This window comes from Actinoplanes sp. TBRC 11911 (assembly GCF_012933445.1).
GTDB lineage: Bacteria > Actinomycetota > Actinomycetes > Mycobacteriales > Micromonosporaceae > Actinoplanes.
The window spans coordinates 285,764-343,076 of the sequence record NZ_JABBNC010000001.1; the positions used below are offsets into that span (position 1 = coordinate 285,764).

Annotated in this window: 54 protein-coding genes (1 of these 54 only partly in view); 34 read left to right on the plus strand and 20 right to left on the minus strand. The window is 71.0% G+C overall.

Annotated elements, in window-relative coordinates; genetic code table 11:
• Positions 1-429: 429 nt before the first annotated feature.
• On the minus strand, positions 430-1,347 hold the full coding sequence (locus HH310_RS01225) for a patatin-like phospholipase family protein (RefSeq protein ID WP_169173480.1): 918 nt from the start codon (positions 1,345-1,347) through the stop codon (positions 430-432).
• 54 nt (positions 1,348-1,401) lie between these two features.
• On the opposite strand from HH310_RS01225, the gene HH310_RS01230 reads away from it, so the two are divergent.
• Both HH310_RS01230 and HH310_RS01235 read left to right on the plus strand, forming a co-directional pair.
• Positions 1,402-2,142 (plus strand): TetR/AcrR family transcriptional regulator, encoded by a 741-nt coding sequence (locus HH310_RS01230; RefSeq protein WP_169173481.1) that lies wholly within the window; start codon positions 1,402-1,404, stop codon positions 2,140-2,142.
• Positions 2,142-2,969 carry an alpha/beta fold hydrolase gene (locus HH310_RS01235; RefSeq protein WP_211191604.1) on the plus strand — a complete coding sequence of 276 codons (828 nt, stop codon included), beginning with the start codon at positions 2,142-2,144 and terminating at the stop codon, positions 2,967-2,969. Before HH310_RS01230 ends, HH310_RS01235 begins: the two co-directional genes overlap by 1 nt.
• 6 nt (positions 2,970-2,975) lie before the next feature.
• Here the strand turns inward: HH310_RS01235 and HH310_RS43455 are convergent, their stop codons facing one another.
• Together HH310_RS43455 and HH310_RS01245 are read right to left on the minus strand one after the other, a co-directional pair.
• The gene (locus HH310_RS43455) at positions 2,976-3,800 is read right to left on the minus strand and encodes a LuxR C-terminal-related transcriptional regulator (RefSeq protein ID WP_169173482.1); all 825 of its coding nucleotides are present in this window, start codon (positions 3,798-3,800) and stop codon (positions 2,976-2,978) included.
• An 86-nt stretch (positions 3,801-3,886) separates the two neighbouring features.
• Positions 3,887-5,017, minus strand: a complete 1,131-nt coding sequence (locus HH310_RS01245) for an acyl-CoA dehydrogenase family protein (protein WP_312033786.1) — start codon at positions 5,015-5,017, stop codon at positions 3,887-3,889.
• Positions 5,018-5,106: 89 nt separating this feature from the next.
• Between HH310_RS01245 and HH310_RS01250 the strand changes: the two genes are divergently transcribed.
• Positions 5,107-6,723 carry a RecQ family ATP-dependent DNA helicase gene (locus HH310_RS01250; RefSeq protein WP_169173484.1) on the plus strand — a complete coding sequence of 539 codons (1,617 nt, stop codon included), beginning with the start codon at positions 5,107-5,109 and terminating at the stop codon, positions 6,721-6,723.
• An 18-nt stretch (positions 6,724-6,741) separates the two neighbouring features.
• Here HH310_RS01250 and HH310_RS01255 read toward each other — a convergent pair whose 3' ends face one another.
• Entirely contained in the window at positions 6,742-8,952 is a 2,211-nt protein-coding gene (locus tag HH310_RS01255; protein ID WP_312033740.1) for a glycoside hydrolase family 3 C-terminal domain-containing protein, read from the minus strand.
• A gap of 171 nt (positions 8,953-9,123) precedes the next feature.
• On the opposite strand from HH310_RS01255, the gene HH310_RS01260 reads away from it, so the two are divergent.
• The 3 genes from HH310_RS01260 to HH310_RS01270 all read left to right on the plus strand — a co-directional run bounded on the left by HH310_RS01260 (position 9,124) and on the right by HH310_RS01270 (position 11,285).
• Entirely contained in the window at positions 9,124-9,873 is a 750-nt protein-coding gene (locus HH310_RS01260; RefSeq protein WP_169173485.1) for a hypothetical protein, read from the plus strand.
• Between the two features lie 206 nt (positions 9,874-10,079).
• Positions 10,080-10,373, plus strand: a complete 294-nt coding sequence (locus HH310_RS01265) for a thiamine-binding protein (protein ID WP_169173486.1) — start codon at positions 10,080-10,082, stop codon at positions 10,371-10,373.
• A 99-nt stretch (positions 10,374-10,472) separates the two neighbouring features.
• Positions 10,473-11,285 carry a helix-turn-helix transcriptional regulator gene (locus HH310_RS01270; RefSeq protein ID WP_169173487.1) on the plus strand — a complete coding sequence of 271 codons (813 nt, stop codon included), beginning with the start codon at positions 10,473-10,475 and terminating at the stop codon, positions 11,283-11,285.
• Here HH310_RS01270 and HH310_RS01275 read toward each other — a convergent pair.
• Complete coding sequence (locus HH310_RS01275) at positions 11,270-12,730, minus strand: cytosine permease (protein WP_248293551.1); 1,461 nt, start codon at positions 12,728-12,730, stop codon at positions 11,270-11,272. The genes HH310_RS01270 and HH310_RS01275 overlap by 16 nt on opposite strands.
• A 68-nt stretch (positions 12,731-12,798) precedes the next feature.
• Positions 12,799-13,740: an NAD(P)-dependent alcohol dehydrogenase gene (locus tag HH310_RS01280; protein WP_169173488.1), complete on the minus strand. Its 942-nt coding sequence runs from the start codon at positions 13,738-13,740 to the stop codon at positions 12,799-12,801.
• 54 nt (positions 13,741-13,794) lie between these two features.
• On the opposite strand from HH310_RS01280, the gene HH310_RS01285 reads away from it, so the two are divergent.
• From HH310_RS01285 to HH310_RS01315, 7 genes are all read left to right on the plus strand, one after another.
• Positions 13,795-14,100, plus strand: a complete 306-nt coding sequence (locus HH310_RS01285; RefSeq protein WP_169173489.1) for an SAM-dependent methyltransferase — start codon at positions 13,795-13,797, stop codon at positions 14,098-14,100.
• Positions 14,101-14,141: 41 nt separating this feature from the next.
• Complete coding sequence (locus tag HH310_RS01290) at positions 14,142-14,672, plus strand: endonuclease V (protein ID WP_211191606.1); 531 nt, start codon at positions 14,142-14,144, stop codon at positions 14,670-14,672.
• 55 nt (positions 14,673-14,727) lie between these two features.
• Entirely contained in the window at positions 14,728-16,056 is a 1,329-nt protein-coding gene (locus HH310_RS01295; RefSeq protein WP_169173490.1) for an SWIM zinc finger family protein, read from the plus strand.
• A complete protein-coding gene (locus HH310_RS01300; protein WP_169173491.1) occupies positions 16,053-18,887 on the plus strand; it encodes a DUF6493 family protein in 2,835 nt (944 codons plus the stop codon). Before HH310_RS01295 ends, HH310_RS01300 begins: the two co-directional genes overlap by 4 nt.
• A gap of 178 nt (positions 18,888-19,065) precedes the next feature.
• Positions 19,066-19,548, plus strand: a complete 483-nt coding sequence (locus HH310_RS01305; RefSeq protein WP_211191607.1) for a hypothetical protein — start codon at positions 19,066-19,068, stop codon at positions 19,546-19,548.
• A gap of 46 nt (positions 19,549-19,594) precedes the next feature.
• The gene (locus HH310_RS01310; RefSeq protein WP_169173492.1) at positions 19,595-19,966 is read left to right on the plus strand and encodes a VOC family protein; all 372 of its coding nucleotides are present in this window, start codon (positions 19,595-19,597) and stop codon (positions 19,964-19,966) included.
• An 8-nt stretch (positions 19,967-19,974) separates the two neighbouring features.
• On the plus strand, positions 19,975-20,943 hold the full coding sequence (locus HH310_RS01315; protein WP_169173493.1) for a helix-turn-helix domain-containing protein: 969 nt from the start codon (positions 19,975-19,977) through the stop codon (positions 20,941-20,943).
• Between the two features lie 66 nt (positions 20,944-21,009).
• Here the strand turns inward: HH310_RS01315 and HH310_RS01320 are convergent, their stop codons facing one another.
• The 6 genes from HH310_RS01320 to HH310_RS01345 all read right to left on the minus strand — a co-directional run bounded on the left by HH310_RS01320 (position 21,010) and on the right by HH310_RS01345 (position 27,814).
• Positions 21,010-21,261, minus strand: a complete 252-nt coding sequence (locus HH310_RS01320) for a hypothetical protein (protein WP_169173494.1) — start codon at positions 21,259-21,261, stop codon at positions 21,010-21,012.
• A gap of 151 nt (positions 21,262-21,412) precedes the next feature.
• Positions 21,413-22,108, minus strand: a complete 696-nt coding sequence (locus HH310_RS01325) for a copper homeostasis protein CutC (protein ID WP_169173495.1) — start codon at positions 22,106-22,108, stop codon at positions 21,413-21,415.
• A complete protein-coding gene (locus HH310_RS01330; RefSeq protein WP_169173496.1) occupies positions 22,105-24,126 on the minus strand; it encodes an ABC transporter ATP-binding protein in 2,022 nt (673 codons plus the stop codon). Before HH310_RS01330 ends, HH310_RS01325 begins: the two co-directional genes overlap by 4 nt.
• A gap of 10 nt (positions 24,127-24,136) precedes the next feature.
• Positions 24,137-25,015 carry an ABC transporter permease gene (locus HH310_RS01335; RefSeq protein ID WP_169173497.1) on the minus strand — a complete coding sequence of 293 codons (879 nt, stop codon included), beginning with the start codon at positions 25,013-25,015 and terminating at the stop codon, positions 24,137-24,139.
• Entirely contained in the window at positions 25,012-25,971 is a 960-nt protein-coding gene (locus tag HH310_RS01340) for an ABC transporter permease (protein WP_169173498.1), read from the minus strand. Before HH310_RS01340 ends, HH310_RS01335 begins: the two co-directional genes overlap by 4 nt.
• 67 nt (positions 25,972-26,038) lie before the next feature.
• Positions 26,039-27,814 (minus strand): peptide ABC transporter substrate-binding protein, encoded by a 1,776-nt coding sequence (locus tag HH310_RS01345; protein WP_169173499.1) that lies wholly within the window; start codon positions 27,812-27,814, stop codon positions 26,039-26,041.
• 211 nt (positions 27,815-28,025) lie between these two features.
• Here HH310_RS01345 and HH310_RS01350 point away from each other — a divergent pair, with 211 nt between their 5' ends.
• From HH310_RS01350 to HH310_RS01370, 5 genes are all read left to right on the plus strand, one after another.
• Positions 28,026-29,162 (plus strand): ROK family protein, encoded by a 1,137-nt coding sequence (locus HH310_RS01350; protein WP_169173500.1) that lies wholly within the window; start codon positions 28,026-28,028, stop codon positions 29,160-29,162.
• Positions 29,163-29,187: 25 nt separating this feature from the next.
• On the plus strand, positions 29,188-30,627 hold the full coding sequence (locus tag HH310_RS01355; RefSeq protein ID WP_169173501.1) for a M81 family metallopeptidase: 1,440 nt from the start codon (positions 29,188-29,190) through the stop codon (positions 30,625-30,627).
• Complete coding sequence (locus HH310_RS01360; RefSeq protein ID WP_169173502.1) at positions 30,624-31,547, plus strand: ROK family protein; 924 nt, start codon at positions 30,624-30,626, stop codon at positions 31,545-31,547. Before HH310_RS01355 ends, HH310_RS01360 begins: the two co-directional genes overlap by 4 nt.
• A gap of 192 nt (positions 31,548-31,739) precedes the next feature.
• A complete protein-coding gene (locus tag HH310_RS01365) occupies positions 31,740-32,297 on the plus strand; it encodes a DUF1062 domain-containing protein (RefSeq protein ID WP_169173503.1) in 558 nt (185 codons plus the stop codon).
• A gap of 7 nt (positions 32,298-32,304) precedes the next feature.
• The gene (locus HH310_RS01370; protein WP_211191608.1) at positions 32,305-33,615 is read left to right on the plus strand and encodes a hypothetical protein; all 1,311 of its coding nucleotides are present in this window, start codon (positions 32,305-32,307) and stop codon (positions 33,613-33,615) included.
• Between the two features lie 874 nt (positions 33,616-34,489).
• Here HH310_RS01370 and HH310_RS01375 read toward each other — a convergent pair.
• Genes HH310_RS01375 through HH310_RS01390 form a run of 4 tightly spaced genes read right to left on the minus strand, consistent with a single transcriptional unit; the run spans position 34,490 to position 37,644 of the window.
• A complete protein-coding gene (locus tag HH310_RS01375; RefSeq protein ID WP_169173504.1) occupies positions 34,490-35,734 on the minus strand; it encodes a glycosyltransferase in 1,245 nt (414 codons plus the stop codon).
• Complete coding sequence (locus HH310_RS01380; RefSeq protein ID WP_169173505.1) at positions 35,697-36,692, minus strand: hypothetical protein; 996 nt, start codon at positions 36,690-36,692, stop codon at positions 35,697-35,699. Before HH310_RS01380 ends, HH310_RS01375 begins: the two co-directional genes overlap by 38 nt.
• Positions 36,689-37,012 (minus strand): PadR family transcriptional regulator, encoded by a 324-nt coding sequence (locus HH310_RS01385; RefSeq protein ID WP_169173799.1) that lies wholly within the window; start codon positions 37,010-37,012, stop codon positions 36,689-36,691. The genes HH310_RS01380 and HH310_RS01385 overlap by 4 nt, the downstream gene beginning before the upstream one ends.
• Positions 37,013-37,029: 17 nt before the next feature.
• Positions 37,030-37,644: a DNA-3-methyladenine glycosylase gene (locus tag HH310_RS01390; protein ID WP_169173506.1), complete on the minus strand. Its 615-nt coding sequence runs from the start codon at positions 37,642-37,644 to the stop codon at positions 37,030-37,032.
• Positions 37,645-37,800: 156 nt separating this feature from the next.
• Here HH310_RS01390 and HH310_RS01395 point away from each other — a divergent pair, with 156 nt between their 5' ends.
• Entirely contained in the window at positions 37,801-38,670 is an 870-nt protein-coding gene (locus HH310_RS01395; RefSeq protein WP_169173507.1) for an SDR family NAD(P)-dependent oxidoreductase, read from the plus strand.
• Here the strand turns inward: HH310_RS01395 and HH310_RS01400 are convergent.
• Positions 38,654-39,439, minus strand: coding sequence for an AraC family transcriptional regulator (locus HH310_RS01400; protein ID WP_169173508.1), 786 nt, complete (start codon positions 39,437-39,439; stop codon positions 38,654-38,656). The genes HH310_RS01395 and HH310_RS01400 overlap by 17 nt on opposite strands.
• 141 nt (positions 39,440-39,580) lie before the next feature.
• Between HH310_RS01400 and HH310_RS01405 the strand changes: the two genes are divergently transcribed.
• The 15 genes from HH310_RS01405 to HH310_RS01475 all read left to right on the plus strand — a co-directional run bounded on the left by HH310_RS01405 (position 39,581) and on the right by HH310_RS01475 (position 54,803).
• The gene (locus HH310_RS01405; RefSeq protein WP_169173509.1) at positions 39,581-40,471 is read left to right on the plus strand and encodes an ABC transporter ATP-binding protein; all 891 of its coding nucleotides are present in this window, start codon (positions 39,581-39,583) and stop codon (positions 40,469-40,471) included.
• Positions 40,452-41,282, plus strand: coding sequence for an ABC transporter permease (locus tag HH310_RS01410; protein ID WP_312033741.1), 831 nt, complete (start codon positions 40,452-40,454; stop codon positions 41,280-41,282). Before HH310_RS01405 ends, HH310_RS01410 begins: the two co-directional genes overlap by 20 nt.
• Positions 41,283-41,286: 4 nt before the next feature.
• Positions 41,287-42,399, plus strand: a complete 1,113-nt coding sequence (locus HH310_RS01415) for a sensor histidine kinase (protein WP_169173510.1) — start codon at positions 41,287-41,289, stop codon at positions 42,397-42,399.
• Positions 42,400-42,430: 31 nt separating this feature from the next.
• Entirely contained in the window at positions 42,431-43,087 is a 657-nt protein-coding gene (locus tag HH310_RS01420) for a response regulator transcription factor (protein ID WP_169173511.1), read from the plus strand.
• A gap of 20 nt (positions 43,088-43,107) precedes the next feature.
• Positions 43,108-43,728, plus strand: a complete 621-nt coding sequence (locus HH310_RS01425) for a winged helix-turn-helix domain-containing protein (protein ID WP_211191611.1) — start codon at positions 43,108-43,110, stop codon at positions 43,726-43,728.
• A complete protein-coding gene (locus tag HH310_RS01430; protein ID WP_169173512.1) occupies positions 43,725-44,189 on the plus strand; it encodes a hypothetical protein in 465 nt (154 codons plus the stop codon). Before HH310_RS01425 ends, HH310_RS01430 begins: the two co-directional genes overlap by 4 nt.
• A 92-nt stretch (positions 44,190-44,281) precedes the next feature.
• On the plus strand, positions 44,282-45,508 hold the full coding sequence (locus tag HH310_RS01435) for an ROK family transcriptional regulator (protein WP_169173513.1): 1,227 nt from the start codon (positions 44,282-44,284) through the stop codon (positions 45,506-45,508).
• A gap of 130 nt (positions 45,509-45,638) precedes the next feature.
• The gene (locus HH310_RS01440; protein WP_169173514.1) at positions 45,639-46,982 is read left to right on the plus strand and encodes an ABC transporter substrate-binding protein; all 1,344 of its coding nucleotides are present in this window, start codon (positions 45,639-45,641) and stop codon (positions 46,980-46,982) included.
• Positions 46,982-47,902, plus strand: a complete 921-nt coding sequence (locus tag HH310_RS01445) for a carbohydrate ABC transporter permease (protein ID WP_169173515.1) — start codon at positions 46,982-46,984, stop codon at positions 47,900-47,902. The genes HH310_RS01440 and HH310_RS01445 overlap by 1 nt, the downstream gene beginning before the upstream one ends.
• Positions 47,899-48,756, plus strand: coding sequence for a carbohydrate ABC transporter permease (locus HH310_RS01450; protein ID WP_312033743.1), 858 nt, complete (start codon positions 47,899-47,901; stop codon positions 48,754-48,756). Before HH310_RS01445 ends, HH310_RS01450 begins: the two co-directional genes overlap by 4 nt.
• 37 nt (positions 48,757-48,793) lie before the next feature.
• The gene (locus HH310_RS01455) at positions 48,794-51,496 is read left to right on the plus strand and encodes a glycoside hydrolase family 38 C-terminal domain-containing protein (RefSeq protein ID WP_169173516.1); all 2,703 of its coding nucleotides are present in this window, start codon (positions 48,794-48,796) and stop codon (positions 51,494-51,496) included.
• Between the two features lie 48 nt (positions 51,497-51,544).
• Positions 51,545-51,952: a response regulator gene (locus tag HH310_RS01460; RefSeq protein ID WP_169173517.1), complete on the plus strand. Its 408-nt coding sequence runs from the start codon at positions 51,545-51,547 to the stop codon at positions 51,950-51,952.
• A gap of 90 nt (positions 51,953-52,042) precedes the next feature.
• The gene (locus HH310_RS01465; RefSeq protein WP_169173518.1) at positions 52,043-52,537 is read left to right on the plus strand and encodes a histidine kinase dimerization/phospho-acceptor domain-containing protein; all 495 of its coding nucleotides are present in this window, start codon (positions 52,043-52,045) and stop codon (positions 52,535-52,537) included.
• Complete coding sequence (locus HH310_RS01470) at positions 52,534-54,453, plus strand: ATP-binding protein (RefSeq protein ID WP_312033744.1); 1,920 nt, start codon at positions 52,534-52,536, stop codon at positions 54,451-54,453. Before HH310_RS01465 ends, HH310_RS01470 begins: the two co-directional genes overlap by 4 nt.
• Entirely contained in the window at positions 54,450-54,803 is a 354-nt protein-coding gene (locus HH310_RS01475; RefSeq protein ID WP_169173519.1) for a response regulator, read from the plus strand. The genes HH310_RS01470 and HH310_RS01475 overlap by 4 nt, the downstream gene beginning before the upstream one ends.
• Here HH310_RS01475 and HH310_RS01480 read toward each other — a convergent pair.
• The 3 genes from HH310_RS01480 to HH310_RS01490 form a co-directional block, all read right to left on the minus strand.
• The gene (locus tag HH310_RS01480) at positions 54,795-56,300 is read right to left on the minus strand and encodes a SpoIIE family protein phosphatase (RefSeq protein WP_169173520.1); all 1,506 of its coding nucleotides are present in this window, start codon (positions 56,298-56,300) and stop codon (positions 54,795-54,797) included. The genes HH310_RS01475 and HH310_RS01480 overlap by 9 nt on opposite strands.
• A gap of 57 nt (positions 56,301-56,357) precedes the next feature.
• Positions 56,358-57,047 carry an alpha/beta fold hydrolase gene (locus tag HH310_RS01485; protein WP_169173521.1) on the minus strand — a complete coding sequence of 230 codons (690 nt, stop codon included), beginning with the start codon at positions 57,045-57,047 and terminating at the stop codon, positions 56,358-56,360.
• A 117-nt stretch (positions 57,048-57,164) separates the two neighbouring features.
• On the minus strand, positions 57,165-57,313 hold the 3' end of the coding sequence (locus HH310_RS01490; RefSeq protein ID WP_169173522.1) for an APC family permease. 1,231 nt of this gene lie beyond the right edge of the window; the window shows 149 of its 1,380 coding nt (coding positions 1,232-1,380); its start codon lies off the right edge, out of view; its stop codon occupies positions 57,165-57,167.

Consider the following 57,313-nt stretch of genomic DNA (forward strand, 5'->3'; position numbering starts at 1 on the left):
GCCAGTCCCGCAGAACGAACACGGGTCCCACATTGTGAGTTTCGCAGGGCGGCGGACGCCGATCGATCATGCGGGTTGTCCGTCGCCGCGTGGCAATGCACGTTCGGTCTGCCGTGGTGCTAGGCAGGCTGCCGATCGCTACCCCCGGCGCCGGGCCGCAGTCACGGTCGTCGGGCTGCAGTAACAGTCCACGGGCTGTAGCCACCGCCCACGGGCTGCAGCCACGGCCGCCGCACTGCACGCCCCATCGCACTGCAGTCACCGCCACCGCACTGCAATCACGGCTGCCGCACTGCGACACCGACCGCGAGCTTCGGGGACCTTCCAGGCTGTCATCGGCAGCGCCGACACAGCCACCGGCGGAAGCGCGCCGCCGCGACGGGGGCGAAAGCAAGTCGATCAGCGATGGGGCTCTGGCGCGAAAGATGTTCAGAGGTGGAGCTCGTCGAAGGCTGCCTTGCGGCCGGTGTGGACGGCGGCGCGCAGGACGTCTGGGCGGCGCTCGGTGCGGCCGACGCGGACGCTGCCGAGCGGCGGGCGGATCTGCAGTGTGGCCGGGTGGGCGGCCAGCAAGCGCTCCTCCTCGGCTCTGATCGCGACGCGGCGCAGCCACGGGTCGAGCGCGCCGGGGGCCCGCCGGGTGAACCAGCGCGATAAGACCAGACGTTCGCCTCGGGAGGGTGGGGTGACGGTTTCGTCGGTACGCTTCGTGCGCAGCGCGACGATGTGCGTGGCGTGCTGGGACAGGGCCGTTCGGACCGGGACGGCCTCGCTCACGCCGGCGTCGACGAAACGGCGCTGGTCGATCTCGACGGGGTCGCCGGTGAGCAGCGGCATCGCGGTCGAGGCGCGGAGCGCGGCCTGCAGGCTGGCCCGGTCGCGGAGCCGGTCGTGCAGGTCGGTCGCGGCGCCGGTCTGGGCGTCGGTGGCGATCGGGTGGAACTCGACGGAATTGTCCAGGATCTCCTGGAAGCCCATCGGCACGATCTCGGTGTAGAGCGTGTGCACCACCCATCGCGTGTCCACGACCGGGCGCCGGCGCAGCGCCCGCCTCGGATCCATGGTGGCTCGCATGATTATCGGGTCCCACCAGGCGTGCATGGTGCTGGCGGCTCGCCCGCAGAGCAGCCACGCCCCGTTGAGCGCGCCCGCCGAGCTGCCGTAGACGGCGTCGAACAGCGGCAGCAGCCCGAGGTCCTCGATCGCGGTGGTCATCCCGCTGGAGATGGCGCCGCGCGAGCTCCCGCCCTCGATCAGCAGGACCACGCGGGCACTGTCGCGGCGGTGTCCGGGAGTGCTTCGGTGCTGCTTGCGCTCGCGCAGCAGCTGCAGGACGGCGTCTGTCACCCCTCCTTTATACCGTTCCGTAACAGTGTTCCGTAACGGTGGTACGGTAGCCTCATGCCGCGGCTGAAGCAGCGCACCGACACGCTCCGCGAACGCGGTCTCGCCAGCGCCCTGGCCGTGCTCGCCGAGGAGGGGGTGGCGGGGCTGACCACGCGCACGGTCGCCCGCCGCGCCGAGGCCTCGGTCCCGGCGATCTACGAGGTGTTCGGCGACAAGGCCGGCCTCATCCGCGAGCTCTTCTTCCACGGCTTCCGCGTCCTGGGCGACGACCTCGACGCCGCGGCGACAACCGCAGGCGCGCGCGAGGCCGCGACAACCGCAACGCCGAGCAGGGCGGCAAACCCGGAAACACACATCGCGGCCGCGACCAGCCCAGACGCGCGCGACGCCGCGACAACCCTGGCGCCGAGCACGGCGGCGGGCGACGAGACCCACGACGCGGCGGCCGATCCGCTTGCCGCCCTGCGCCGCACCGCCCAGGCGTTTCGCGGGTTTGTCGTCGGCAATCCCGTACTGGCTCAGGTCATGTTCTCGCGGCCGTTCGCTGATTTCGACCCGACGCCCGAGGACCACAAGGCCGGGATCAAGGTGCGCAAAATCTTCGTGCAGCGCGTGCGGGACGCTGTCGACGCGGGGCAGCTCGACGGTGACCCGACCGACATCGCGCACGTGCTCTTCGAGTTCGTTCAAGGGATGGCCGCCGCGGAGAGCGCGCAACGCCTCGGCGCCTCCCCGCAATCGGTCGATCGTCGCTGGCGTCTCGGGCTGGACGCCCTCCTCAAGGGGCTGAGCTGATGCACGTCGAACTCGCGCAAGGGACCATCACCTACCGCGTCGCCGGCCCGGACGACAGCGCGCTGCCGCCGGTCGTGTTCGTGCACGGCCTCCTCGTCGACAACCAGCTCTGGACCGGCGTCGCCGGCGTGCTCGCCGAGCGTGGCATCCGCAGCTACGCGCCCACCTGGCCGCTCGGCTCGCACCGCGTCGCGATGAGACCCGGCGCCGACCTCAGCCCGCGCGGCCAGGCCGCGATCATCAGCGAGTTTCTCGCCGCCCTCGACCTCGACGACGTCACGCTGGTCGGCAACGACACCGGCGGGGCGTTGTGCCAGTTCACGATCGACCGTGACGATCGCCGGATCGGGCGGCTGGTCCTCACCAACTGTGATGCCTTCGAGGTGTTCCCGCCGCGTGCGTTCGCCGGGCTGGTCCGAATCGGCAGTCACGCGGCGCTGATCAAACCGCTGGCCGCAGCCTTGTGGCCGACGGCGATCCGGCACAGCCGGCGCGGCTTCGGTGGGCTGTTCGTCCGGCCGCCGGACCCGGCGATCACGCGCGGCTGGATCGAGCCCGCCCTTCGCGACGCGGCGATCCGGCGCGACGCCGCCAAGCTGATGAGCGCGATGCGCCCGGACGAACTGCTCGACGTCGCCGGCCGCCTGACGAACTTCACCAAGCCCGTACGCCTCGTCTGGGGCGACGCCGACCCGTACTTCCCGATCGGTTTCGCCCAGCGGCTCGCCGCGGCGTTCCCGGACGCGACGCTCACGCCCGTGCCCGGCGGCCGCACGTTCGTCTCGATGGACTTTCCCCATCAGGTGGCCGACGTAATCACGGCCTGAAACGGGTCAGAGCAAGCCGTGCAACCGAGCCTGCTGCGCCGCCGCCGCGCGGGTGTGCGCCTCGAGCCGGCGCATCGCGGAGCGCAGATACGCCTTCACCGTCTCCAGGCTCAGGCCGAGCTTGGCCGCGATCTCCGGGTTGCTCGCGCCCAGTTCCACCAACCGCAACGCCTCGGTCTCGCGCGGCGTCAGCACCGGTTTCGACCGTCCGACGCGGGCCGCGGAGGCGATCAGGTCCTGCCGGATGCGGATCAGCCGTTCGCGCATCTCCGGATCGCTGGTGTCGCGGATCACGGCGGCGAGCTCGGCGACCGCGCTGCGCGCCCCGGACGGCGATTCGAGCGGGCTCGGCCCGAGTTTGGCCTCGACGTCGCGGCGCAGCTGGTTGGCCGTGGCGATCGCGGTCTGCAGCGTCCGGTCGCCGATCGGCCGGCGGTCGCGGACCGCGCCGTACACGACGCCCTGGACCTGGCCCCACACCAGCACGGGAATGGCGAACACCGACGTGAGCCCCTCGGTCAGCACCGCCCGGTCGTACTCGTGGGTGATCGCCACCGTGGTGGCGTAGTCGTTCACCCGCTGCGGCGTGCGGTGACGCAGAACACTGCCGCCGAGCCCTTTTCCGGGCTGCACGACGAGTCCGCGCATCGAGTCGCCGACCGTGCCGATCAGGTAGTCGAGGCGGAGCTGCTCGTCGTCGAGCCCCTCGTGGGTGGCGCCGCCGAACACGACCGGCAGGCCGGTTGCGGTCCGCAGCCGCGCCAAACGCTGGGGCAGCAGTTCGTCCATCGTCTTACGAGCCGCGAGGCCGCCGTCCATCAACCCTCCCACCGATGTGATCTTGGGCATTGCGCCCGGACCAGCCTTGATCACACTTCACAGGGAACAACGGCCGAAGGGGGGCCGGGTTCGCGGGGTCAGAGGCCGAGTTCGCGCGCGACCAGCATACGTTGCACCTCGCTGGTGCCCTCGCCGATCTCGAGGATCTTGGCGTCGCGGTAGAAACGGGCGACCGGGGTCTCGTTGATGAAGCCGCTGCCGCCGAAGATCTGGGTCGCGTCGCGCGCGTTGTCCATGGCCGCGTTCGCGGAGACCAGTTTGGCGATGGCGGCCTCCCGCTTGAACGGTTCGCCGCGCAGCATCCGGGCGGCGGCCGCGTAATAGGCCAGTCGCGCGGTGTGCGTCCGCGCCTCCATGTCGGCGATCTTGAACTGGATGGCCTGGTACTTGCCGATCGGCCGGCCGAACGCGGCTCGCTCGTGCGAGTAGCGCACGCTTTCGTCGACGCAACCCTGGGCGAGGCCGACCGCCAGCGCCGCGAACGCGATCCGCCCCTCGTCGAGCACGGACAGCGCCTGCGCGTGGCCGTTGCCGAGCTTGCCGAGCAGGTTCGCGGCGGGGACGCGTACGGCGTCGAACTGCAGGTCTCGGGTGTCCGTCGCGGCCCAGCCCACCTTGGAGTAACGCCGCGCCGCGCGCAGACCCGGCGTGCCGGCCGGCACGAGAATCATCGAGAGCGAGCCGTCGGTCACCGCGGTCACCACGATCACGCCGGTGACGTCGGTTGCGCCATTCGTCACGTACGCCTTGACCCCGTTGAGCACCCACTCGTCGCCCTCGAGGACGGCCGTGGTGCGCGCCGCTCCCACGTCGGAACCCGCGCCCGGCTCGGTCATGCCGAACGCGCCGATCATCTCGCCGGTCGCCAACCGGGGCAGCCACCGGCTTTTCTGCTCCTCGGTGCCGAACCGGTAGATCGGCATCGCGCCGAGCGAGACCCCGGCGTCCAGGGTGACCGCGACCGACGAGTCGACGCGGGCCAGTTCCTCGACGGCGAGGCACAGCGCGAAATAGTCGCCGCCGGTGCCGCCGTAGCGTTCGGCGAAGGGCAGCCCGAACCATCCCATCCGGCCCAGCTTCGCGACCACCTCGTACGGGAAAGCCTCTCGCTGGTAGAAATCGCCGATAACCGGCGCGACTTCGTCGCGAGCGAACGCCGCCACGGACTTGCGCAGCGCCTCGTGCTCCTCGCCGAGCCGGTAGTCGATCATCGGCACGACACTTTCGCAGGTCGCGGGGCCCGGTCAAGGTCGCGACGCCTCCGTCACAAATTTGAACCCGAGTACCATTCGGCGCGATGAATCAGTTGGATCAGATCGCCGCCGACGTGCTCGGCATCACCCTGCGACCGGCCCAGCGCCGGGCGCTCGAGGCACTCACCGCACACGGTGACACCCTGGCCGTCCTGCCCACCGGCAGCGGCAAGACCGCGATCTACCAGGTCGGCGGGCTCGCTCTGGGCGGGCTGACCGTGGTGGTGTCGCCGCTCATCGCCCTGCAGCACGACCAGCTCCGGGCGATGACCGCACGCGGCTCGGTGCGCGCCGCGATGCTCAACTCGTCGCAGCACCACGCCGATCGCGCGGCGGTGCTCGACGACCTGGCCGGCGGCCGCGTCGACTTCGTGATGCTCGGGCCGGAGCAGCTGGCCAACGCCGAGACGACCGCCGCGATCGTCGGCAGCCCGCGCCCGATCACGCTGGTCGCGGTCGACGAGGCGCATCTGGTCAGCGAGTGGGGGCACGACTTCCGGCCGGAATACCTGCGGCTCGCCGATGTGGTCGAGGCCGTCGGGCGCCCGCCGGTGCTGGCCCTGACCGCGACCGCGGCCCCGCCGGTGCAGGCCGACATCACCCGGCAGCTGCGGATGCGTGACGCCCAGGTCATCGTCTCCGACTTCGACCGGCCGAACATCGCGCTGTCGGTGCGCCGGGCGCGGCACGACCTGCCCGAGGACCAGGCGATCGACGACCGTACCGTCGAGGTGGTGCTGGCACACGATGGTCCGGCACTGGTCTACGCGCTCAGTCACGCCCGCTGCGAGAGCGTGGCCGAGCGGTTGCGCCTCGACGCGTACAAGGCCGAGGCCTATCACGCCGGGCTCTCCGCCGCGCGCCGCAACGAGATCCAGGACGCCTTCTTCGCGGGCGAGCTCGACGTGGTCGTCGCGACCAGCGCGTTCGGGATGGGTATCGACAAGCCGGACGTCCGCACGGTGGTGCACGCCGGCGTGCCCAGCAGCCTGGACGAGTATTACCAGGAGATCGGGCGGGCCGGCCGGGACGGCAAACCGGCGACCGCGGTGCTGGTCTACGACCCGCGGAGCATCCGGATTCCGCGGCTGCTGGCGGCGCGGTCGAAGATGGGTGACGCCGCGGTGCATTCGGTCGTCGACGCGATCGAGGCGGCCAGCGGGCGGGTCACCGTGAAGGAGCTGGCCGAGGCGAGCGGGGTGAGCCGGGCGTCGGTCGAACGTGTCGTGGACGAGCTGCTCGAACTTGGTCTGGTGCGGCCGGACGGCAACAACGCCGTGCTGGCGGCCCCGATGGGTGACGCGTTCCGGCAGGTCACCGCGGCCGGCAACCGGCGGCAGGCGATCCTGAAGTCACGGATCGAGGCGGCCCGCGGTTACGCGGAGACCGTGCACTGCCGGCGGGCCGACCTCCTCGGATACTTCGGCGAGCAGTACGAGCCGCCCTGCAACTCGTGCGACAACGACGACCACCCGGCGGCGGCGCCGACCTTCACGGACCGGCCGGCCACCTCGGGTCAGCGGGTGCGGCACAAGCTGTGGGGGCCGGGCACGCTGCTCAGCCAGGACGACCACGAGCTGGTGATCGCGTTCGACTCGGTGGGCTACCGCCACCTGACCGCGGCGTCGCTGACGAACGGGCTGCTCACCCCGGAGGTGTGAGCAGCCCGCCCCATCGGATCAGGAGACCGTGAACGATCCGCTCAGCGGCAGGTCGCGGGAGCTGGCACCGGCCTGTACGCCGTAGGTGCCCGGCGCGACGTCCCAGGCGTGCGTGGCGGTGTTGTAGAAGCCGAGCGGGTGGTCCGGCGACGCCGCGTCGATGGTGAGCCGGACCCGGGTGCTCTGACCGGGCTTGAGGCTCACCTTGGCGTAGCCGACGAGCCGCTTGCCCGGTTCACCGGTGGCCGCCGGCAGCGTGAGATACAGCTGCGGGGTGGCGGTTCCGGCGCGGCTTCCGGTGTTGCGCACGTCGAAGCTCACCGAGACGGTGCCCTTCACCGGCGGCGCGACCCGGACGTTCTGGTAGCCGAAGCTGGTGTAGGACAGGCCGTAGCCGAACGGGTAGAGCGGTTCGATGCCCTGCGCGTCGTACCACTTGTAGCCCACCTTGAGGCCCTCGGTGTATTTCACCTGACGGATCTCGCTGGTGCCGGCCGGCCGGGTGGTCGAGCCGTCGGAGAAGGTTCCGGGGTATTGCGCCGGCGTGTTGGTGGGAATGTCGGCGAGTGACTTCGGGAACGTCATCGGGAGGCGGCCGGAGAAGTCGGTGTCGCCGTAGAGCAGCCGGGCCAGCGCGGTGCCCTGCTGGTCGCCGGGGTACCAGGCTTCCACGACGCTCTTGACGTTCGCCAGCCACGGCATCGTCGTGGCCGTGCCGGTCTCCAGGACCACCACGGTGTTCGGGTTGGCGGCGGCGACCGCGGCGATCAGGGCGTCCCCGTTGCCGTCCAGGGCCAGGGTGGTGCGGTCGGCGAACTCGCCCTGCTTGGCGTATCCGAAGACCACCGCGACGTCGGCCGAGGCGGCGGTCGCCGCGGCGGCGGCCGGGTCGGCGCCGTTGTTGTAGGTGACCGTCGTACCGGCCGTGGCGGCGCGGGCGGTGATGGCGTCCAGCGGTGCGACCGGGTTGGGGCAGGCGGCCGAGTTGTCCCGGCCCTCGGCGCAGATGGTGCCGGCGCTGACCCCGTTGGTCGGGGTGTTCGAAGCGGTCTGGCCGATCACCGCGACCGTCTTCGACTTGCCGGACAGCGGGAGCGTCGCGCCGTCGTTCTTCAGCAGCACCGAGCCCTGCTCGGCGACGCTCTGCGCGACGGCCTTGTTCTGCGGGGTTGAAGCCGAGGTCGACGGGGTGGCCGGCAGCGGGTGGTCGAAGAGCCCGGCGGCGATGTAGGCGCGCACGACCCGGAACGCGGCGCCGTCGATCTGTGCCGCCGAGACCTGCCCGGCGTCCAAGGCGGCCGCGATGGTGGCCGGCGTGTAGAAGCGCGGCCGGTTGAGCTCCTGGTCGAGGCCGTTGGTCAGCGACGGTCCGGTCGAGTGCACGGCCCCGAAATCGGAGGTCACGTAGCCGTCGAAGCCGGTGTCGCCCTTGAGCAGGTTGTTCAGGATCGGGTTCTCACAGGCGTACGCGCCGTTGATCTGGTTATAGGAACACATGATGCCGCCGGGCGCGCCCTTGGCCACCGCGATCGCGAACGGCTGGTTGTACACCTCGCGCAGGGTGCGCCCGTCGATGACCGAGGAGCTGGTCTGCCGGTCGAGCTCCTGCTCGTTCGCGACGTAGTGCTTGACCACGGCCATCACCGGGGCGTTCTTGTTGCCGAGTTGCAGCCCGTTGATCCCGGCCGCGGCCAGGTTGCCGCTGAGCAGCGAATCCTCGCCGAGGTACTCCGGGGTGCGACCGGCCAGCGGCGTACGGGAACTGGAGATGCCCGGCGCGAGAATGACGTTCTTGCCGGAGCGGAAGGCCTCATCGGCCTGCGTTTTGCCTTTCGTGTACGCGAGTTTGTCGTCCCAGGAAGCGGCAAGCGCGAGCTGAGCCGGGAAGACGGTCACGCCGGCCGAGCCGCGCACGTAGTCCGGGCCGTCGGTGTAGACGACCGTCGGCGTGCACGGGACCTGGACCGGATAGGTGACGCCGCTGAACGAGGTCTGGGCGGGCGAGTTCGCGGCCTGCTCGTCGAGCCAGCGCAGCTTCTGGTCCAGGGTGGCGTGCTGCAGGAGGAGCTTGGCTCGCTGGTCGGCGGTCTTGTGGGCGTCCATCCAGGGGCAGCCGGCCGGGTACTTACCGGCGGCCTCGACGGCTTCGACGGGAGTGCCGGACCCGGCCACGAGCAATGCCGTGACGACGACGCCTAACGTCGTTCTGCTACGGGTGAAACGATTCACTTGTGGACCTCCTGGGCAGAGGTTGGTATTGGTGGGCTCGCCCGATCATCCATCCGCGCCGATGTCGCGCCCTAGTCCGATGTGTACCTGCAGTAGTACGAAGTTGACATGGCGCCTTGAAACGTTCAATCGGGATACACCCGGTCGCGGTCGTCCACTTAGAGTGGTGGCATGTTGACCGATGGCGACCGCGCCCGGCTGGCCCCGTACCTCGCCAAGATGCGGAGTGCGCGCGCCGCGCTGGCGGCGGCCGTGCGGACGGCGGCGGAGACCCAGACGCGGGTGACCGAGATCAAACGAAGCAGCACGCTGTGGGAGCGGTGGTTCAACCGGGACAGCGCGACCGGCGCCGCCTTTCGCGAGGCCCGGGAGATCGCCGCCGAGGCCAGGGTGGCGGTCAAGGCCCGGGAGGACGACGTCCGCGACCTCGACCGCCGCTTCGACAACCTGCTCGAGTCGCTGATGCCGCGCATCGATCCGCGTTACGAGGCCCGCGCCCGCCTCATCGAGAGCTGTGCCCACGCGGCGCGCGAGTGTCAGGCCATGCGGCACCCGATCGGCCTGCTGGCCAGCACGGCGCGGGCCGCCGCCCAGAACGGCGACGACGCCGAGGCTGCCCGCTACCGGTATCCGGACCGTCTCGTCGAGGCACGCAAGGCGGTCCGGGCCGTGCAGCTGGCCCTGGAGGCCGTCGCACCCCGTCCACAATGGAATGATGCGGTGCTCGACCGGCTGCCGAAAACGGTCGGTGATGTCACGGCGATCCGGCGGTTGAACGGCGAGTTGCCGAAAGTGACTCAGCTGCCGGGCCGGCTCGACCGGCTGCGGGCCGAGCTGACCAAGAGGCAACGCGACACCGAGCATGCGCAGCTCAGCGCGCGGTACAAGGCCCGGGACCGGCTGGTCAACAGGCCGGATTGAGGACGGCTTTCACCGGTTTCGTCCGTGCACGCGCGGCTCGTTTCCGCGATGCCGGATCCGGATACCGTTCACGGTTTCCATTCTGACCGCGCGGTTTTCGGACGTCGCGCTCATTCCCGCTACCGATGGCAAACGCCGGAAAGTCGCATGGGGCCTTCGCCACATAGGGGTGCCGGCCTCTTCTCTCGTGCCGGAAAATGAGCGCCGTGTTGATCGCATTCTCAGTAACGCCGCTCGGCGCGGTCGAGTCGGTTTCGGAAATCGTGTCCGAGGCTATCCGCGTGGTGCGGACGTCCGGGCTGCCCAATCGGACGGACCCCATGTCCACCACCATCGAAGGTGAGTGGGACGAGGTCATGGCCGTCATCAAACGAGCCGTCGACGTGGTGGCGGCCAAGGCGCCGCGGGTGAGCCTGTCACTCAAGGCCGATATCGCCCCCGGCGAGACCGGCGTCTTGCAGGCGCGGATCGAACACATCGCGGGACTGCCGGAAGGGTGAGCCTCGTCTCCGGCCGGAACGCGGCGGACAGCGCGTCGTAACATCCGCCGTGAAGCGAATTCTCGACCGGCTCGCGGCCCACGGGCGTACGGGGAAAGCATGAAAAGCAATGCCGCGCTCGGGGAGTTTCTGCGGTTGCGGCGGCAGCGGACGACACCCGGCGAGGCGGGCATCGTCAGCACGCGGCGGCGGGTCGTGAGCGGGCTGCGACGCGACGAACTGGCCCGGCTCGCCGGCATGAGCGTGGATTACTACACGCGATTGGAACAGGGCAGGCATCCGACTCCATCGTCCAATGTGCTCGATGCGATCGCCCGCGCGCTGCGGCTGCCCGAGGCCGACCGGCGATATCTGCACCGCCTGGCCACTCCGGCACCCCGCCCCACGTCAAACCCTTCTGTCGTACGCCCGGAGACCCGGCACCTGATGCGGGCGCTGGACCCGTCGCCGGCCCTGCTGCTGAGCTTCGGCTTCGACGTGGTCGCCACCAATCGGGGCGCCCGCCTGCTCTACACGGATTTCGCCGCGTTGCCGCCGCGGGAGCGCAATCTGATCCGCTGGATGCTCACCGACCCCGCGGCCCGCCCGTTGCACGGCGACGACTGGGCGCGCATCACCGCCGACCTGATCGGGGTGATGCGCCTGTTCGGAAGCGAGCGGCCGGACGTGCGCCGGCTGGCCGCGGAGATGGCGGCCGTCAGCGACCTTTTCCGCCGGGTGTGGGCGGAGCAGGCGGTGTCGCTGGCCGACCGGGGCCACAAGCGGCTCCACCATCCGTGGGCCGGAACCGTCGAGTTCGGCGTGACCTATCTGCACGTCCGCGACCCGGGCGAGCACGTGCTGATGGTGCTCACCCCGGAACCGGAGTCGGAACACGAACGCGCCTGGCGTGCCGCCTACCGGGATTCCTGACGCCGGACCGCTCGGGCGCTGCCGATCAGCGTGCCGACCAGGCCGATCACCAGGGCCACCAGGATGCCCAGGCCGGCGAAGGCCCAGTCACCCTCCCGGCCGCCCAGCCCGAGCGGGCCGAGCAGATAGCCCTGCCAGCTCAGCCAGCCGGCGTACGTGTTGGTGACCAGGCCCCAGCCGATCGCCGTGCCCGCGACGACCAGGGTCAACGGCAGCGCCCGCACGTTTCCGTAACGTCCGCGCGGGTCGAACAGCTCGGCCTCGGCGTAGTCCTTGCGGCGCATCGCCACGTCGGCCACCATCACCCCGCACCAGGCCGCGATCGGGACGCCGAGCGTGATGAGGAAGCCCTGGAACGCGCCGATGAAGCTGCTGCCGAAGAACACCACGTACATCGTGCCGGCGATCATCAGGACGCCGTCGACACCGGCGGCCAGATACCGCGGGATGCGCACGCCGGCGGTGAGCAGGGCCAAGCCGGACGAGTAGATGTCCAGCACCGCGCCGCCGATCAGGCCGAGCACCGCGGCGATCGCGAACGGGATCAGGAACCAGGTCGGCAGCAGCGTGGTCAGCGCGCCGATCGGGTCGGCGCCGATCGCCTCGGACAGGCTCGGCGAGGAACCGGCCAGCAGCAGCCCGAAGATGAGCAGAACGACCGGCCCGAGCGCGGCGCCGAACGTGGTCCAGCCGAAAACGCCACGACCCGACGCCGTACGGGGTAAGTAGCGGGAGTAGTCGGCGGCCGCGTTGACCCAGCCCAGCCCGAACCCGGTCATCAGGAACACCAGCGCGCCGATCGCCTGCTGGGTGGAGCCGCTGGGCAGCGACGAGACGGCCGGCCAGTGGATGTGCCCGGCCGCGAGCACCATGTAGACCACCGTGAGCACCGCGGTGACCAGGGTGATCACCGTTTGCAGGCGCATCACCACGGCGAACCCGGCGACACCGGCCGCGACCGTGATGGCCGAGACGACGATGAGCGCGACCACCTTCGTCCCGGTGCCGCCGCCCCAGCCCAGGCGGGTGAACACGGTCGCGGTGGCCAGCGTGGCCAGGATGACCAGCACCGTCTCCCACCCGACGGTCAGCAGCCAGGACAGCGCCGCGGTGAGCCGGTTGCCGTTGACGCCGAAGGCGGCCCGGGACAACACCATCGTCGGCGCGGAGCCGCGCTTGCCGGCCAGTGCGATCACGCCGCAGAGCGCGAACGAGACGACGATGCCCACCACGCCGGCGACCACCGCCTGCCAGAACGAGACCCCGAAGCCCAGCGTGAACGCGCCGTAGCTGACGCCGAGAACCGAGATGTTCGAGGCGAACCAGGGCCAGAACAACGCGCGGGGCTTACCGGAGCGTTCGCTCTCGGCGATGACCTCGATGCCGTTCAGCTCGATACCGGTCCGGGCCACCGCGGCCGGCGTCATCTCGTCGGTACGGGCCATCGTTCACCGCCCTCGTGCGCGCCCTCTCGGTAGGGCATCCACGCCCATCCTGCCGCACCGGCGGTCGATCACGCCACGGTCACCACGACCTTGCCGAGGGCGCGTCCCTCCCCCACATGAGCCAGCGCCGCGGGCACCTCGTCGAGGCCGAAGAAACGATCGATGTGGATGCGCACCTCGCCCGCCACGCAGAGGTCGGCGACCGGCGCGAAGTGGGCCGGACCCGGCCGGACGACGAGCACCCCGATCCGACGCCCGGTGGCCCAGCCGGTCGTCAGCACCCGCAGCAGCGTCGGCACCGACCCGCCGGCGCAGCGGTAGCGGCCGCCCGGGGCGAGGGCCCGCCGGTAGGCGAACACCGAGCGGGACGCGACCAGGTCGAGGATGCGATCGTACGGGCCGGTGCGGGTGAAATCCGTGGTGCGATAGTCGAGGACGTCGTCCGCGCCGGCCGACCGCATGAAGTCGAGCTTGCCGGCGTTGTCGACGCCGGTGACGTGGGCGCCGAGCCGCTTGGCGAGCTGGATCGCGAACGCGCCGGACCCGCCGCCGGCGCCGTTGATCAGGACCCGTTGACCGGGGCCGGAGCCGGCGATCCCCTGCCACGCGATCGCCCCCGCCTGCGGGATCGTCGAGGCCTCCGCGAACGTCAGCGCCGCGGGCTTGCGGGCCAGCGCCGTTTCCGGGGCGACCGCGTACTCGGCGAAGCCGCCCTTGAGCGTGAGGTTGTCCCCGTACACCTCGTCGCCGGGCCGGAACCGGGTGACGCCGGGACCGACCGCGTCGACGCGGCCGGCGATGTCCGAGCCGAGGATCCGGCGGGCCGGGCGGCGCGGCCCCCCGATGCGCGAATACGCGGGCCTGCCGCGCAGGGTCTCCCAGTCGCTCAGGTTGATCGAGGTCGCCGCGATTTTGACAAGCACCTGCCGGGCCGCGGGCGACGGCTTCGCAACGTCCTCGATCCGCAGCACGGCGGGCGGGCCGTAACGGTCGTACACCACCGCTCTCACATCGAACACGGTAACGACTCGACTCGACCGAGGTCGATCCCTAAGACCCTGGAGATGCGCGAGCTGGATCTGCACACCGATCGTCCGCACCCGGCGCGGGTGTACGACTACCTGCTCGGCGGCAAGGACAACTTCGCGGCCGACCGGGAGGCCGCCCACCAGGGCATCCGGGCCAACCCGGACAGCCGGATCCCGCCGCGGGAAAATCGGCTGTTCCTGCGCCGCGCGGTCCGTTTCCTGGCCGAGCCGGGCTTACAGGTGGTCCCCGCGTGGCGGCCCGACCTCGGCGAGCACGCCGCCGAGCCGCAGCCCTCGGACGCACAGGTGTCGGTCTACGGCGCGGCGGCCCGAAAGCCCTGACCAAGGGAGAACGGCGCGGCGGTACCCGGCATGATCCTTGCATGACGCCGATCCAGCGCCGATCGATCGCGCCCGCCCGGTACGCCGCGGTCGATGTGTACTACCCGCCGGCCGGCGGGGCGCGGGCGGCACTCGTGGCGGCCGACGAACCGCGGTTCGCGGTCCTGGTCGAGGAACGCGTCGGCTGGCTGCCGGACGTGGCCGAGTACCGGCCGGGTGAGTTCTTCGAACGGGAGCTGCCCGCGGTGCGCGCCGTCCTCGCCGACGCCGGGCCGATGGCACTGGTGATCATCGACGGCTACGTCGATCTGGACCCGGACGGCCGGGCCGGGCTCGGCGCCCACCTGTATCAAGAGATCGACGTCCCGGTCATCGGCGTCGCCAAGACGGCGTTCCGGTCGGCCAGCCACGCGATCGCCGTGCACCGGGGCGCGGCCACCCGACCGCTGTTCGTCACGTCCGCCGGTCTGCCCGCCGAGCACGCCGCCCGGATGGTCGCCGAGATGGCCGGCCCGTACCGGCTGCCGGACGCCCTGCGACGGGTCGACGCCCTCAGCCGCGAGCCGCGGTAGCGCCATCGTCGTCCTGGACGCGTTTTTGTCGTACCTCCGCTCTAGGTTGTGGCGCATGGCAACCGCGGCGTACACCTATCTCGGTCCCTCCATCATGGATCAAGCGCTCACCCTGCAGACCTCCGGTGGCCCGGCCGCCAACCCGCGGTTCTTCGCGGGATTCCTCACCATGCCCGCCGCCACCTCGGCGGGTCTGCTCGCCGTCGCCGAGGTCGCCCGTACGCGATATTTCCAGCCGACCGGCCGCTCCAGCCTTGATCCGGTGGTCACCGCGGGCGCCGACCGGCTGCGCTTCGAGTCGTTCTCCGGTTGCTGCGGCGTCTACGCCCGGCTCGACGTCCTGCCCGCCGGTCTGGACGGCGCGATCGCGGCGCACGGCACCACCAACGTCGACGTCAACGCACCGTTGCAGCGGGCGCTCACCCGCGTCGGCCGCGCCGATCCCCTCCGGCTTTCGGTCGGCCCCGACGACGTCACGGTGTCCACATTCGACGGCGCGATCGTCGAACGAAAAGTTCCGCTGCCGTCGCGCTGGCTGCGCGGCTTCGCCGAGGCGCAGGTCATCACCGCCGGGTTCGATCCCCGCGCCGAGCTCGGCGTCCCGCAGGCGCGAGCCCTGCTCACCCGCCTGCCTCCCGGCGACCGGTCGGTGCTCTGGGCGGTTCCGTCCGGCAACGGGTTACGCATCACCTCCCGGCCGGTGGCCGGTGCGATCTGCCTGCCGGGCGCGGGCCGTCTGGTCGCGCTCAAACCCTTCCTGCGGTACGCCGTCGGCATGCGTATCTACGGGCCGGCCGTGCGCGCGGGCAGCTCGCCGATGGCCAGCACCTGGGAGCTGATCACCCCGGAACTGCGGCTGTCGCTCACCCTCTCCCCCGAGCCGTCGCGCGGATTCTCCGGTGAGGGCGCCGCGCTCGAGTCGCTCGCCGCCGACGAGGCAACCGACGACGCCGACCTGATCAGCGCCCTGCTGTCCTGGGATCCGACGATCGACGTGGACGCGCTCGCGCGCGAGTCCGGTCTCGGCGCGGCCCGGGTCCGCGACGCGCTCGCGCAGCTCGGCACGGCCGGGCGGGTCGGCTACGACGTCGCCGAGGCCGGCTACTTCCACCGCGCGCTGCCGTACGCGGCCGACGCCGTGACCCGGCTGAACCCACGGCTGGCCGGCGCGCACGCCCTGGTGGACGCGGGGGCGGTCACCCTCGGCGGCGAGGTGTCGACGGTGCTCAGCGGCGACCAGACCTATCGCGTGCGCGCGGCCGGCGACGTCCTGAGCTGCACCTGCCCGTGGTGGGCGAAATACCGGGGCGATCGAGGGCCGTGCAAACACGCTCTCGCCGTCCGCATGATCCGCGCCGCGGCCGCCGTCGAGGTGCCGGCATGAGCATCGAGTGGGCGGTGCTCGACGGGCACGTGCGCAGCGGCGAGTACGCCGAGGTGGCTGGTCTGTTCGTCGCGGCCACCGAGGCGGAACGGCTGTCCTTCGGCAACGAGCTGGAGAAACGGATCAAAGCCCTCCCGGCCGAGGCCTGGTGGCAGGCCAAGGCGCACCCGGCCGTCGGCTACGCGGTCGCGGCCATCGGCTGCATGCCGTCCGCCAGCCGCGCGGCCGCGCTGCTCGGTCGCCGCAACATGCGCGACCGGTGGGCGGCGGTGCCGGAGGAGCAGATCCTGCTCCTCGCCCGCGCCCGCTCCCTGTCCTGGCTCGGTGACCTCGGCCTTCGGCTGGCCGACAACCTCACCGTCCGCAATGTCATGGCGACGGAATGGCGGTTCTGCGACACCCTGCTCCGTGCCGGCGGTGTCACCCCGCCGGTCACCGACGGCGTGGCGCTCAGCTGGCTCGCCGCCCTGCACACGCCGGACCGCCACGACGGCCGGTGGGTTCCGCTCGCCGACCGCCTTCGCAACGACCCGTATCTCGACCTGCTGCTTCCCGCCGTCTTCGCGTGCGACGGGAGCGGCGCCCTCATGGGTCTCCGGGAGTACGACGAGTCGGCCCGCCGGTGGGCCGATGTCCCGGCGTTTCCCGGGGCCGTCGTGTCACTGATCGCCGAGGGCCGGCTGGACCGCGCCACCTACGTCGACGCCACGGTGGACCGGCTCGTCCGCGGCGACCGGCCCGCCTGGCTCCGCCCGTTCGCCCTGCTGCACGAGCAGCTCGCTCCCACGGCCGACGAGATCGCCGCGCACACCGCGGACTACGTCAGCCTGCTGCCCGACGCTCACTCGCCGGTGGCCGCGATCGCCCAGCGTGCGCTGAGCACCCTCGACGCGGCCGGCCGCCTCGACATCGACACCCTGCTCGCGGTCAGCCCGCCGGTCCTGCTCCGCAAGGAGAAGACCCTGGTCAAGGCACAGCTCAAAATCCTGGAGGCGGTCGCCCGGCGGGAACCGGACCGGATCGGCGACATTCTCGAGACGGTCGCCGCCGCCTTCGACCACCCGTCGCTCGACCTGCAGGAGCGCGCGCTGACCCTGATCGCCCGGCATTCGACGCGGATCGACCCCGCGGTGGCCGCCCGGCTGGCGGACGCGGCCGCGGGCCTCGGCGGTGACCTGCCCGCCCGCGCGGCGGAGTTGTTCGGCCGGTCGGCGGTCGCCGCGACCGGGTTCGCGCAACCGCCACCGTTGGCGCCGGCGGGGCTGCCGTCGCTGCCGCTGCCCTTGCCGCCGGCCGAGATGCCCGCGCCTATCGCCACGCCCGCCGAACTGGCGGAGGACATCGTCGTCCTGCGCCAGGACCAGAACGGCGTCCAATGGGAGCGCGTCCTTGCCGGCCTTGTCAGCCTGCACCGTTCCGGTGCTGATCTCGCAACCGTCCTCGGGCCGATCATGGCGCCGCGATCCTGGGCCGTCGAGGAGCATCTCTCGCGAACCGACGATCCCTGGGCCGTCTTCGTCGGCCTGACGCTGCCCGCGCTGGTCGGCGCCGCCCTGCCGGACCTCCTCTGGCAGCGCGCCGTCACCGCCGTCCAGGAATCCCAGTGGATCAGCCCTCGGACGCGCCCCACCGCACCCGAAAGGTCATCGCTCAACCTCCTGACTTTGCGGCTGGCCGAGGCAACCGTCCAAATCGGCAGCGCCCCGATGCCCGAGCTGGTCGCCACCCCGACTCACGTCAACGGCAGCCTCGACGCCGCGGTGCTGCTGCAGCGCCTGCGGCGAGCCGAGGCCGAGGGGTGGGAGCCTTGGCCGATCGACTTCCAGCAGGCATTGCTGCGCCTGCCGCGGGAGACGCCCTCGGACGCCGTCACGCGCGGCGCCGAGGCGCTGACCTCGCCGAGCGGCCGGCAGTTCGCCGAGTGGCTGCGCGCCGGCGGCATGCCCGACCCGGTGAGCACGCGCGTGGAGCAGCGCGAGCGGACACATCAGGTGGCCGGTTGGGAGGGCTGGCGGTTCGGGCTCAAGCGTCGCGTGCTGGTCGATCTGGAACCGGCCCGCTTCGATGGCGACCTGGCGATCGAACTTCCGCTGGTCACCCTCGGCCACCCCGCATGGCCAACGCTTCCCACTTTCCCCGTTGAGCCCGCTGACGTTCTGGCCATGGCGTTGCCGCACCACCGTGAGGCGGTGGCCGCGTGGGGCTTGACCCGGGTCGCCGAAATGGCCGATCTGGAAGACCCGGGCGCGGGTGGCTGCTCCCTGCTGCCGTTGCTCGCGGACATCGCCGGCCCGTTCGGCCCGGCGATGTCGCTGGCCATGGCGTACGGCTTGGCGGCGGGCTCCGCCAGCGACCGCGTCGCGGCCGTGGACGCCTTCCTAACGCTGGCGGCCACCGACACGCACGCCGCGGCAGTGGCCGGCCTCTCGCCGGGCCCGGCGACCGCGACCGCCGGCACGGGGGCACCCGACGGCGCCGGCGCGCGAGTTCCGTTCGGTACCTTGGTCGGGGCCGATCTGGCCGACCTGTGCGCCGGCGGCACCATCAAGCTGACCCGGGCCGTGAGTTCTCTGACGGACGCCAACGCGGCCGGCGCCTCCGCAACCGTGTGGGCGGTGGCGGCCGCCGCGCTCCCCGCGCTGTTCGAGCCGTCCCCCCGCGGTCTCCCCGACCTGCTCGAGCTCACCACCCGGGCCGCCGTGGCCTGCGGCGCGCCAGGCAGCGACGCGGCAAAGGTGTTGCTGGGCCCGCTCGGCGAGGTCGCCGTCCGTCCGGGAAGCAGCCGGCTGGTCACGGAGGCGAGGCGTTTGAGGACGGTCCTCGAGGCATAGCGAGCGCGGGCCCTGCAGCTGGCGGGCGCCACGGAGGCACCGTCCGCCAGCTGCAGGTCATCGGGTCATCACCGGATCACCACAGCTTGAGCTGGTTCGGACTGTCGGCCCACCGGGTCAGCGGTGCGGGCATGGTGCCCGCCCCCGTACGGCGGACGACGACCAGGCCCGTGCCGACATGCGCTCGGCGACGGCGGCCGGCGATCGCGCGCTGTCCGAGCGGGTCAGCGTCGAGTACACCACCTCGCTGGCGGAACGGGCCGTCCCGGAATGGCGGGCGACCCTGGACGCCCTGCAGGAACTTCCGGAGACCGGCGCCGAGGTGCCGATCGGGTATGGCGGCGGCATCTCGATGGGCACCGCCATCGGCATTCCGCTGACCGCGGTCGAGCCCCGGATCACGGCCGCCGTCTTCGGTGGTGGCTTCTTCGTGTACGACGCGTTGCTCGCGGCCGCCCGTCTGATCACCGTCCCGGTCCAGTTCCTGCTGCCATGGGATGACGAGTACGTGGACCGGCAGTCCTCGCCGGCGTTGTTCGACGCGTTCGGCTCGGCGGAGAAGACGTTGCACGCCAACCCGGGCGACCACCGCCGCATCCGCTGGGTCGGGGTCGACGACGGCTTCCTGCCCCGGCATCTCACCGGCTTGCGTATGGCGTAGCGCGCGGGGCCGCGGCTTCGGCCGGCAGCCCCTACGCTGATCGGTCATGGCGTCTTTCCTGCGCAACGTTTCGTTCGACTGCGCCGACCCGTACGCGTTGGCGCAGTTCTGGAGCGAGGTCGTCGGTCACCCGGTGCACCCGGAATCCGCACCGGGTGACGACGAGGTCATCATCGAGCCGCCGGACGGGCCGCGCCTGTACTTCCAGGCCGTCCCGGAACGCAAGACCGTGAAGAACCGTGTCCATGTCTGCCTGCAGCCGGACGATCGGAACCGCGACGCGGAGGTCGATCGCCTGCTGAAACTGGGGGCGCGGATCGCGGGCGACCACCGCACCCCGGACGGCGCCGGCTGGGTGGTGCTGCTGGACCCGGCCGGAAACGAGTTCTGCATGACCCGCTCGGCCGCCGAGCGCTGACCCGGCACATGTTGCACGAGTCGGTGTTCCGTAGCGACGAGCTGGCGCCCGCGGACCGGTTCGACGCCTGGCGTCAACGGATGAACAGCACGCACGCGCCGATGCGGCTGGAAAGCGAACACGCCGCGGACTTTCACGCCCACCAGCGGCTGATCGGCCTGGGCGCGGTGTCGATGTGGCCGGCCCGCTTCGAGCAGCTGGTCTTCCTGCGGACGCCGGGGCTGATCCGGCAGTCCGACCCGGAGGTCTACCACCTTTCGCTGCTGCGTCACGGCGGCGCCCGGGTGTCCTGGGGCACCGAGGGAAACGCGTATCAGGCGGGCGACTTCCACCTCAACGACTCGTCCCGCCCGTACGAGATATGGACCCGGCACGGCTCGATCTCGTCGGTGGGGGTGGAGATCCCCAAGGCCCTGCTGCCGTTGCCGCGGCGCACCGTCGATCGGGCCGTCGGGCGGCACCTGTCCGACCGGGACGGCCCGGGGGTGCTGTTGTCGCAGTTCCTGATCCGGCTCGCCGGTGACACCAGCCCCTACCGCCCGTCCGACGGCCCGCGCCTGGGCGCGGTGCTGGTCGACCTGGTCGCGGCGATGCTGGCACACGCCGTCGACGCGGTGGACGCGCAGCTACCGGAGACCCGGACACGCGTGCTCACGCTGCAGATCAAAGACTTCATCCGGGGGAACCTGCACGATCCGGAGCTGTCGCCGTCCGGGATCGCCGCCCGGCACCACATCTCGCGCGGCTATCTGCATCGCCTGTTCCGCGGCGAGGGCGAGACGGTGGCCGGCTTCATCCGCCGGGAGCGGCTCGAAGGCACGCACCGGGATCTCGCCGACCCGGCCTACGCGGGTATGCCGATCCACGTGGTGGCCGCCCGCTGGGGGTTCCCGCACGCGGCCGAGTTCACGCGGGCGTTCCGGTCCGCGTATGGCATGCCACCCTCGGAGCACCGCCGGGCCGCGGCGCACCGGTAACGCGTGACGCACCCCGGCCCTTTCTCCCCCGGGCCGGGGTGCGCGCCCCCATTCAGGCGTTCGCGGTCACGGAATCCAGTTGGCCGGAGCCGCGACCGAGGTGTTCGGCAGCCAGTTGTCCGGCGCGCTCGGCAGCCAGTTGTCGGGCGCGCTCGGCAGCCAGTTGTCGGGCGCGCTGGGGAGCCAGTTGGCCGGTGCCGCGACGGGCGTGGTGGGCATCCAGTTGGCCGGTGTCGCGGCCGAGGCCGGGACGGCGAACGCGGCCACCGCCGCCGCGCCGGCCGCGGCCCCGATGATCAGTGCACGGATCTTCATCATTCCTCCAAGGGCAGACAAAGTGCGGTCCATCGCCCCCCGTTTACCGGGCGAAGAACCACCTACCAAGCTGCCCGAGCGAGGCCGCCATGTCCTTAGCGGACAGTGCCCACCCGTGTTGGTGCCGAGTGCACCCGTTAACGGCTCCCGACGCTCAACGGGCGGCGGCCGCCACCACCCGGCGCACCTCGGCCGGGTCGGTCGCCTCGCGGCCTTCGGAGACGAGCGGGGCCCGCAGATGAATCTCGGCCGCGCCCGTCGCGGCCAGCACCTGCTGGACGTTGTGCGAGCGGATGCCACCGGCCGCGATCACCCGGAGCCGGCCGGCCGCGCGGTCCCGGAGCGCCGCGATGCGGGCGGCGCCGGCCAATGCCGAAGGGGCCGCGCCCGAGGTGAGCACCGCGTCGGCGCCGAGGTCGATGACCTGGTCGAGGGCGGTGAGCTGGTCGCCGACCTCGTCGAACGCCTTGTGCACGGTCACCGGCAGGGGCCCGGCCGCCTCGACGAGCCCCTTCAGAAGCGGAAGGTCGAGGTCACCGTCGGCGGTCAGGGCGCCGACCACGACCCCCACGGCCAGGCCGTGCGGGTTGGGCAAGGCCCGGATGGCCGCGATGTCGGCGAGCATGACCTGTTCCTCGACCTCGCTCACCCGAAAGTCGCCGCCGCGCGGGCGCACCATCACGCGCAGTGCCGCGCGGCTAAGCGTCCGCAGCGCGACCGCGACGGTACCCAGACTGGGCGTGGTGCCGCCCTGACCCAGGTCGGCACACAGCTCCAATCGATCCGCCCCGGCCCCCTCGGCTGCCAGCGCCGTGGGCACGTCGCTGACGCATATCTCCACGGTGGTCACTGAACGGCACCCGCCTGCACCGCCGCGGCGCTCGACTCCGGGCGCAGCGGGAAGTGGCAGGCCACCTGGTGCCGGTCACCCGCCAGCGGCGGCTCGGTCTCGCAGCGGGAGGTGGCCAACGGGCAGCGGGTGCGGAACCGGCAACCGGTCGGCGGGTTCAGCGCGCTGGGCAGCTCGCCCTCGATGGCGATCCGCTCGCGGGACACCTCGTTGATGGACGGGACCGCGTCGATCAGAGCCTGCGTGTACGGATGCCGCGCCGCCCGCACCACCTCACGGGCCGGGCCGACCTCGACGAGCTTGCCGAGATACATGACGCCGATCCGGTCGGCCATGTAGTCGACGACGGACAGGTCGTGGCTGATGAACACGTACGCCAGGCCGAGTTCCTGCTGCAGGTCCCGCATCAGGTTGAGGACCTGGGCCTGGATCGACACGTCCAGGGCGCTCACCGGTTCGTCGCCGACGATCAGCCGCGGCTGCAGGGCCAGCGAGCGGGCCAGTCCGATGCGCTGCAACTGGCCGCCGGAGAACTCGTGCGGGTACCGCTCCAGCACCCGCCGGGACAGGCCGACCTGGTCGAGGAGGGTGTTGATGCGGGCACGGCGGGCGGCGCCGTCGCCGGCCTTCTGGATTTCCAGGGGCTCGGCGAGGATGGAGTCGACGCGCATCCGCGGGTTCATCGCGGCGTAGCTGTCCTGGAACATCAGCTGCACCTCGCGGTGCATCCGGCGGCGTTCCCGGCCGGACAGGGCGCCGATGTCGGTGCCGTCCAGCACGATCTGGCCGTCGCTCGGGCGTTCCAGGCCGACGGCGAGACGGCCCAATGTGGACTTCCCGCAGCCCGATTCGCCGACGAGCCCGAACGTCTCCCCGGCCGCCACCTCGAACGAGACGTCGGCGACGGCGCTGACCTGCCCGGCGTCCCGGCGCAGGCCACGGCCGTGCGACGCGTAGTTCTTCACCAGGTTCCGGACGGACAAGACGGGCGAACCGGCGACCCGTGCAGCATCCACAACAGGAGCGGAGCTCACGCGTACAGGGGAAGGAATTTGATCGGTCGGGGACACCGGGTGCAGGCACGCGAACTGGTGGGCGTCGCCGGTCAACGGGATGTCGGTGACCCGGCACTCGTCGGTGACGTGCCGGCAGCGCTCGGCGAAACGGCAGCCGGTCAACGGGCGCGACAGGTCCGGCGGCAGGCCCGGGATGCTGTAGAGGCGTTCCCCGTCGGCCGCCTCGGGCAACGCCTCCAGCAGGGCCTCGGTGTAGCGGTGCCGGGGCGTGCGGAACAACGCGGCGGTGGCGCTGGTCTCCACCACGCGCCCGGCGTACATGACGGCGACCCGGTCCGCGCGGCCCGCGATGACGCCGAGGTCGTGGGTGACCAGGATGACCGCCATCGAGAACTCTTCGCGCAGATCGTCGATGAGCTCGAGGATCTGGCGTTGCGTGGTGACGTCCAGCGCGGTGGTCGGCTCGTCGGCGATGAGCAGTTTCGGGGAGCAGACCAGGGCCATCGCGATAGCGACCCGCTGGCGCATGCCGCCGGACAGCTCGTGCGGATAGTTGTCGACGATTTTGTCGGGGCGGGGCATGCCCACCCGGCGCAGGATCTCGACGGCCCGCGTGCGCGCCTCGGCCTTGCCCACCTTTTCGTGCACCCGCAACGGTTCGGCCACCTGCACGCCGATGCGCATCGTCGGGTTGAGCGAGGTGAGCGGGTCCTGGAAGACCATTCCCATCCGTACGCCGCGGGTCCGGCGCACCTCATCGGCGGGCAGCGAGCGCAGATCGCGGCCCTCGAACACGATCTCGCCGCCGGAGACCTGCCCGCCCGGTGGCAGCAGGCCCATGATGGACAGTGCCGTCATCGTCTTGCCACTGCCCGACTCGCCCACGATGCCGAGGGTCTCGCCGGGCATCACCCGCAGGCTGACGCCGTCCAGCGCGTGGACGGTGCCGCGGCGCTGAGCGATGTCCGTGTCGAGATCCCGTAGCTCCAGCAAGGGTTCCATGTCGAATCTCCTAACGGCGGCGGAGGCGGACTTCGAAGGCGTCCCGCAGGCCGTCGCCGATGAAGTTGAAGGCGAGCACGATGAGGATGATGGCGATGCCGGGCGGGTACAGCAGCCACCAGTAACCGCTGTAGGTGGCTTCGAGGCCGTCCGAGAGCATCCCGCCCCAGTTCGCCGCGGGCGGCGGCACGCCGAGGCCGAGGAACGACAGATACGCGACGTAGAGGATCGCGTCGGCGACCTGGAAGGTGGCGTTGACGATGACCGTACCGATCGCGTTGGGCACGATGTGCCGGCGCACCGCCCGGCCGCCGGTGCCGCCCATCGCCCGCATCGCCTGCACGTATTCGCGGGAGCGCAGGGTCAGCGCCTCACCGCGCACCAGCCGGGCCGGGCCGAGCCACGCGAACGCGCCGATGATGATGATCAGCATCGACACGCTCGGCGTCACGATCGCGGCGAGCAGCATGAACAGGAACAGCGCCGGGATCGACATCATGGCGTCGACCACCCGCATCATCGCGGAGTCCACCCAGCCGCCGGCGAACCCGGCGATGGCACCCCAGATCGTGCCCACGGCGGTGGCGAGGATGCCGGCCGCGAGCCCGACGATGATGGACGTCTGGCCGCCGAGCATGAGCCGCCCGAGCTGGTCGTAGCCGACGCCGTCGGTGCCGAGCGGATGTCCCGCGCCGGGCGCCAGATGCACCTTCGTGAGGTCGGTGTGCACCTGGTCGGTGTGGTAGAAGAGCGGGCCCAGGAAGCACAGGCCGGCGAGCAGGACGAAGATGCCGACGCCGACGAGGGCCAGCCGGTTCTCCGCGAAGACGCCGAGGCCCTGACGCCACAAGGAGCGGACGGGGTCTTTTTCTTGAGAGGAAACCGTCATGAGGCACTCCCGCGGAGTCGGACCCGGGGGTCGGCGGCGGCGTAGAGCAGGTCGGCGATGAGCGAGCCGACGACCGTCGCGATCGAGATGATGAGGGTGACCCCGAGCAGGACCGGGTAGTCGCGCTTGAGCGCGGCCTGCCAGAACAGCTGTCCCATGCCGGGGAAGTTGAACAGCGACTCGACCACCAGCGCGCCGCTGAACAGGGCGGGCAGGTACATGCCGAGCAGGCCGATGATCGGGAACAGCCCGTTGCGCAGGGTGTGCACCAGCACCACCCGCCATTCCGGGAGACCCTTGCTGCGGGCGGTTCGTACGTAGTTCTCGTTGAGGTTGTCGACCATCGACGAGCGTACGTAACGGGAGTAGACCGCGACGGTGACGATGGCCAGCGTGACCGTGGGCAGCACCAGGCCGGCCGGGTCGGCGAGCACCTCGGCCACGGTGAAGCCCTGCGGCGCTTCCGGCGGCAGGATCGGCCACACCTGCGAGAACAGGATGATCATCAGGAGGCCCATGAAGAAGATGGGCGTGGCGTACGCGAGCAACGACAGCGAGGTGATGGTGTAGTCGGCCCAGCGGTTACGGCGTACGGCCTGGATGACGCCGAGCGGGATCGCCACGACAATGGCCAGCAATGTGGACAGTAGGGAAAGGACGATCGTCTTGGGCAGGCGCTGGGTGATCGCCTCGATGACCGACTGGTTCAGCTGGTACGAGTAGCCGAGGTCACCGTGCAGCAGCCGCTGCAGAAACATCAGGTACTGCTGGATCCACGGCTTGTCGTAGCCCATGTCGTGGTTGAACTGCGCGAGCTGCGCCAGCGTCGCGTCCTTGCCCAGCGTGGCCCGCGCCGCACCTCCGGGTAACAGGTGCAGGATGAGGAAGGCGATCACCGTGACGAGGATGACGACGATGAGGGCCTGACCCACGCGCGTGATGAGGTAGCGGACCACCGGGGTCCTTCCTGTGTAGGAGGCCCGGCGGCGCGGTCTGGGCGCGCCGCCGGGCCGGTCTCGTTACTTACTTCCAGGACCAGTCTTGGAAGTACATGAAGTTCATCGGGTCCTGCGGGTCCACGCCCTGCAGGCCCGAGCGGTACGCCGAGTTCTGGTAGACCGGGTTCGGCATCCACAGCACCGGCAGGTCCTTGGCGAGGAAGTCGTTGTATGCCGTCAGGGCCGTGCTGCCGTCGCTGTCGCTCGCGAACTGCGTGGCGTCGATGAGCTGGTCCGCCTGCGGGTTGCTGTAGCTGCCCAGGTTGACCGGGGCGCCGGTGGCGAACAGCCGCTCACCGCTGGCGAACGCCGGGTAGTACCAGCTGCCCTGCGAGCCGAAGAACGACATGTCCCACGAGCAGCTCGACTCGGTCGGCTTGCAGGCCGGGGTGACGGCCACCGAGTCGGGCACCTCCTTGATGTTCAGCGTGATGCCGAGCTTGGCCATCTGGGACTTGATCTCGGCGAACATCTTGGTGGTGGCGGCGAACCCGGTCTGGCTGGTCACCGTGAACGTCAGCGGCTGGCCGGCGGTGATGCCCGGGCCGCACTGGGCCGGCGTCTGGCAGGTGGTCTGCCCGTCCGGCGTCACCTTCCACCCGTGGCTCTCCAGCAGCTGCTGTGCGGCGGCCGGGTCGAACTTGTAGGCGCAGCCGGTAGCGTCGGTGGTGCCCGGCTTCTCCGGGACCGGGCCACAGGTGGGCGCGGCCGTGTCGTTCCAGATCGCCTTGCTGATCGTCGGCTGGTCGACCAGCTCCTGCATCGCCTGGCGCAGGTAGAGCTGCTTGAACAGCGGCCCGGTCTTCGGGTTGTTGAAGTTCAGCTGCAGGTACGTGATGGACCACCCGTACCAGGGCGACACCGTGTAGCCCTTGGACTGCAGGTAGCTCTTCTGCGAGGTGTCCGCGGCGGGGATGTAACCGTAGTCGATCTGACCGGCCCGCAGCACGTTGAACTCGGCGTCGTCACCGGTGAACGGGCGCAGCACGATGGTGTTCAGCTTCGCCTTGTCGGCACCCGTGTACGTCTCCTGCTTGGCCAGCGTGACCTCGCCGTTCGGCACGTACTTCGCGAGCTTGAACGGCCCGCTGTTCACCTTCCACAATGGGTTGGAGTCGTACGTCTTCGGGTCCTTGGCCGCCGCGGTGAGGGTGGCGAAGACCTTCTTGGCGCCGGCCGGAGTGGCCGCCTCGTTGTCCTTGTCCCAGGCCGCCTGCGGCACCGGCGTGATGCGGTTGAGCTGGTTGTCGACGAACCAGGCGGTGTTGTACGCCTTCGTGGTGGTCATCGAGAACGTCTTGTCGTCGGTGACGGTGAACTTGGCGATGTTGTCCGGGAAGCCGCCCTCCCGGTAGGACGCCCACTTGTCCTTGTTCGCGGTGACCAGATTCCACCAGAACTGGATGTCCTTGGTGGTCAAGGGCGTGCCGTCGGACCACTTGTTGTCCTTGAGCGTGATGGCCAGCGTCTTGCCGCCGTCGGTGACCACCGGCGCCTCGGCCAGCGATCGCCGCGGGTCGATGTTGTACTTCTCGGTGCCGTCCAGCTTGTACGAGTAGAGGGACGGATAGAGCGCCTGCGTGAAGATCGCGTTCTCGCCCTGGGTGAAGCCGGGCGCCGAGATCGGCAGGATCCAGTTGGGGGTCCGGAGCGCGACGGTCGCGGTGTCCTTGCTGGTCCCCTCGCCGTCCTTCGAGGAGGCCCCGCCACCCGAGCAGGCCGCGAGGCTCGCTCCGAGGGTGATCGCGCCGATTAACGCCACCGCCGGGCGCAGCTGGCGCCCGGTAAGTCTGCTTCTCATGATCTCTGCTCCTTGACGTCCGACGCGGGAGAACTTAATCGTGCAAAAATTTCACGTCAATGAAAAATAGGTACTTAGTTCGGTTACTTTTGCCGTGGTACGGTCGAAGTCATCGAATCTTCGGCCGAAGGGCTCCACAGCGGAGCCCTGCCGTGGCGCTACGACAGACTGAGGCGACCGCCGGAGCACCGGCCCGAACAAGGAGAGGCTCGTGCCCCAGTCGATTCCCGCCACGCTGCGTGACCAGACCCTCAGTCTGCTGGCCAGCGGCGCGGTCACCTCCCGCAGCGACCTGGTCGACGCGCTGCGCGTGGCACCGTCCACAGTGAGCGCCGTCGTGCGCCGGCTGATCGAGGAGGGGGTCCTGGAGGAGGAGGGTGTCGGCCGGTCCACCGGCGGACGCCGCCCGCGCATCCTGCGGCTGCGCGAGACCGAGGGGGTCCTGGCGGTCGCCGAGCTCGGCGGCAAGCACGCCCGGGTCGGGCTCTGCGGGGCCGGCGGCGCGCTGCGCGGCACCGAGGAGGTCCCGATCGACATCGCGGCCGGCCCGGAGAAGGTGTTCGGCGTGGTCACCGAGACGTTCGCGCGGATCCAGGGGTCGGTCGCGCCGGGTCAGACCCTGCGCGGGGTCGGCGTGGCGCTGCCCGGTCCGGTGGAGTTCCCCGGCGGGCGCATCGTCGGCCCGGCCCGCATGCCCGGGTGGAGCGGCATCGATCCCGGGCGCTTCCTCTCCGGTGCGTTCGGCGGCGGCGCCGGGATGCCGGTCATCGTCGACAACGACGCCAAGGCCGCGGCGATCGGCGAGCACGTCGTCCGCGACCAGCAGCCCGGCGACATGATCTACATCAAGGCCGGTACGGGTATCGGCGCGTGCCTGGTCAGCGGCGGCCAGATCTTCCGCGGCGGCCGCGGACTCAGTGGCGACGTCACGCACGTGCGGGTCGCCGACAGCGGCGAACGGCAGTGCTCCTGCGGCAGCCGGGGTTGCCTGGAGACGGTCGCCAGCGGCGCCGCCCTGGCCCGTCAGCTCGGTTCACCGGACATGAACATGCGCGACATCATGGTGGCGGTCGGCGACGGCGATCCCACCGTGGTCACCATGGTGCGTCAGGCCGGCCGGCTGTTAGGGGTGGCCCTCACCGGCCTCGTCAACTTCCTCAACCCCAGCGCCGTCGTCATCGGCGGCGCACTGTCCAGTTTGGACGTCTACGTCGCGGCGACCAGGGGCATGCTCTACGAGGGCTGCCTGCCGTCGATGACCCAGTCGTTAACCATCGAGGCCAGTGTGGCCGGCCCCGATGCGGCCCTGATCGGCCTCGGGCACCTGCTGCGCTCGAGCGTCTCCTGAGTCACCGTCAAGGAGCAAGAAAAACGTGACCCGCCCCCTGCGCGTCGCCATCGGCGGCATCCACATCGAATCGAGCACCTTCTCCCCCCACCTGAGCAGCGCCGACGATTTCGAGGTCACTCGCGGCGCGGCACTGCTCGCACGCTACGACTGGCTGCGGGCACCGTGGGCGGCCGACGTCGAGTGGGTGCCGCTGGTGCACGCCCGCGCGCTGCCGGGCGGCCAGGTGGAACCGTCGGCGTACGAGGCCTGGGAAAGCGAGATCGTCGAGAAGTTGCGCGCGGCCGGCCCGCTGGACGGCATGCTGCTGGACTTCCACGGCGCGATGAGCGTGGTCGGGCGCGACGACGCGGAGGGTGACCTGGTCACCGCGATCCGTTCGGCGATCGGGCCCCAGGCGTTCATCTCCGCCGCGATGGACCTGCACGGCAACGTCTCGCGGGTGCTGTTCGACGCCTGTGACCTGCTCACCTGCTACCGCACCGCGCCGCACGTCGACGTCTGGGAGACCCGGGAGCGGGCCGCGTCCAATTTGGTGGGTGCGCTGAGGCGAGGCGAGCGCCCGCACAAGGCGCTGGTGCACGTGCCGATCCTGCTGCCCGGCGAGCAGACCAGCACGCGCGAGGAACCGGCCCGCGGCCTGTACGCGCGTATCCCGGACATCGAGGCGCGCGACGGCATCATCGACGCGGCAGTCTGGATCGGGTTCGCGTGGGCCGACCAGGCCCGTTGCCGCGGCGCCGTGGTCGTCACCGGCCACTCCCCCGACGCCGTCGCCGGCGCCGCCCGCGAGCTGGGTTCGCAGTTCTGGGCCGCCCGTCACGAGTTCGCGTTCGTCGCACCCACCGGCACCATGGACGAATGCCTCGACGTCGCGGTGACCGACGGAGCGCGGCGGCCGTTTTTCATCAGCGACTCCGGCGACAACCCGGGCGCGGGCGGGGCGGATGACGTCACCTACGCGCTGTCCCGGATGCTGGCGCGCCCGATCGGCCGCGCGGTGTTCGCGTCGCTGGTCGACCCGCAGGCGGTCGGTGAAGTGGCCGGCCTTGCGATCGGCTCGCCGGTGCGGGTCACGGCCGGTGGGCGGATCGACGGCCGCGACCCGGGACCGGTCCTGCTCGACGGCGTCCTGGAGGCGGTTGCCGACGACCCGGACGGCGGCCGGTGCGTGAGCGTACGCGTCGGCGATCTGAGCGTCTTCCTCACGTCGCGGCGCATGCAGTACCGGCTGCTCGCCTCGTACAAGCGGCTCGGTGTTGATTTGTCTGATGTGGACATCGTGACCGTGAAAATCGGCTACCTGGAACCCGAGCTGTTCGAGGCGGCCGGCGACTGGATGCTCGCGCTCACGCCGGGCGGCGTCGACCAGCACCTGGCGCGGTTGCCGTACCGGAAGGTCGTGCGGCCGGTCTTCCCGCTCGACCGCTCGTTCGCCGCGGACCTCACCGTGGTGACCGCGTGACCGTTCTCGCCGTCGACGTCGGCGGCACCACCATCAAGGGTGCCGTGGCCGACCCGGACGGCCGCATCCTGCACACGCTGACCGCGCCGACGCGCGCCGACGACGACCCGGTCAAGGCGGTCCGCTCACTCTGCGTGCAGCTTCGCGACGACGCCGTACGCCTCGGCGCCGTCCCGGTGGCGATCGGCGTCGTCACGCCGGGGCTCGTCGACGACGAATCGGGCGTGGTGCGGTACGCGGCCAACCTGCGTTTCCGCGACGTGCCGTTACGGGCGCTGATCGGTGCCGACCTCGAGCTGCCGGTGGCGGTCGGGCACGACGCGCGCGCGGCGGGCGTGGCGGAGGCGGTGGCCCGCGGGCTCGACGACTTCCTGTTGCTGCCGCTGGGCACCGGGATCGCCGCCGCGATCGTGGTGCGCGGGGTGCCGCTGGCCGGCGCCACCTTCGCGGCCGGCGAGGTCGGCCACATGCCGGTCTATCCCGGCGGCGAGGCGTGCAGTTGCGGCCAGCAAGGTTGCCTCGAGGTGTACGCCTCGGCGGGCGGCCTGGCCCGGCGGTATGCCCGGCTCAGCGGCTCGTCCGGTGTGGACAGCCAGGCGATCGCCGCCCTGGTCGGCACCGACCCGGTGGCCCGTTCGGTCTGGGACGATGCGACGCGGGCGCTGGGCACCGCACTGGCCAGCCTGACGCTGACGCTCGACCCGGCGCGGATCGTGCTCGGTGGGGGGCTCGCCGATGCGGGCGACCTGTTCTTCACGCCGGTGCGCGACGCGCTGCGGGCGGCGCTCGCCTGGCGTTCGCCACCGCCGGTGATCCGGTCGGTTTTCGGTGCCCGGGCGGCGCTGGTGGGCGCGGCGGTGATGGCCCGGCGCGAGGCGGGTCTGCCGGTACCCGACGGGTGGGGCGCTCCCGCCGCCTGAACACGGCCGTCGCGAAATTCGGTGGCGCGGCGCCGCCGCGCATAGTTACGGTGCGTCCGGCCGAGTCGCCTACGTCAAGGACGCACCGTTGTACACCCTGTGAGACCTCCTTCGCGCTGATTGACGCGCGTCGCGCCATGTGCGCCGCGCCATCTCCTGCTGCGGTTTTCTCACTGGGATCGGTGTACAACCATGCTCAAAACCTGGGCAGTCGTGCCCACCCGCCTGCCACTCGTCCGACGTCGCTGCCACGCGTGCGGCGCCGATCTTTTCCGGGCGAGCGGCAAGTTCCGGGTCAACGCCAACCACAAACTCCTCGACGCCTGGCTCCTCGCCCTCTGCACCGGCTGCGGCGCCACGGTGAAGCTCACGCTCTTTGAGCGAACGAACGTTCGCTTTATTCCACCCACCCTGCTGGACCGGCTGCATGCGAACGACGCCGCCTTGATCTTCGAGCTCCTCCAAGATTCACAAATCCAGCATAAAAACCACATCGCCCTCGACTGGGCCGACGCCTGGCGCCTGGACACCGGCGGATCGGATCACCTCAATCGCGAGGTGATCGATATTTCGGTCCACTTCGCGGCACGCATCCCGGTCCGGCCGGTACGACTGATAGCCGACGGCTGCGATCTGTCCCGCGGCGAGGTCGAGCGGCTGATCACCGAGGGCAAACTCGTCTCCGCGATCCGGCTGACCGGCAAGGTCTCGGGAGACTTCACGTTCACGCTCAAACGCCCGGTTCCATAATGGTCCGATGACCGACTCGAAACGTCCGACCCGAGGTCAGCGCGCCGGCGGGATCGCCTTCGCGGCGGCCGTGGGAGCGCTGGCCGGTGTCGCCATCGCCGGTCGCCGGGGCGCACGCGCCGCGGCGACCGGCGGGCTGGCCGGGGCCGCCGCGCTCGCCGCGACCGAGGCGGTGGCGCGGGCCCGGCAGCGTCCCGGGGAGATCCCGGCGTGGTGGTCGCGGGTCGTGATGAGCGGCGCGCTCGCGGCGCCGGCCGGCTGGCTCGGCGCCCGGCTCACCAGGTCCGGCCCGGTCCGGGTCGGCCTGGTCGCCGGTTCGGTGGCCGGCGGGCTCGGGCTGCGCCCGCAAAAGGTGGCGCTGGGCCCGGTGGCCGGCGCCGCCGTGGGCGCGGCCTGGCGGCTGGCGGCCGGTCGCGACGCCCCGCCGGCGTTGGTGGCGGCGAGCGCGGTGGTCGGCTTCCGGGCGCTGTCCGCGGTGCTGTTCCGCGATCCGCAGGTGAGCCTGCTGGCCGAGCGGGTGCCGGCCGAGGACCTGCCGTTCGTCGTCCCGCTGGAGTCGCGCGCCGGCTACGTCGGCACCGGCTACGTGAAAGAGCTGGCCGAGGTGCTCGGCGGCAGGTACGAGGCGGACGCCGCGGACGTCGGGATCGTGGCCTCGCTGGACGACCTGGCGGGCCCGGAGTTCGACCCGGCGGGCGTCGAGCCGCTGGTGCGGGAGTTCTACGAGCACACCACCCGGTTCCGGCTCGACATCGTGCCCGAGTGGCGGCTCTGGGTACGCCCGGGTTATCTGCTTTACCGCACGCTCGTGGCGCGGCGGCTGGGCCAGGCCAACGTGCCGATGAACCAGCGCGAGACGCTGCGCGGCGTGCGCAGCCGCATCGACACCATCACCCCGGACGGCAGCGACCTGATCGGGGTGCGCGGCTGGATCCGCTCGTTCGCGGACACCGACGAGCCGATCTACGTGGGCATCTACACGACATACCGGCATGACGGCCGCGGCTATGTGAGCGTCGGGTTTCCGGTGCCGCAGGCCAGCTTCACCGCCACGCTGCTGCCGATGCCCCGGCCCGGCGGCGGGCTCGTGCTCACCAGCCGCAGCGGGCTCACGCACCCGGGCCACTACCTCAGTTTCATCGACCCGGAGACCCGCGAGCTGACCACGCTGGCCGTGCACGGCTTCGCCGAGAAGCTGGACGTCTTCACCGAGGACGGCTCACTGCGGGCGTCGCACGCCTTTTCGTTGTACGGTTTTCCGTTCCTGGTGCTGCACTACACGATCCACCGCAAGGAGGGCGAGACGAGCAGGTCCTAAGCCGAGCCAGTGGCCGTCGGCGGTCAGCGATCTGATCGCGGGCCGACCGTCCGCCCGGCCGACCGTCCGACCGTCCGCCAGGCCGACCGTCCGCCAGCCCGCCGCCACCCCACTCGCATATCCGACATTTCCTGAGATTTATCGGATCGGCCGGGCTTCTGGTCGGCTGGGCTCGGCGCGTGGCTGCGCGGCGCTTCCATTCCGTGGGACGGGCGACCGCCTGCTGAGACCCGCGTCCGCATCATGGACCTACCGTCCGCATCATGGACCCACGTCCGCGATGCGTAACTGTTCAGCTGGTTCCGTCGGCCGGGGAGTCCCCGTGCGAGGCGACGCCGCCAGGCCCGGGCAGGTCCCAGCTCCCCACAATGGGCGCCCCACCCGGGTGTGGCCAGTAGCGACGCCGGGGAGGCCGTGGCTCCCCACACCGCGGCCACCCCCACCCACGTGTGGGGAATCGCGACGCCGGGGAGGCCGTGGCTCCCCACACCGCGGCCACCCTCACCCACGTGTGGGGAATCGCGACGGCGAGGAGGCTGCGGTTCCCCACACCGCGGCGACCCACAGCAGGTGTGCGGACCTGTCACGGCCGGAACGTCCCAGCTCCCCACAGCGGCGGCCCTCACAGGTCCGCCACGGAAGGCCACCGCATCGGACGGTGAGCGGCGCGAGAACCAGCTGAACAGTTCCGCGATGTGAGACCAGCGTCCATTGTAGAGAGTATTTTTGTTACTTAATGAGGCTTTCGTCCGGCAGATTTCTCCGGCCGAATGTGAACCTTGGAGAGTTATGGCTCGTATGTGGGCGCAACTATCCAAGGTTCACAAAAACCCATGATGTGGCCGCGGTGTTCCGCATAGCGGGACGGACGACCTCATGGCGCGTCAGATGCGCTCGCGAGCAGCCGGAGCACCTCGCCGGCGCCGTCTTCCGCCCGGATCCGCTGCGCGAGGTCGGTGGCGTGCGCGCGGTAAGCCGGTCGGTCGAGGCACGACCGCAGCGCGTCGGTCAGGGTGTCGGCGGTCAGCTCGTGCATCGGCAGCGGGGCCGGCGCGACACCGAGGGCATGCAGCCGCGCCGCCCAGAAAGGCTGATCGACGAGGACCGGCACCGGCACGGCCGGCACGCCCGCCCGTAGGCCGGCTGCGGCGGTGCCGGCTCCGGCGTGGTGGACCACAGCGGCCATTCGCGGGAACAGCCACTCGTGCGGCACGTCGCCGACGAGGAGGGTGTCGTCCCCGGCGGCGCCCAGTTCGGCCCAGCCGGACTGGACGACGGCGCGCACGCCGGCCCGCTTGACTGCGACCGCGACGGCCGCTTGGAGGCGCTCGTGCTCCGAGGTCATGCTGCCGAAGCCGATGAAAACGGGAGGCGGCCCGGCCGACAGGAAATCGGTGAGCAGAGCCGGGGGTTGCCAATCCGGGGCGGGGGCGGGCCACCAGTATCCGGTCACCTGCACGTTCGCGGGCCAGTCGGCGGGCCGGGGCACCACGGACGGGCTGAAGCCGTGGCAGATCGGCCAGTCGTCGACCGGACCGGCCGCGGTGCGGGCGTCTCGCTGACGGCCCCCGAGGTCGTCCCGCTGACGCCCCTCGGGGAGATCGAAGTGGGCGCGCAGCCGCCGGGACACGTCCGCGTAGAGCGAGCCGGACCGGGCCAGCACCTCCCGTCCGGCGGCCAGGTTGTCGTCGCCCGTGCCGGGCCACCCGGGCGGCGGGAACTCACGGGTGGGGACGCCGGGCGCAAGATACACGCCCATGCTCGGGATGCCGAAGCCCTCGGCGACGAGCCGGCTCAGCGGCGCCGGGCCGAACGCGGTGAGCAGCATGTCGGTGCCGGCGGCGGTGGCGGCCACGACGCCGTCGCCCAGCTCGTCGAGGTACGCGGCGAAGACCGCGTGCGCGGCCTCCGGTGAGGGGGCGGCGGTGCGGGCGCGGACCAGTTCGACCGGGTCGCCGGGAAGGGTCCGGTGTTCGAGGCCGCTGTCGCGTACGAGGCCGGCGAAGCGCTCGTGCGCCGCGATGGCGACGTGATGCCCGGCCTGTCGCAGCCGCTGCCCCAGGCCGGTGAACGGGGCGACGTCACCCCGTGAGCCCGCGGTCACGATCAGGATCCGCATCTCTCGTCCTCCACGAAATCTGGCGTACGGCGTTGACCAGCGCGACGCCGGCCGGCAGCGCGACGCCGGTGACCAGGACGCCGAGCAGGCTGGCCAGCACCGCGTCGAGCTCGTTCAGGCCGGTGAACCGGTACGTGATCTGCCGGATCGCGCCCACGTCGGACAACCACATCGTGAGCAGCGCGGCGACCGGGGTGGCCAGAACCAGCAGAATCCACCCGCTGCCGCGCCGGCGGGTCACCGCCACGACCAGCCCGGCGGCCAGCATCGCGAGGGCGGCAAGATGCATCACGTACGAGGATGGCACCTGGTAGTTGCAGCAGACACCGTACTCCGAGACCGGGTTCCACAGGCTTTCCCGGCCGCGCGCGATGGCCGGGGACGTGAGCGGCAGGTGCACGGCCGCGGCGACGGCGACCGCGGCCGCGACGGTGAGCGGTGCCAGCCGGGAGGCCCGGGACGTGGCGCCGGGAAGGAACAATGCCAGCACGGCGAGCACGGCCAGGGGAAGTCCCATGTAGAGCCGCAACGTGGGCCACGACGTGAAGCGCAGGGCGATCGCGACGGCCAGCAGGACGAGCGACACGGTCGCCACGGTGCGTGCGAGGCGGCTCCGCCCGGCCGCGGCGGCCACGGCGGTGAGCAACCAGCCGGCGTACGGGAAGGCGTACGCGGTCGTCTGTCCGTTGATCTCGAAGACCGCGAGGTAGTAGACGGACAGGCCGGCGAGCGCGGCGAGCGAGAAGACGGCGACGACCGGAAGCGCGTCGGGCACACCGCCGAGCCCGGCCGTGCGAAGGCGCTCGCGGAACCCGCCGAGAACGAGGTCGGCGGCGTCGGCGAAGGTCGGACGCCGGTCGCCGGACAACTCGCGGTACATGTCGACGAGTTCCCGGCCGCGCTCGCGGCGGTAGCGCCTCGGATAGGCGAACAGCAGCCGGTAATACGGGTCGCTCATGCCCGTGCCGCCCGCAGCCGCAGGGTGGCCGCCTCGACGTGGCGCCGCAGTCGTTCGGTCTCGGCGCGCAGTGCGGCCTCGCCGTCGGCGGTGAGCCGGTAGTAGCGGCGCAGCCGGCCGCTCACCACCTCCTCCCGGTCGCGCGCGACGAGCCCCTCCTCGACGAGCCGGTCGAGCGAGCCGTAGAGCGTGCCCGGCCGCAGCGCGACAGCGCCGTCGGACAGCCGATCCACCTCGGTGATCAGCCCGTAGCCGTGGCGGGGTGAGTCGGCGAGCGCGGTCAAGATCAGAAACGTCGGTTCCCGCATGCGAGCGAATATATCGGGTACGAAGATATTCAGGTGACCAGGGGTCGGAGGGAGGCCCACAGCAGGGCGGCCGCGTACGACCGGTACGGCGTCCAGGCCGTCCCGCGCCGGCGGGTCTCCTCGATGCCCGGCATGGCGTCGAGCTGCCAGGCCTTCTCGATGGCCCGGCGGATGCCGATGTCGCCGGCGGGCAGGATGTCGGCGCGCTTGAGCTGGTGGATGAGGAACATCTGGGCGGACCACAGGCCCACGCCGCGCACCGCGGTCAGATCGGCGAGAGCGGTGGCATCGTCGACGTCGTCCATGTGCTCGAGGTCGATGACGCCGTCGTCCTGGCGCCGGGCGAGGTCATGGAGGTAGGCGGCCTTCGCGTAGGAGAGGCCGAGGGCGCGCAGGTCGTCGTCGCTGCGGGCGAGCAGGCTCTTCGGGGTGACGGTGCCGCCCACCGCGGCGGTGAGGCGGCCGAAGATGGTCAGCGCGCCGGCGAGCGAGATCTGCTGGGCGACGATGTGCAGGGCCATGGCCTCGAAGTTGCTCGACGACGGCAGGGCACGCTCCGACCAGCCGAACGGGTCAGGCCGGCCCACGCGCTCGATGAGCCGGCCGAGGACCGGGTCGGCGGCGAGGCGACGATAGGGACTCACGGTAACGGACGCTGCACGATGCGCTTCCTTCACGCAACGTGGGAAGCGTCACCACCGGCGTACGGGATCGCAAGGAATTGGGTTTGTGGTTCATTCACGGCGGATTCCGCGGTCCGTAGCTTCGAGATCACGGAGCAAGTCTCGAAGGAGCAATTCATGAGCACCGTCTTAATCACGGGAGCCGCCAGCGGTTTCGGGCGTCGCACCGCGGCGACCCTGCGGACGGCCGGGCACACGGTGGTGGGTTCGATGCGTGATGTCGCCGGGCGAAACGCCACGGCGGCCGCCGACCTCACCGCGGCCGGTGTGCACGTCGTCGAAATCGACGTCACCGATGATGCGAGCGTGGACCGCGGTGTCCAGCAGGCGATCGACGCCACCGGGGCCATCGATGTCGTCATCAACAACGCCGGTCAGGGCTCGCTCGGGCTGCAGGAGGGATTCACCGCCGAGCAATGGCGGAACGTGTTCGACATCAACGTGATCGGCGTGCAGCGCGTCAACCGTGCGGTCCTGCCGCACATGAAGGCGCGGCGGCACGGGCTGCTGATTCAGATCTCGAGCCTGAGCGCGCGCCTCGCGATTCCGTTCCAGGGCCCGTACAGCCCCTCGAAGTCGGCGGTAGAAACGCTCGCCGAGGTTTATCGGGCCGAGCTTTCCCCGTTCGGCATTGATTCGGTGATCGTCGAGCCGAACGCGATGCCGACCGAATTCCTCGGCCGGCTGCTGACCCCGGGCGATGCCGGCCGGCTGGACGACTACGGCGACCTGGCGAAGGTGCCGGACGGATTCCTGGCGGGATTCGAGGCCACCTTCGCCGCCAACCCGGCGCAGCAGCCGCAGCTGGTGGCCGACGCCATCGCCGAGCTCATCGCGACGCCCGTGGGGGAACGCCCGTTCCGCACGATCGTGGACCGGCTCGGGCTCGGCGATCAGATCGCGCCCTACAACGACCACCTGGAATCGGTGACACACCAGGTTTTCGCGTCGTTCCAGATCGAGCACCTGCTCAGGGTCGCCGGCTGAGCGTCCGGTACTGACTCGGGGACATTCCGCTGGCCCGGGTGAAGGTATGGCTGAACGAGCTCTCCGAGGCGTAGCCCAGCTCGGCGGCCAAGGCCACGATCGGGGTTCCGGTCTCGCGCAGGGCGACCCGGGCCAGCTGAATGCGCCAGCGATAGAGGTAAGTGAGCGGCGGTTCCCCGGAAACGACGCGGAACCGCCGCGCGAACGTGCTGCGCGACATCGACACCGCCTCGGCCAGATCGGTCAGGCGCCACGGATCGGCCGGCCGCGTATGAATCAGGGCGAGCGCCGGCCGCAACTCGTTGTCGGCCAGCAGCCGCAGGCCCGATTCCGGGACTCGGCGGGCGTCGGCGTTCATCGCCACCCGCAGCACCTCGGTCAGGATGAGCCGCGCGTACGTCCGAGTCGCGAACGCGGATCCCGGCCGCTGCCGGTCGAGTTCGCGCAGGGCGCCGTCGAGCAGGAATCGCAGGGTGGTCGCGGCCGGGCTGCCGCCGCGGATGAGGGTGAGCGCGGGGATCGCGGTCAGGACCGGCTTCTCGCAGCTGCCGCCGATCCGGATGGCAACGTCGTCGCGAGCGGCGGCGCTGCCGTTGGACACGGCCATGTCCCCTTCCTCGAGGCGCAGCGGTTGCTGGCCGTCGAGGACAAGCCGGCGGGTGCCGCGCACGGCGGTGTGCAGCCGCAGACGCGGTGCGGCGGTGACGGGCGCGGCGGTGACGCGTACCGGGATGACGGCCAGCGCGCCGGAGAGCAGATCGGCGTTCATCCGGACAGCGTTCGCGATTCTCGACGCGACGGCCAACCGCCGTTAGTTACTTACTTTCCTGGGGCGTACGTTCGCGGACGTACGCCCATCGCCGCGCCTGAGCGGACGCTCCCGGCCCCCACCGCCGGGACAGTGGTCCGCATGGAACCCATCGTCACCAGGGGACTCACCAAGCGGTACGGCGAGCTGGCCGCCGTCGCCGACCTCGATCTGAACGTGCGGGCCGGGGAGGTGTACGGCTTCCTCGGCCCGAACGGCGCCGGCAAGACGACCACGCTGCGGATGCTGCTCGGTCTGATCCGCCCGACCGCCGGTGAGATCCGGCTCTACGGCCGCCCGCCGGGCGAGCTGCGCGACGTCGGGGCGCTGATCGAGGGTCCGGCGTTCTATCCCTACCTGTCCGGGCGGGACAACCTGCGCGTGATGGCCCGGCACGCCCGCGTCTCGGACCGGCGGGTCGACGTCGTGCTGGACATGGTCGACCTGACCGGGCGAAGCCACGACCGCTACGCGAACTACTCGCTCGGCATGAAGCAGCGCCTCGGCGTGGCTGCCGCGCTGCTCAAGGACCCGCGGCTGCTGATCCTGGACGAGCCGACCAACGGGCTGGACCCCGCGGGCATGGCCGACATGCGAGCGATGGTGCGGCAGCTCGGGGCGGACGGGCGTACGGTGCTGATCTCGAGTCATCTCCTCGGCGAGGTCGAGCAGATCTGCGACCGGGTCGGTGTCCTGGCGCACGGCTGTCTGGTCAGCGAGGGCACGGTGTCCGACCTGCGCGGCACCGCCGACCTGCGGGTGGTGGCAACACCTTTGGACAAGGCCGCCGCGTACGCCCGTGATCTGCTCGGCGCCGACGCGGTGAGCCTCGCCGACGGGGGTTTGCGGCTGACCGTGGCGCCGGAACGCGCCGCCGAGATCAACGCGTCGCTGGTCTCGGCCGGGCTACGGGTCAGCGAGGTCCGGATGGTCGAGCGCGATCTGGAGCAGGCGTTCTTCGAGCTGACCGGGGGTGAGAGCCGTGTGGGGTGACTTCTCCGCGGAGATGATCAAGCTGCTGAAGCGGCCCGCGAACTGGCTGCTGCTGGCGGTCGCGCTGCTGCTGGCGCTCCTGTTCACGTACGTGATCCCGTACGCGGGTTACAAGGGCGGCACCGGCGGCCCGACGGCCGGCCGCGGCCTGGCGGATGTGCTCCCGGCGAACCTGGTCGGCAACTCGATCGGCGGCCTGCCGGTGTTCCTCGGCGCGATCATGGTGATCCTGGGGGTGCTGTCGGTCGGCGGCGAGTACGGCTGGAACACCTGGAAGACCGTGCTGGCCCAGCGCCCGTCCCGGCTCAGCGTCTACGCCGGCAAGATCGCCGTGCTGATGGTCGCGGCGCTGACCGTGGTGCTCGCGATGTTCGTGACCGGTCTCGCCGCCAGTCTGGTCATCGCCTCGGTCGAGAACCAGTCGCTGGCGCTGCCCAGTGCCAAGGACCTGGTGGTCGGCGTCGGTGCCGGGTGGCTGCTGGCCGGCATGTGGACCTCGTTCGGTGTGCTGCTGGCCGTGCTGCTGCGCGGCGTGGCACTCGCGCTTGGGCTGGGGCTGGTCTGGTTGCTGGCCGTGCAGAATTTGCTGGCTCTGCTGGCCGCGCCGCTGCTCGACTGGATCGCTCAGGCGCAGAAGGGGTTGCCGGGTCCGAACGCGGGTTCGCTCGCCGCCGCGCTCGGCAGCGGCTCCGACACCCCCGGCGTGGACGCACTGGTCGGTGGTGGTCAGGCCGCGATCGTCCTGACCGCGTACCTGCTGGGATTTTTGATCGTTGGTGCGGTGGAACTGCGCCGCCGTGACATCCTCTGAGGCTGTGGACGTGTGGTGGGTACGCCGGTGGGTGGGCGATGGTCTGCTCGCCGGGGTGCTGCTGGTCTTCGGCCTGGTCGCGACCCGGTTCGCGGCCGCAAACCAGCCCGGGACGCTGCCGCTGGACGGGATGGCGTACGCGCTGATCGCGGTCGCGTCGGCGGTTCTGGCGCTGCGGCGGCGCTGGCCGGTCCCGGTGCTGGCGATCGTCACCACCGCGGTCACCGTTTACCTCATTCGCGGGTACGCCTATGGGCCCGTTCTGATCGTTTTCCTGATCGCGGTCTACACCGTCTCGGCGCGGCTGCCCCTGCGCCCGGCCGCGTCGCTGGCGGGGGCGGTCCTGATCGTGCTGACCTCGCACGTCTTCATCCCGCACGTCGGCAACCCTGGTCTGGCCGGTCTCGTACCAGCGACCGCGTTCGTGGTCGTTCCGTTCGCGCTGGGCGTCACCGTACGGTTGAGCCGGGAAGCGACCGCCCACGCCCGGGCCGACACCGCCCGGCGCATCGCCGACGACGAGCGGTTGCGCATCGCCCAGGAGGTGCACGACGTCGTGGGACACGGGCTCGCCGCCATCAACATGCAGGCCGAGATCGCGCTGCATCTGTTGCAGCGCAAGCCGGAGCAGGCCGAGGCCGCGCTGGCCGCGATCAGTAAGACCAGCAAGGAGGGTCTGGACGAGCTCCGAGCGACGCTTTCGGCCGTACGCCACGGCGATGAGCGGGCGCCGGCCCCTGGTCTGGCCCAGCTGCCCGCGTTGCGCGACCGGCTCGCCGATGCGGGGTTGCCGGTGACGGTGACGGTTTCGGGTGCGCCCTCGGGTGGCGATCTGCCCGCGGCGGTCGACCTGGCGGGCTATCGGATCGTGCAGGAGGCCTTGACCAACGTCCTGCGGCACGCCCAGGCAACCCATGCTTTTGTACGCGTCGAGCACCGTCCCGGCGAGGTGGAGGTGGAGGTGGTCGACACCGGCCGGGGTGGTCCTCCGTCCCCGGGCGGGACCGGGATCGCGGGCATGCGCGAGCGGGCGACCGCGTTGGGCGGCGCCTTCTCGGCGGGGCCGCAGCCCGGGGGTGGCTTCCGCGTGCACGCGGTCCTGCCGGTGCCCTCATGACCGGCACCCGCACCGCCGCGGCGGTGCCCTCGTGATCGGCGTGCTGGTTGCCGACGATCAGGATTTGGTCCGCATCGGACTGCGGGCGCTGATCGAGGCCGAGGAGGACATGCGCATCGTGGGCGAGGCCGCCGACGGCTTGGCCGCGGTCGACCTGGCCCGCGCGCACCATCCCGACATCGTCCTCATGGACGTCCGCATGCCCGGCATCGACGGCATCGAGGCCACCCGCCGCCTGGCCGCCGACCCCGCCATGGCCGCCACCCGGGTCATCGTGCTCACCACCTTCGAACTGGACGAGTACGTTTTCGACGCGCTGCGCCACGGCGCGAGCGGCTTCCTCACCAAGGACACCAAGCCCGCCGAACTGCTGCGCGCGATCCGCCTGGTGGCCGACGGCGAGGCGCTGCTGTCCCCCTCGGTGACCCGGCGCGTGGTGCGCGAGTTCGCGTCCCGCCCGGCGCGCGCCCGCAACCCGCACCCCCAGCTGGACGCCTTGACCGAGCGGGAGAAGCAGATCGTCGCGCTGGTCGGCGAGGGCCTCAGCAACGACGAGATCGCCGCACGGCTGGTGGTCAGCCCGGCGACCGCGCGCACCCACGTGAGCCGCGCGATGGTCAAGCTGGGCGCCCGCGACCGGGCCCAGCTGGTCGTCTTCGCCTACCAGTCCGGCCTGGTCGAACCGTAAACGGCTGTCGGCCTGGACCCTTGCAGATCACGCAAGATATCATGCGGAGTGTGCATGATAGGTCTCAGCTTCTCCCGCTGTTGCGCACTCCCCTCCTGGGCGAGCTGCTTGCGTGGCTATTTCTGCACCCCGAGGAAAGCTATTCAGTCGCGGAGCTGACTCACCAGCTCAACGCCTCTCAATCATCGGTAAGCCGCGAAGCTGACCGATTGGTCGAGGCAGGCCTTGTCACCGCAGCGACACGAGGACGGATGCGGCTACTAAGAGCCGATCTGACCAGCGCACTCGCTCGCCCTCTCACGGAGCTCCTCACGTTGACCTACGGCCCGGCCGCGGTGCTGGCTGATCTGCTCCCGACCATGGACGGGGTGGATGAGGCTTACATCTATGGTTCGTGGGCGGCACGTCATGCGGGCGAGGCCGGCCCGCCGCCGCGCGACGTAGATGTTCTGGTGGTGGGCGACGCGGACGACGACGACCTGGCCGATGCGGCGTTGGCCGCTGAGCAGCGACTGGGCCGAGAGGTCAACATCCACCGGGTGTCCGCATCGGCTTGGCGGTCGCCCGGTGGAGATCCGTTTCTCACATCGGTGCGATCCCGCCCGTTGTACACGATCGTCAGATCTGGAGACCGTTCATGAGGTGGCAGCAAGGTCGTGAAGCCCTGGACGGCATGCTCGCGCGCGGCGAGCTGGAACGGGTGCCCGCCAGCCGCGACCATGCCGACCTGCTACTGTCGCAGGCGCGTCAGCATCTCGCGTCGGCGGCCGCCATCGCGCAGTCCGACCCGGCTGGCGGATACCAGCTGCTTTATGACGCCGCACGTAAGGCTCTTGCCGCCGTGCTCGAGAACCAGGGTGTTCGGGCGACGAGCCGAGGCGGTCACATCGCGGTCCGCGAGGCCGTGTCCGCTCAGCTCGATCCGCCGCTCGGTGGAGTGTTGCGTCCGTTCGACCGCCTCCGGCGACGCCGCAACCAGGTCGAGTACCCGTCCTCGAGCGCACCGGTCGTCGCTGCGGACGAGGTTGCCCGCGATGTGCCGAAGGTCGAAGAGATCATCGACGTGGCGGCCCGAGTCTTGGATCAGATGAGTCCGCTGTAGACACCGGCCGAGAGGGTGACAATGCCACCGGCAAGGTCGTGATGATGCCCTAGGCTGTCTCGAACCGTCGCGCGTTGGGGGGATCAACAGCCTTGGATCGTACGGGGACGAACCTTCCCGCCGTCGGCGAGTACAACCAGGCCGTGGTGCTCGACGCCATCCGCCGCCGCCCGCACGGCATCACCCGGTCCGAGCTCGCCGGCCTGACCGCGCTGAGCAACATGACCGTCGCGAACGTCTGCCGGCGCCTGCTCGACGCGGGTCTGGTCGACGAGGACGGCCGGCGCGTGAGCGGCCCGGGCAAGCCCGCCGCGGTGGTCAAGCTGAACCCGGGCGGCGGCTTCGCGATCGGCGTGCACATCGATCCGGCCGCGGTCACGTACGTGCTGGTCGACCTGTCCGGCAAGGTGCGCGGCCACTCGCGTACGGGCACGCCCGCCGCCGGTGTCCCGAGCGCCATCATCGCCGAGATGGCCGCCGCGATCGAGGCGCTCGTCGCCGGGACGGCGGTGGACCGGTCGCGGGTGCTGGGCATCGGCATCGCCTCTCCCGGCCCGGTCGACACCGGCGACGGCATCGTGCTGAACCCGCCGATGATGCCGAACTGGCAGCACGTGCCGCTGCGGCGGGCGCTGGCCGAGGCGACCGGCCTGCCGGTGCTGCTGGAGAAGGACACCACAGCCGCGGTGGTGGCGGAATTGTGGTTCGGGAGCAGCCGCGACTTCGCGTTCATGTACTACGGCACCGGCCTGGGCACCGGCCTGTCGGTGTCCGGCGAGGTGGTCCGCGGGGTCACCTCCAATGCCGGCGACGCCGGCCACATCACCGTCGATCCCACGGGTGCCCCATGCCCGTGCGGACGTCGCGGCTGCGTCGGCCACATCACGGTTCCCCGTACGCTGGTGGAGCGCGCGACGGCCGCCGGCATCCTCGACGGCGTGGGCAGTCTCGACGACACGGCCACCGTCGACGACGCGTTCACCCGGCTGGCGACCTTGGCCGCGGCCGGCGATCCGGCAGCCACCGCGATCGTGGAAGACGCCGCGAGGGCCCTGGCCCGGTCGATCGTCGTGATCGTCAACCTGCTGGACATCGACACGGTCATCTTCGGCGGCCCGTACTGGGCGCCCATCGCCGCGACCATCATGGCGGTCCTGCCCCAGGCCGTCCGCGACGATCCCGCGCTGATCCCGCCGCATCCGGTCCGGTTCGCCGAGTCGGCCGTCCCGGTCGACGTCGCCGCGGTCGGCGCCGCCACCCTGGTGCTGGACAACTCCTTCTCGCCGAAGCCGTCCGCATTGCTGCTAGCCGCCGACTGAGTGTTACGCGGGTGTTGCCAGCAATTTGAAAATATGATCTTCTAATTCCCGTCACGGCGCCGGAAACCCTCTATCCAGGAGTCTGCGCCGACCGGCTGGCACCGTTGCCGGTCGTCTCGGGAAGGACCACATGAGCACTCCATCCTCGCGTCTGCGCCTCGTCGGCGCCGCGCTCACCGTTGCCGCCAGCGTCGCCGCCCTCACCGCGTGCTCCTCCTCGGACGACTCGTCGTCGAGCGCGGCGCCCGCCTCGTCCTGCGCTCCCGCGTCCGGACCGGTGACCCTCCAGTACTGGAACACCGTCCCGGGCATGGACCAGGTCGTCGCCCTGTGGAACCAGAAGAACCCGACCATCAAGGTCGAGATCAAGAACGTCTCGAACGACCAGTACGGACAGATCGGCAACGCGCTCAAGGCCGGCACCGCGCCGGAGCTGGCCCAGGTCGGCTACGACGAGCTGGCCAACCTGCGGCTGCAGGACGCGTTCGTGGACGCCTCCGGGTGCGCCGACGCCAAGGCGGCCAAGGACAAGTTCGTGCCGTGGACGTGGTCGCAGGCCAGCTTCGGCGACACCGGCGTCTTCGCGATGCCGCAGGACACCGGCCCGATGGCGTTGTTCGTGCGCACCGACATCTTCGCCAAGTACCACATCGCGATCCCGAAGACCTGGGACGAGTACGCGGCAGCGGCCCAGAAACTGCACGCCGCGGACCCGAAACTGAGCATCACGTTCTTCGACCCGAACAACGCGGAGTGGTTCAACGGGTTGCTCTGGCAGAACAGCGCACACATGTACGCCTACTCCGGCGACAAGTGGCAGGTGACCGTCGACTCCACGGCGAGCCGGCAGGTGGCCGACTACTGGCAGAAACTGATCGCCGCGAAGGAGGTGCGCACCGACCTCGCGAACACCAGTCCACCGATGTACGCCGCGTACGAGAAGGATCAGGTCGCGACGTACGTGGGCGCCGCCTGGGCGTACGGGATGTTCCGCGACAACCTGCCGAAGCAGGCGGGCAAGTGGTCCATCGTGCCGATGCCGACGTGGGGCACGAACCCGGCGTCCGGTGACTGGGGCGGCTCGACCGTCGCGTTCATGAAAGGCAACAAGCACCTGTACGAGTCGGTGAAGTTCAACGTCTGGCTGAACTCCGACCCGGAGGCGCTCGCGCTGGAGAACAAGCTGGGCGGCCTCTACCCGGCGTCGCTGGCCGGGCTGCAGCTGCCCGCGCTGTCGCAGGGTGTGCCGTACTACAACAACGAGAAGGTCTTCGACGTCTTCGCCGACTCGTCGAAGAACATCGACACCAGCTTCGCCTGGGGACCGACCCAGAAGACCGTGAACCTGGCGCTGCAGGACGCGATGGCGAAGGCGGCCGCCGGCAGCGGCACCCTCGGCGACGCGCTCAAGACCGCCCAGGACGCCGCGCTTTCGTCCATGAAGGACCAGGCGATTCCGGCCGCGGCGGGCTGATGACCGACGAAAAATCCGGGCGCCGTCGCCGCTTGCGTGGCGGCGGCCCCCGGGCCGGCACCATCGCCGCCTTCCTGACCCCGTTCTACCTGCCGTTCCTGCTGTTCTACCTGGTTCCGGTCGGGTACGCGCTGTGGCAGAGCTTCCGGGTGGTACGGCGCACCGGTGGGCAGTTCGGCCACGCGTACACCACCTTCGGCGGCTTCGACCAGTACCTGCAGGTGTTCCGCAACGCCGAGTTCGGCGGCAGTCTGGGGCGGATCGCGCTGTTCGGCATCGTGCAGGTCCCGGTCATGCTGTTCGTCGCGCTGATCATGGCGCTGCTGCTGGACACGCCCCTGTTGCGCGCCAAGGGTTTCTTCCGCATCGCGGCCTTCATGCCGTACGCGGTTCCCGGGGTGATCGCCGCGATCATGTGGTCGTTCCTGTACTCGCCGCAGCTCAGCCCGGTCGTCGACCTGCTCAACGGGATCGGCGTGTCGCCGGACTTCCTCGGCCCGGGCACCGTGCTGTGGTCGGCCGCGAACATCTCCACCTGGTGCTGGACCGGCTACAACATGCTGATCATGTTCTCCGCGCTGCAGTCGATCCCGCCGGAGCTGTACGAGGCCGCGAAGATCGACGGCGCGAGCAACTGGGCGATCGCTTGGCGCATCAAGGTGCCGATCATCGCTCCCTCGATCATCCTGACCACGGTGTTCTCGATCATCGGAACGCTGCAGCTCTACTCCGAGCCCGCCGTGCTCCGGCAGATCTCCTCGAACATCTCCAGCACCTACACCCCCAACATGCTCGCGTACGCCGTGGCGAGTGGAAACAACTACCAGCAGGCGGCGGCCATCTCCGTCACGATCGCCGTGATCACGTTCGTGCTGAGCTTCGGCTTCCTGAAACTGACCGCGAAGAGGGCGGGATTGTGAGCCAGCCGAAACGGGCCCGGGAAAGCCGGATCAGCCGCACCGCCGCGATGTCGTTGATGGTGCTGCTGGCGATCTATTTCCTGTTGCCCGTCTACTTCCTGATCGTGGCGTCCACCAAGCCGCAGGCCGATCTGGTGTCCACCTTCGGCCTGTGGTTCTCCCATTTCGACATCGTGCACAACCTCAAAACCCTTTTCACCGTACGCGACGGAGTGTTCGGTCGCTGGGCGGTGAACAGCGTCGTCTACGCCGTGCTGGGCGCCGCCGTCGGCACGCTGATCTCGGCGCTGTGCGGCTACGCCCTGGCGAAGTTCCGGTTCCGGGGCCGCAACTTCCTGTTCTCGGTGATCCTCGGCGGTGTCCTGGTGCCGAGCACCGCGCTGGCCCTGCCGCTGTTCCTGCTGTTCTCGGCGGCCGGCCTGGTCGACACGTACTGGGCGGTGTTCCTGCCCAGCATCGTCAGCCCGTTCGGCGTCTACCTGGCCCGGATCTTCGCGAGCGCGGCCGTGCCGGACGAGCTCATCGAGTCGGCCCGGCTGGACGGCGCCGGCGAGTTCCGCACCTTCTTCTCGGTGTCATTCAAGCTGATGACCCCGTCGCTGGTGACGATCTTCCTGTTCCAGTTCGTCGGCATCTGGAACAACTTCTTCCTGCCACTGGTGATGCTGCAGCAGGAGAAGCTCTTCCCGATCACGCTCGGCCTCTACGAGTGGAACGGCCAGTCCAGCCGCGTGTCGCTGCTGCAGGGCTCGGTCATCACCGGCTCGCTGGTCTCGATCGTCCCGCTGATCATCCTGTTCCTGTTGCTGCAGCGGTTCTGGCGCACCGGCCTCGCAGCCGGTTCCCTGAAATAAACGCCGCACCTCCGCACCTCGCACAGAAGGCTCCGCCATGCCCAAACCTGCCGTTTTCGTGCCGCACTTCCACTGGGACCGCGAGTGGTACGAGCCCTTCCAGGTGTTCCGGCATCGGCTGGTCACCGCGATGGACACCGTGCTGGCGACGCTCGAGGAGAACCCGGACTTCCGGTTCACTGTGGATGGACAGATGGCCGCGATCGAGGACTATCTGCGGATCCGGCCGTCGCACCGGGACCGCGTCGCGGCGCTGGTCGCGCAGGGGCGCCTCGCGATCGGGCCGTGGCTGATCCTGCTCGACGAGTTCCTCTGCTCCGGCGAGACCATCGTGCGCAACCTTCAGATGGGCTGGCGGGCCGCGGCTTCGCTGGGCGGGGCGATGCCGATCGGGTACCTGCCCGACATGTTCGGCCACGTCGCGCAGATGCCGCAGATCCTGGCCCGGGCCGGTTTCGAGCACGCGGCACTGTGGCGGGGCGTACCAGGATCGGTGACCGGGCACGCCTTCCAGTGGCGCGCGCCGGACGGCTCGCGGGTGCGCACCGAGTTCCTCTTCGACGGCTACGACAACGGGCTCGACGTGTTGCTGGTGCCCGCTCAGATCGGTCGTGCGCTGGGCGAGTACGCGGAGATGACAGCGGCCCGGTGGGGCGACGACCCGCTGCTGGCGATGGCCGGCACCGACCACAACGCGCCCGACCCGCGGCTCGCGGCCTGGTTACGCGACGTACCCGGGGTCACCATCGCGACGCTCGGCGAATACCTGCGCGAGCACGCCGGCGACCCGGTCGAGTCGGTTGTCTCCGGCGAGCTGCGCAGCCACGTACGGGGAAACATCCTGCCCGGGGTTTTGTCGGCGCGGCTGGCGTTGAAGCAGGGCATGGCGGTGGCGGAACGGACGATCGACCACGCCGAGCGGTTCCACGCGCTGTGGTCGTCGCGGGACGAGTCCGCCTTCCTCGACCTCGCCTGGCACAAGATAATCGAGTCCACCGCGCACGACTCGGTGGTCGGCTCCGGCACCGACGAGACCTCTGACCAGGTGGCGGCGCGGCTGGCCGAGGCGACGCAGGCGGCCCGGGCGGTGCGCGACGCGGCGCTGGCCGAGGCGGCCGCCCGGGTGCCCGCCGACGCGTACCTGGTGGCCAATCCCCTGCCCGTCGCGCGCACCGCACTGGTCGAAGTGGACGTCGCGCTCGGCCGGGGCGACCTGGTCGCGGTCGCGGCGGACGGCTCGGTGCAGCCGGTGCAGCCGACCGCGCGCGCGGCGACCGTGCTGAGCGACGAGCGGATGGACGCCGCCCAGCTCGAACGGGTGCTGCGCCGCATCCACCGCCGCGAGTTGTTCGGCCGGCTGATCGACCGGTACGAGCTGACCCCCGGCTCGCTGGTCTTCCACGTCGCCGAGGTGCCCGCGACCGCGGAGTTCGACGTGCTGATCCTGCGCCGGGAGGTGGCCCGCGCGGCCGCCGCCCACCCCGGCGAGTGGTCGGTGCGCACGCTGGCCGAGCCGCGCGCGACGGTGCTGGCCCCGGTTCGCGTGCCGGCGTCGGGCTTGGCGGCCGTGCGAATCGAACCGGCCCATCGGGCACCCGCGCTGTCCGGCGACCCGGCCGTCGCGTCCGACCGCCGCCTGTCGAACGGCCTGGTCGAGGTGGCGGTGCTGGACGACGGCACGCTGGACGTGACCGGCGCGGACGGCACGGTGCTGCGCGGCGTCGGCCGCCTGGTCGACGGCGGCGATCGCGGCGACAGCTACAACTACGGCCCGCCCGCCTCGGACGAGCTCGTCTCGAAGCCGGTGGACGTCGCGGTCGAGCTGCTCGAAGACGGGCCGCTGCGGGCCCGGATCCGGGTCACCCGGGTCTTCGCGTGGCCGGCCGGGTTGTCCGACGACCCGGACCGGCGCTCCGATCGCACCGTGCCGACGCCGGTGGAGACCGTCGTCGAGCTGCACGCCGGCGAACCGTTCGTCCGTCTCGGGACGTCCTTCCTCAACCGGTCCGCCGACCACCGGCTGCGCCTGCACGTCCCGTTGCCGTCGCCGGTCACCACCTCCGCGTCGGCCGGCCAGTTCGCGGTCACGTCGCGCGGTCTCACCGCCGAGGGCGGCTGGGGCGAATATCCGATCCCGACCTTCCCGGCCGAGTCGTTCGTGTCGGCCGGCGCCGCGACCGTGCTGCTCGACCACACCTGTGAATACGAAATCGTCGAGGACGGGACGGAACTCGCCGTCACCCTGCTGCGCGCGGTCGGCGCGATCAGCGTCAACATCCACCCCTACCGGGATGAGCCGGCGGCGACCCAGATTCCCGCGCCCGGAGCACAGGATTTAGGCGTACGCGTCGAGCACCGCTTCGCGGTCGTTGCGGGCGCGACCGGGTGGCGGGGTGCCCACGCGGTGGCGCTGGCCGAGGAGTTCCGCAACGACGCGCGGGCCGTCCGGGGCACCGCACCGGCGGGCGAGCCGCTGCCCGCCGACCGCGTGGGCCTGCGGCTCGAGACCGTCCTCGGCGCCGACGTTCTTGTTTCGGCCGTGCGCCGGGTCGGCGACGACGGTACCGAGGTGCGGCTGACCGCGATGAGCGATGCGCCCACCACCGCCCGGCTGACCGGCGCTTTCACCGACGCGACCACGGTCGATCTGCTCGGCCGGCCGCTGGAGTCGGCACCGGCCGCGGGCACGCTCGACCTGCGGCTCGACCCGTGGGAGATCCGCACCGTCGTCCTCCGATAGTTTCCCCAAACGCGCACGGCTCCGGCCGCCCGCTGGGACAATGCGGTCATGACCCAGCCGACCGCCACTGTCCGGCCGGTGGTGCTCGTGGTCGACGACGACGCCGACGTCCGCGACACCACCGCCCACCTGCTCACCGCCCGCGGCATGCAGGCCCGGACGGCCGCCGACACCGCGTCCGCGCTCGACGTGCTGGAGGAGTGCGCCGGGCAGGTCGGGGTGGTCGTCGCCGATCTGTCCATGCCCGGCGAGGCGCCCGGCGCGCTGACCCGGGCGGTCGCGGCGGCCGATCCGCACGTGCGGATCGTGTACGCCACCGGTATCCCGCGGCACGTCGCGGTGTCCACCGGGCTGGTCCGGCCGGACGCCCCCTACCTGGAGAAGCCGGTCGACCCGGACACTCTCGCCGGTCTGGTGCGCAGCCTCACCACGCGGCGGGCCGGCTCCACGCACTGAGCGGCGTCACTCGTTCGGTGACATACACCGGCTTCCCGAGTAACTAATCTGCACTTTGCCGTCGCGGACGGAACGAGGTGCGGCGTGTACGTGTCCGGCTCGGTCGAGTTCCTTTCCATGATCGTGGGTTCCGCGCGCGACGCGATCGTCGCGGAGACCATGGACGGCACGGTGGCGGTGTGGAACCAGGCCGCCGAGGAGTTGTACGGCTATCCGGCCGCCGAGATGGTCGGCGAACGGGCCGAGCGGCTCTACCCGCCCGGCGAGGCGGCGACCCGCCGGCTCGGCGATTTCGTCGGCGACCGGATCCGGCGTGACGGAACGCCGATCCGGGTGCACCTGCGCGCCGCCCCGATCACCGACGCCTCGGGCGCGACGGTCGGCGTCGCCACCACGTCCTGGGCGACCGACACCAAGGCCGGCCACGAGCTGCGGACGCCGTTGAACGCCATCATCGGATTCACCGGGATCCTGCTGATGCGCCTGCCCGGCCCGCTGAACGACGAGCAGGAGCATCAGCTTCGCCTGGTCCAGGCCAGCGCCGAGCAGCTCCTGTCGAAGATCAACCAAGGTGGGTGGCGGTGACCGGCTGGACGGATCTGTGGTGGCAGCTGACGGCGCTGGCCAACGCGGTGATTCTGGCCGCCTATCTGGCCATCTCGTTCGCCATCGGCCGCGGGCTGTGGCGGGGCCGGCAGTGGCGCAACAACCCGCTCGGGCTGGCGACCGCGTCCATCTTCTTCAGCTGCGCGGTGCATCACGGGTCGCACGTGGTGCATCTGATGATGCCGTATCTCGGCTCGGACATGCATGCCGGGCTGGCGATGCGGATGGCGTTCGGGATGGACTTCCAGGCCGCCGGATGGGACACCGTGACCGCCGTGCTGGCGGTCTGGTACTGGACGTTGCGCGGCCGGTTCCCGGCGCTGGTGCGCGGTGCGGCGCTGTTCGAGGACCTGAAGCTGCGGCAGGCGGCGGAGGCGACGCTGCGGGCCAGCGAGGAACGCTTCCGCGAGATCGTGGAGACCACCAGCGAAGGCGTCGTGGTGCTGGACGGCGACGGCCGGATCGGATACACGAACGACCGGTTCGCCGCGATGGTGGGGCGGCCGCCGGCGGATCTGCCGGGCACACCGGTGCTGGAGCTCGTCACCGCGACCGACCGAGCCGTGGCGACGCAGGCGTTCGGCGCGGGCCGCGACACTCATGTCGAGGTCGGACTGAACGCCGAAGGCGGCCGGGTGGTGTTCGCGCGGATCGCGCTGACGACCCGGGCCGGCGAGGACGGCGAACCGGTCGGGGTGCTGGCGATGGTCGCCGACGTGACCGAGCAGAAAAGTATCGAGGCGCAGCTTCATCAGGCGCAGAAGCTGGAGGCGGTGGGCCAGCTCGCCGGCGGGCTGGCGCACGACTTCAACAACCTGCTGACCGTCATCGACGGGTACGCCGCGCTGCTGATCGCCGAGGCCGACGAGGCCACCTCCGGCGACCTCGTGATGATCCGGGACGCGGCGTCGCGGGCGAGCGCGCTGACCCGCCAGCTCCTGATGTTCTCCCGGGCGCAGACGACCCGGCCGCAGGTCATCGACGTCACCGGTCTCGTCGGCAGCGTGCAGGTCCTGCTGCGCCGGCTCATCCGCGAGGACGTCGACCTGGTGGTCACCGCGGCCGGCACGCCGGCCCCGGCGCGGGTGGATCCCGGCCAGCTCGAACAGGTGCTGGTGAACCTGGCCATCAACGCCCGGGACGCGATGCCGGGCGGCGGCACCCTCACCATCGACACCGACCGGGTGGTCCTCGAGGGCGGCCGGGCCGACGAGCTGACCGTCGAACCCGGCGACTACGTGCTGCTCACCGTCTCCGACACGGGCTGCGGCATGACGGCCGAGGTGGCGGCCCGGGTGTTCGAGCCGTTCTTCACCACCAAGGGCCAGGGCGAGGGCACCGGCCTGGGTTTGTCTACTGTGTACGGCATCGTGACCCGGGCCGGCGGCCGGATCCGGCTGGATTCGCGGCCGGGCGAGGGCACCACGTTCGAGGTCTACCTGCCGTCGACGACGGCGCCCGCGGACGCGGTCGGCGCGGCCGTCGAACGGCAGTCGCTGGCCGGCGGCACCGGAACGATTCTGCTGGTCGAGGACGATGCCGCCGTCCGGCAGCTCACCGAACGGATCCTGACCACCGCGGGCTACCGGGTCCTGGTGGCGGTCGACGGCGAGCAGGGCCTGGCGGTGGCGCGCGCCCACGCCGACATCGACCTGCTGGTCACCGACGTGATCATGCCGGGCTTGAACGGGCAGCAGCTGGCCGACCGGCTCACCGCGCTGCGCCCGGGCCTGCCGGTGATCTTCACGTCGGCGTACACCCGGGGCGTCCTCGACTCCACCGGGGACGAACGGACGGTGGCGTTCCTCGACAAGCCGTTCACCGCGGCGGCGCTCACCGAGAAGGTGCGGCTGGTGCTGGACAACCGGATCGACGTCGCGGCGTCGCAGGCATGACCCGGGTGCTCTACATCGAGGACAACCCGATCAACACGATGCTCGTGGAACGGATCCTGCGAGCACGTCCGGGTGTCACGTTCGGGTCGGCCCCGGACGGGCGTACCGGATTGGATCGGGCCGACGTGATGCGGCCGGATCTGGTGCTGCTCGACCTGGAGCTGCCGGACATCGGTGGCGAACAGGTGCTGGCCGAGCTGCGCGCCCGCGACATCCCGGTGGTGGTGGTCAGCGGCGACGTGGATCCCGCCGTGCACCGCCGCGTGCTGGCCGGCGGCGCCACCTTCATCCTGACCAAGCCGTACGAGATCACGGATCTGCTGCGCGTCGTCGACGGGGTCTCAGGCTAGCTCGGCGCCCGCGTGCAGCACGGCCACGCACACGTCGTCGTCCGGGGCGACCCCGTCGAGCATGTCCCGGACGATGTTGTCGGCCAGGAACTGCGCGGCCGGCCGGTCCTTCTCGAGCCGGCCGAGAACCTGGGCCGCGACCGCACGCAGGCGCCGCCCGTGCCGCGCGGCCGGGTCGTTGTGCCGGTCGGTCAGCCCGTCGGTGTAGGCGCAGAACGCGGATCCGGCGGCAAGGGTGAGGCCCAGTTGCGGGAACGCCGCCTCCGCCAGCACCCCCAGGGCGGGGCCGGCTTTGGTCAACGACACGGCCGACGGGTGCCCCTCGATGTCCCGGGAGACGACGACCGGCGCCGGGTGGCCGCCGTTGGCGACGAGCAGCCGGCCGGTCGCGGGCTCGAAGAGGGCGACGACCGCCGTCACAAACGTGTCGTCCGCGCGGGTGTCGATGAGGAACCGGTTGAGCCGGGCCAGCACCGTGGCCGGATCGGGGTCGTCGTGCGCGTAGGCGTGCAGAACCGCCAGCGCGTGGCCCATGACGGCGACCGGATGCCGATCGTGGCCGGCGACCTTGCCGACCGACAGCAACAGCCGTCCCCCGTCGACCTCCTGCGCGTCGTACCAGGCGGTGCCGATGTGCAGCCGTTCCGGAACGGGCAGGTAGACGGTCGCCAGGCCCAGGCCGGCGATGGCGGGCAGGGCGGGCGGCAGCACGTCGCGGTGGACGGCGTCGATCGCGCGGCGGGCGGCGTTCCAGTCGGCCTGCACCCGCAAGGCAGTCCGCAGGTCCTCACGGATCCGGGTGACGTCCTGGGCGGCGCCCCACAGCCGGGTCGCGCTCGCTTGGCGGCACGAGACGATCAGCTCCTGGACCGTGCCGCCGGTGCCCGCGACGCGCACCTCGGCGGTCCACGAGGTGCGCCCGGCCATGGCCGCGATCCGGGCGACATCCTCCGGGTGCACACGGCGCATCAGCTCGTACGAGGTCAGCGTCGTCGACGGCAGCCCGAGAACGTCGCGCAGCGCGCCCGACACGACGACCGTTCTGGTGTCGAGATCGAGTTCCCAGGTGCCGGACCGGGTGAGCCGCTGGGTTTCGGCGAGCTGATCGTCGGCGCGCAGCGAGATCCGTCCGGGGCGCAGCAGCGAGTCGATGGTCGCCAGAACCGTGGCGGGTTGCGCCGGTTTGAAGATGACCGAGTGGACGTCGCAGGCGTGGGCCAGCGGCCGGATCTCGTCCGGCCCGTAGTGGGCGGTGCTGAAGACGATGGGGATGTGCCGGGTCTCGGGTTCGCCGCGCAGCGCGTGCGCGAGCTCGAAGCCGCCCAGCCCGGGCATCATCACATCGGTGATCACGACGTCCGGGGGGCGGCGCGCGGCCAGCACCAGGGCGCTGTCCCCGTCGAAGGCCTGTTCGACCTGGTGCCCACGGTGGTTCAGCAGGGTGCGCATGAACTCCCGGCTGGGGGCGTCGTCATCGACAACAAGCACGGTCGCCACGGAATGGACGTTAGGGGTGCTCGTGGGTCCTCGCTCGCACAGTGTGTGCGAGGGTCTTCAGCCCTTGAGAAAACCGTCGAGGACGGCGAACGTCGCTTCCGGGGCGTCGCGCATGGGCACGTGGCCGGCGCCCGGGATCACCTCGAAGCGGGCGCCGGGCAGAGCCGCGGCGTAGCGGCGGCCGAAGTCGACGTTGATCGCCGGGTCGTTCTCGCCCCACACGAGCAACGTGGGCGTCGTCAGCGGCTGGAGGCGGTCCAGCAAGGTGGGGTCGTCGTACACGCCGCCGGTGTAGGCCTGCAGGGCGGTCAGGCTTGCCGGCGGCAGGGTGGCGGGCGTGGCGATGTGGTGGCCCGGGATCCGCGGGCCCAGCGAGTCGATGAGCACCAGCCGGCCGACGCGGTGGCTCTGGTCGGCCGCGGCCATCTCGGCGGCCACCCAGCCGCCGAACGAGACGCCGGCCACCGTGACCCCCGTCAGGCCCTGCGATTCGAGCAGGTCGAGGTAGGTGGCGGCCAGGCCCGCCACGCCGCCCGGCTGGCCGGGCAGCGGGGTGCCGGCCCAGCCGGGGTGGATGGGCGCGAGCACCCGATGGTCCGCGCCGAAATGGGTCAGCAGCAGGCTCACCGTGTCGGGGCCGCCGGAGCCGTGCAGCAGAAGCACGGGGTCACCACTGCCGGCTTGCCGGACGGTCAGATCGGTGCCGGAACCGGTTCGCAGCACGCTGGCGTCCGCGTAGTCGTTCATGTGGTGTGTCCCCCTTTTTCCGTGATACACCCCAGACGGGCCGGCGGCGGCGCGCTTCACCTCCGGTGCGGTGGTGCTGGTCACTGGGGAGCAAATCTAGCCCGGCGCCCCGTGCGGCTACGCGCCCTCCTCGCCCAGGATCGAGCCGATGCGCTGGACCGCGGCCGGGCGCCGGGTGCGCATCGTGCCGACCACGACGAGGCCGAACATCACCCAGGTCAGAGCCAGGTACGGGGTCATGTTCAGCGGATAGACCGGCACCGGAT

Coding starts and splice junctions, on each gene's coding strand:
- HH310_RS01230 (WP_169173481.1), top strand. CDS start 1,402: ATGCCGCGGCTGAAGCAGCGCACCGACACGCTCCGCGAACGCGGTCTC.
- HH310_RS01235 (WP_211191604.1), top strand. CDS start 2,142: ATGCACGTCGAACTCGCGCAAGGGACCATCACCTACCGCGTCGCCGGC.
- HH310_RS01250 (WP_169173484.1), top strand. CDS start 5,107: ATGAATCAGTTGGATCAGATCGCCGCCGACGTGCTCGGCATCACCCTG.
- HH310_RS01260 (WP_169173485.1), top strand. CDS start 9,124: ATGTTGACCGATGGCGACCGCGCCCGGCTGGCCCCGTACCTCGCCAAG.
- HH310_RS01270 (WP_169173487.1), top strand. CDS start 10,473: ATGAAAAGCAATGCCGCGCTCGGGGAGTTTCTGCGGTTGCGGCGGCAG.
- HH310_RS01275 (WP_248293551.1), bottom strand. CDS start 12,730: ATGGCCCGTACCGACGAGATGACGCCGGCCGCGGTGGCCCGGACCGGT.
- HH310_RS01285 (WP_169173489.1), top strand. CDS start 13,795: ATGCGCGAGCTGGATCTGCACACCGATCGTCCGCACCCGGCGCGGGTG.
- HH310_RS01290 (WP_211191606.1), top strand. CDS start 14,142: ATGACGCCGATCCAGCGCCGATCGATCGCGCCCGCCCGGTACGCCGCG.
- HH310_RS01295 (WP_169173490.1), top strand. CDS start 14,728: ATGGCAACCGCGGCGTACACCTATCTCGGTCCCTCCATCATGGATCAA.
- HH310_RS01300 (WP_169173491.1), top strand. CDS start 16,053: ATGAGCATCGAGTGGGCGGTGCTCGACGGGCACGTGCGCAGCGGCGAG.
- HH310_RS01305 (WP_211191607.1), top strand. CDS start 19,066: ATGCGCTCGGCGACGGCGGCCGGCGATCGCGCGCTGTCCGAGCGGGTC.
- HH310_RS01310 (WP_169173492.1), top strand. CDS start 19,595: ATGGCGTCTTTCCTGCGCAACGTTTCGTTCGACTGCGCCGACCCGTAC.
- HH310_RS01315 (WP_169173493.1), top strand. CDS start 19,975: ATGTTGCACGAGTCGGTGTTCCGTAGCGACGAGCTGGCGCCCGCGGAC.
- HH310_RS01320 (WP_169173494.1), bottom strand. CDS start 21,261: ATGATGAAGATCCGTGCACTGATCATCGGGGCCGCGGCCGGCGCGGCG.
- HH310_RS01330 (WP_169173496.1), bottom strand. CDS start 24,126: ATGGAACCCTTGCTGGAGCTACGGGATCTCGACACGGACATCGCTCAG.
- HH310_RS01335 (WP_169173497.1), bottom strand. CDS start 25,015: ATGACGGTTTCCTCTCAAGAAAAAGACCCCGTCCGCTCCTTGTGGCGT.
- HH310_RS01345 (WP_169173499.1), bottom strand. CDS start 27,814: ATGAGAAGCAGACTTACCGGGCGCCAGCTGCGCCCGGCGGTGGCGTTA.
- HH310_RS01365 (WP_169173503.1), top strand. CDS start 31,740: ATGCTCAAAACCTGGGCAGTCGTGCCCACCCGCCTGCCACTCGTCCGA.
- HH310_RS01370 (WP_211191608.1), top strand. CDS start 32,305: ATGACCGACTCGAAACGTCCGACCCGAGGTCAGCGCGCCGGCGGGATC.
- HH310_RS01375 (WP_169173504.1), bottom strand. CDS start 35,734: ATGCGGATCCTGATCGTGACCGCGGGCTCACGGGGTGACGTCGCCCCG.
- HH310_RS01380 (WP_169173505.1), bottom strand. CDS start 36,692: ATGAGCGACCCGTATTACCGGCTGCTGTTCGCCTATCCGAGGCGCTAC.
- HH310_RS01395 (WP_169173507.1), top strand. CDS start 37,801: ATGAGCACCGTCTTAATCACGGGAGCCGCCAGCGGTTTCGGGCGTCGC.
- HH310_RS01400 (WP_169173508.1), bottom strand. CDS start 39,439: ATGAACGCCGATCTGCTCTCCGGCGCGCTGGCCGTCATCCCGGTACGC.
- HH310_RS01405 (WP_169173509.1), top strand. CDS start 39,581: ATGGAACCCATCGTCACCAGGGGACTCACCAAGCGGTACGGCGAGCTG.
- HH310_RS01430 (WP_169173512.1), top strand. CDS start 43,725: ATGAGGTGGCAGCAAGGTCGTGAAGCCCTGGACGGCATGCTCGCGCGC.
- HH310_RS01440 (WP_169173514.1), top strand. CDS start 45,639: ATGAGCACTCCATCCTCGCGTCTGCGCCTCGTCGGCGCCGCGCTCACC.
- HH310_RS01445 (WP_169173515.1), top strand. CDS start 46,982: ATGACCGACGAAAAATCCGGGCGCCGTCGCCGCTTGCGTGGCGGCGGC.
- HH310_RS01455 (WP_169173516.1), top strand. CDS start 48,794: ATGCCCAAACCTGCCGTTTTCGTGCCGCACTTCCACTGGGACCGCGAG.
- HH310_RS01460 (WP_169173517.1), top strand. CDS start 51,545: ATGACCCAGCCGACCGCCACTGTCCGGCCGGTGGTGCTCGTGGTCGAC.
- HH310_RS01475 (WP_169173519.1), top strand. CDS start 54,450: ATGACCCGGGTGCTCTACATCGAGGACAACCCGATCAACACGATGCTC.
- HH310_RS01485 (WP_169173521.1), bottom strand. CDS start 57,047: ATGAACGACTACGCGGACGCCAGCGTGCTGCGAACCGGTTCCGGCACC.